Source organism: Marinomonas gallaica (assembly GCF_049821165.1).
GTDB classification, from domain to species: Bacteria; Pseudomonadota; Gammaproteobacteria; order Pseudomonadales; family Marinomonadaceae; genus Marinomonas; species Marinomonas gallaica.
The window spans coordinates 705,001-762,671 of record NZ_CP187511.1 but is presented as its reverse complement, the minus strand read 5'-3'; the positions used below and the strand labels follow the sequence as shown (position 1 = coordinate 762,671).

The window sequence follows — 57,671 nt, the reverse complement described above, 5'->3', positions numbered from 1 at the left end:
CGCTAAGACGATGTGTTGGCTATGTATTTCACTGCCATCCGACAAGGCCACACCCGTGACTTTTTGCTGGTCTAGCAATAAATCCGTTACTTTGGCTTCAAAGCGAATCTCGCCGCCCAGTTCGATGATTTCTTCACGCATTTTGGCGACAACGCCGGTTAAACGGAACGTACCAATGTGTGGTTTGTTAACGAACATAATCTCTTCCGGTGCACCGGCACGAACGAACTCACTCATCACCTTACGACCGTAAAACTTAGGATCTTTCACTTGGCTGTACAGTTTGCCATCGGAAAACAAACCCGCACCGCCTTCGCCATATTGCACGTTGGACTCAGTATCGAGCTTATGATTACGCCACAAAGCCCACGTGTCTTTGGTTCGTTGTCGCACGTTACGCCCACGTTCTAAGACAATCGGTTTAAATCCCATTTGCGCTAGCGTCAGAGCGGCAAACAAACCACAGGGACCAAAGCCTACGACAATCGGGCGTTCGGTTAAGCTGGCTGGTGCGGTCGCAACAGGGTGGTATTCGATATCCGGTGCAGCCTTCACATGCACATCGTCTTCAAAACGTGCCAAAACCGCTTCATCATTGCTGGTGTTTAGGTGAATGATGTACACAAAGGTAATCTCCGTGTTTTTCTTACGCGCGTCGTAACTGCGTTTGAAAACAAAGAAGTCCAGCAAGGTTTCGTCGACCAGCTGCAGGCGCTCAATAATCGCCTCACGCAAAGCCGTTTCAGGGTGGTCTAGCGGTAAGGAAAGTTCAGATAAACGAATCATGGAGAAGTCCCGGCCGGTGTCTCCGGCAAAAGGTAGTGCAGAAAAGATAATATAAGGTCGTTATTATACGCTGGACGAACGCACAAGTCAGTCGATCCAAGTACGCTGTGATAAAAACAATTGACCTAACCACCATGCTAAAGCCGCTCAAAAACTGTTATCTTCGGCCTAACAAGATCGATTTCACGCACCCCCTATTCACTCTGGTTATTGAGCAACGACGATGACGAAACACGTAAACTTAAATCTCTTAAGATCGTTGAAAGTTCTCCTCGAAGAATGCCACGTCAGTCAGGCCGCCGCGCGCCTTAACTTGACGCAATCCGCTGTCAGCCGCCACCTTAGCCAGCTTAGAGAACTGTTTGCAGATCCCTTGTTAATTCGTGATGGCAATCTGTTGGTGCCGACGCCGAAAGCACTGCAATTACAACAGCAGCTCGCGACTTGGTTTGTGGCATTAGACAACATGATGGCGGAGGAAGTGTTTGAGCCTAGCCTGTGGCACGGTGAGTTTGTGTTGTCCTCGAGTGATTACGTGGCGCAATATATCTTGCCCGAGTTGGTCAACGTCTTTGCGGAACAATCGCCTCACCTGACGCTCAATTACCAACTTTGGCATCCGCACTTAATCGACCAACTGAATCCGTCCGGCATTCATCTCGCGTCCAGCATGTCATTGACTCGCCCAGAGGGCGTCTCTTCGTTACTCATTGGCGAAGACCGTTGCGTTTGTTTGATGAGCCAGTACCATCCTCTGGCAAAGCAAACCACTCTGTGCGTGGACGACTTACTGGCCTATGCGCACATCAAAATTCACGCCGGTGGAGATAAAGACAGTTTTGTTGAGCAAGAGCTTAGCAAACTGGGGCTCGCGCGACGCATCACTTTAAATGTGCCGTTTTTCTCGGCCGCTGCCCAAGCGCTGTGTAAGCAACCGCTTTTACTGGTGACACCAGAACATATCGCTCGGCATTTGGCCGTCGAACATGAGCTGACCTACAAGCCGCTGCCCATCCCAACGCCGTTAGATAAATATTGGCTGGTATGGCACGAGAAGTACGATAAAGACCCATCACATATATGGGTTCGTAATCTCGTGAGGCAGGTTATGACGGATGTCAAAGCCTCGGTCGGCTATGATTTAAAATCATAGCTCTATTGAGAATTCATGATTTCATTAAATGATGTCGCCTTGCTAAGGTGCAGAACACTTTAAGGGAGAACATCATGACACTGACGATTTGGCTATCACTGTTTACCGTTTGTTTGCTCGGCGCTATGTCGCCAGGACCTAGCCTTGTTACTGTGACCAAACACAGTTTAGCCGGAGGTAAACCGAACGGCTTCGCCGCTGCGTGGGCCCACGCATTTGGCATTGGTGTGTATGCGTTGATTTCCATGCTTGGTTTGGCGGTGATCTTTCATCAATTACCGTGGCTATTTCTAGTCATCAGCTATGCAGGTGCGGCGTATCTGGCCTATCTCGGTTTTAATGCGCTGCGCTCCAAAGGTGGCATCGCGGCTAAATTGGGCGCGGGCCAAACCGTCAGCGTTTGGCAATCGGCCAAAGAAGGGTTACTGATTTCCCTGCTGAGCCCGAAAATTGCGCTGTTCTTCGCCGCCCTGTTTAGTCCTTTTGTGGCCGCCGTGAGCGCGGTCGAAGGTCAGATGCTGATGGTCGCAACACCATTTGTCGTCGACGGTTTGTGGTACACCTTTATCACATTGATGCTGTCCAACTCACACATCTTGGACAAGCTGCGTCGCCATGCAGTGACCATTGATCGCTTGTCTGGTTTGGTGTTGATCGCTCTCGCCGTAAAAATCCTGTTCTCAGCCAGTTCAATGGCGGTCTAAGCCTAGGGTTCTTTGCTGATGGTCACGAGGCAGGTACAATAGCGTTTTCTTTTTCTATCCGGTACCCGTCACCATGGCTCGATCAAAAAGCAGTAACCGTTGGCTCGATGAACACGTCAACGATCCCTATGTAAAAAAGGCTCAAATGGACGGCTATCGCTCCCGTGCCAGTTACAAACTGCTGACGCTGAACGAGAAAGATCGACTGATCAAACCGGGCAACCTGGTGCTTGATTTAGGGTCTGCACCTGGCGGTTGGTCGCAGGTTGCCTCTAAGTTGGTAGGCGATAAAGGCAAAGTCATCGCTTCTGATATTTTACCGATGGATAGCATTGCGGGCGTGGAGTTCATTCAAGGCGATTTCACCGAACAGGACGTTTTCGATCAAATCATGACCGCCGTCGACGGTACGCCCGTGGACGTGGTGATTTCAGATATGGCCCCCAATATGAGCGGCGTCTCAACTGTTGACCAAGCGTCGTCCATGTATTTGGTCGAGTTAGCTTTGGACATGGCGATGCAAACGCTGAAACCGAAAGGTTTTTTTGCCGTTAAGGTGTTCCAAGGGGAAGGCTACGAAGAGTTCGTCAAACAAATGCGCCCCAACTTCGACAGCGTTGTGGTACGTAAACCTGAGTCTTCACGTGCTCGTTCCCGTGAAGTGTACCTAGTCGGCCGCGGCTTTAAAGGCTAATTCGATGCAATTAAAAACCTCCATTCGTCTCAATAAATACATCAGTGAAAGTGGTCTGTGTTCACGTCGTGAAGCCGACCGTTTCATTGAGCAAGGCAGCGTGTTCATCAATGGCAAACGCGCTGGCATTGGCGACCAAGTTACCCCAGGTGACTTGGTAAAGGTCAATGGCCAAACCATTGAGCCAATGGAAGCGGAAGATCTGATCTTTATCGCCGTCAACAAGCCCGTCGGCATTGTTAGCACCACCGAATCCAGCGAGCCAAACAACATCGTCAGTTTTGTCAAACACGGCGCGCGTATTTTCCCGATTGGTCGCTTAGACAAAGACTCTCAAGGTCTAATCTTTATGACCAACAATGGCGACTTGGTAAATAAGATTCTGCGGGCGTCAAACAACCACGAAAAAGAATACCTAGTAACGGTCAACAAACCGATCACCGATGCCTTTATCGATGGCATGAGTAACGGTGTGCCGATCTTGGGTCAGATGACCAAGAAGTGTAAGGTGAAGAAAGAATCGACCTTCGTTTTCAACATCACCTTAGTACAAGGCTTGAACCGCCAAATTCGCCGTATGGCGGAGCATTTTGGCTACGAAGTGGTGCAACTTGAGCGTATTCGCATCATGAACGTATCACTGAAAGGTGTCGCTCTTGGCGATTGGCGCGACCTCACGCAAAAAGAAATCAATGGTATTGCAGAACTGACCAAAGATTCAGACGGCAATGCCGCGCCGAAAGCCAGCAACCCACGCAAACCCAGGCCCAAAAACCATCAAGGTAACTCAGGCTCGGGCGCTCGTGGCGGACAAGGTCGCAATGAACAACGCTCAGGCAAACCGAATACCAACGGAAAAAGTGGTTCTGGACGCCCTGCCAATGGCAAACCTGCTGCGGGCGGAAAAGGCAAGCCAGCACCGGCAGGTCGAGGTGGCGCAGGGACTTCAGGCAATAACAAAGGCCGCCCAGCCAATGGTAAAGGTGGCAAACCGGCACCCGCTGGCCGCAGCAAACCAATGCCATCCGGCGCAGGGAAAGGCAAAGGTGGTGCTCCAGCAGGCAACGGCAAGCAGCGCAATCGATCTCGATAACCCAACAGACATTCATCATAGGGAAAGCTGATGCCCCTTCGATCCGAATCTCGCCACTGGCTTTTGCTGGCGTTTATTTTTGTCATGGCATTGAGCCTAAGGGGCCCTGTGGTCGGTATTGCTCCGCTGATCGACCTAATTGAGTCCGATTTGCACCTGAGTAGTTCTGCCTCCGGTCTATTAACGACCTTCCCTATATTGGCATTTGCGTTGTGTGCACCATTCGGCGCTTTCCTAGGTCGACGCTACGGGCTAGAACTCGCCTTACTGCTCGGTGCGGTCAGTATTGCCATCGGTATTACGTTGCGCAGTATCGACGCCCTACCTAACCTTTATGTTGGCATGACGCTTATTGGCGTAGGCATTGCGATTGGTAATGTGTTGTTGCCTATTTTATTAAAACGCGATTTTCCCATCAAATCTTACAGTTGACCGCTGTTTATGTGTTGATGATGAATTTAGGCGGCGCGTTTATGACCGGCTTTGCTGTGCCTATCGCCCAATGGGCCCCGGACGTATTTGATGTCTGGCGCGGTTGGTCTGTGGCACTGTTTAGCCATTTGGTATTTATCTTGCCAGCGCTACTGCTTTGGTTTTTTATTCCTAAACGCACCACTGCCATACCACTCTCGACCCAAGCACCTAGAGTGTTGTGGCGCTCACCTTTAGCCTGGATCATCACACTGTTCTTAGCGCTCGATTCCGTATTGAATTACGTTGTAAACGCTTGGATTCCCACTATTTTGGTCACCAAAGGCTTTGATCCGACCACAGCCGGTTTGTACCACAGTTATCTGCAAACGGCGGGGATGCTCCCTGCTTTAATTTTGCCTTTCTTGAAGCACTTTTTTGGCAGCCCTAGACAGCTCACCAGTATTGCGGTCATTGCAACACTGATAAGTTTGACCGGCTATGCATTTGTACCAACCTTTGCTGCACTTTGGTCTTGCTTGTTTGGTTTTGGGTGTACTTTGGGCTTTGTGATGGGTTTGTCGCTCATCAGCTTACGTACTCATAGCGTTCAAGAGGCCGCCGCTTTATCGGGTATGGCGCAATTGGTGGGCTATTTATTCGCGGCCGCGGGACCTGTCAGCATTGGGGCGTTACATGATGGAACTCAAAGCTGGCAGCTGCCGCTCTATGTTTTGATTGTAATCGGTCTTATCTGGGGCATCATTGGCTGGTTTGCCAGCGCTAAGGAAAACTAGCCATAGCGCTTTTGGGCTTATGTCGGATTTTTTGCATTGGGGACGGTAATCGTAAAACGTGCTCCATGCTTGTGATTGGCGGCCTCTATGTGACCATTGAGCAGTCGAGTAACCCATTGGTGCACCATATAAAGCCCCAACCCAGTATGTTGTGTGCCTCGCTCGGACGTGGCAAAAGGCTCCCAAATCGTCGCTAAAATGTCGTCACGTATTCCTTTCCCGTTATCCGATACTTCAATCATAAAGTCTTCTTCTTGTTTCGCCGCAATCGTAATGGTGCCGGGCTGTCCTTTATCAAAAGCATGCTCCAGCGCATTGAGTAAAAGATTTTGGATCACTTGAGACATCACGCCTTGGGGTGACGTTACACTTAAACTCGATTCCGCTTCCAACTTAATATCAATAGACGGGTACTTTTTAAGTATGGAGGAAAGCGGAGATAAAGTATCTTTCAGCATATTCAAAACATTAAATGACTCTGGCTCTGGGTTCATTTGATTCGTCGCAATGCGCTTAAACTGCGCCACGATCTCGGTCGCTCGGGCAAGGTTTTGCATCGCCAAGCCAATCATATCGTTGCAAACCTCTACATCCTCTGCATTGGCATCATGGATTGTACGCTTCATCAAATTCTGCAGTGAAGATAAGCTCAAACGTATACCACCTAACGGAGTATTCAACTCATGCCCCACACCTGCAACCATGAGCCCCAACGAATTAAGCTTGCCTTGTTCTACCAATTCGTTTTGCAAGGCCACTAAATTCTGATTATTTTTTTCCAATTCATAATGAGCGACTTCTAACTGATTTTTCTCTGACTCGATCTGCTGAAGATGCTGGCGACGCTGTGTCTCTAAACGCCAAAGCAGCATCCCAACCGTCGTCAGGAAAACATACCCTATGACACCTGCCAAGAAGACAAAAAAGATCATCTGCAGCTTTTTATATTGCCAAACATCTTGTCTAACGATCGACAGAAAATACTGGTTCGGCTGCCCCGATAATTCATCATTAAAATAGTTTGGTAATGAAGTGAAGGGACGGCTATCAGAAAGCCTAAACTCCTTTAATGATCGACTTTTTTCGACATCTGTCCAAGCCCTTGGAAAAGCGTTAGTAAACGAAGATAATATATCGCCATAGAGATGCACCCACTCTAACTCAGGTCGTTCAGACAACAACCATTGCCCGTTTGAGTTGATCATTTCCAGCGAATTACGACTGCTTTGTATGGCGCGCAAGCGAGCGAACAAATAGTTTAAGTTATAGTTCACTACCAGAAGACCTAACTCTTTACGGTCTGCGCTATAGAGCTTATAGCTGGCACGGATAGTAATTTCATAAGGTGTTACAATCGTCCCTTGTTCGACATTCAAATCAATCGGCGTCAGCAAAACAGCGTCGTTACCATACGCCATGCCTTGAATAAAATAATAACGGTTGGATTTGTCTTGTAGGCCTGAGCTTGAGACGATTTCAGCGCTGTTATTAAGGGTATTTACACGTACAAGCTCCTGCCCTGTCGGACCAATCCAACGAAGCTGAGATATATAAGGGGACAATGCATGCGCACGGGTAAAGTATTGAGCAACTCTATCGCGCCATATCTGCTCGGATTCAAATTTATCCGGCGTGATATAGCCTTCCAGCACTCGACCGATATAGCCCACAGTCTGTTGCATATAACCCAGTTCGCGAGACATCAATACAGAGCCACGATTTACTAACTCTGTTTGTTCAGAGTACAGCTGCTGACTGTACTGTGCTTGCCATAACTGGAAAGTCCCCACGCCTAATGCAATCATGAGCACGAATGGCACGACAAAAATCGCAATCAGTTTTGGGTTCATTTGGTTTTATTCACTTGAACATTCCTTTTAGCCCATGCCAAAGCATCTTCTATGAGCATGGGGCGTCCAATAAAGTAACCTTGACCAGAATCACACCCCATCTCACGCAACATATCAAGCTGTGCTTGGGTTTCAATGCCTTCTGCGATCACTGACATGTTGAGCGTTTTGCCGAGTTCAATAATCATTTGCACAATCTTACGATCTTGTTCTGTTTTATCCATACGATCGACAAACTGACGGTCAATTTTTAGCTCGTCGGCATTAAGCATGGAAAGATAGGATAATGACGAATAGCCTGCCCCAAAATCATCGATACTGATTTTAATGCCGACGTCACGCAGTTTCTCTAAATAATCGGATGCGATTTTCAACACTTCAATTAGCTGAGTCTCAGTGACTTCAATAGTTATTTTGTGGGCATCGACACCTTGCTCGCATAAGCAACTCTGAAAGCGTTTTACAAAGTCCGTTCGAGTGACCTCAGAACCTGCAACATTGACCGATAAAGGAACATTGATATTTGCCTGTTGTAGCTGTTTAACTGCTTCACAAGCACGAATGGTGACATATTCATCCAGTTTATCAATTAAACCGGATGTTTCCGCCAACGGAATAAAACGGTCTGGCGCAATCATGCTTCCATCATCGTCCTGCCAGCGAACTAATACTTCATAGCCAATCAGAGAATGGTCTACTAACGAAATTTTTGGCTGAAGATGAATGAAAAACTTATTGTTCTGTAACGCTATGCGCATTTTTTTCATCAACTCATAACGCTCTTGCAGATCGACAAGCTCTGAGCCATCGAAAACACTAAAGACCTTCTGTTGATACTTCACCTGCTCTAAAAACGCTTTGGCTATGCCCAATATTTGACTCGGCCCTTGCTCATCAATGTCAGCCAATTTAATCAACGCACCCGTTAAATCAATAGTGTGCGTCGTGCCTTTTATTTCTAGTTGCGGATGCAAAACATGCTCAAGCTCTTCACGTGAATAATCTTGTTGATTGTCATACACCATCAAAATCAGGGTATCGCGCTCATACAACACCACATCAATCGCTTTGACAAAACACGCTTTTAAATAGGCTGCCAAATGACGCATGAGCGATCGACCAAACGTAACGCCAAATAACACTTCGCTGTAGGTTAACTCTTCTACATGAAGCATAAATAGTTTGGTATTCAAACGTTCTGCCGTCGATAAGTTTTCGATCTGCCGAATTAACCAGTTTTTATTGTGTAGCCCAGTGACGGTGTCGTAGTAGGCTAATTCAGATAATCGGTTATGCAGCGCGACGTTACTAAAGCCAGCATTGATATTTTCCCCAAAGATTTGCAGTAGATCGACTTCGTACTCCGTTAGCTCATGCTCACTCTTAACGACTACAACATAATCTTTCTGGTCCACATCTTTGCTGGAGAAATACAGTGCTGAGAACGGCGAGTCTAAAACATGGCAATGAGCGGACATACACTGCCCGACCAACCGATTGATTTCAGGTTCAGAGTCAATGCTGCCAAGGTATTGATTTGCCCAATTTTTATAAGCACCTGCCGCAGCAAATACCAAGGCACTTTCGGGTACCTGAGCGTTTTCGTGGGCAATACAGACAATGCCACCAATATCAAGGTTGAATACTCGACACAGCTCTTCAAGAATCGACTGGGTGTACGCTTTTAAGTCGAGTTTATTGCTGATGCGCTGACTGGATTCAATCAACATTTGCAGCCCTTGACGGGCTTGCTGCATGGACGTCATGTGTTCCCATGTACGAATGTTGCCCAGTACAACGGACTGCAAATGCTCGTGCGTCAGATCGCTTTTATTCCAGTAATCATCAATGTCATAATTGATCATTAGGTCACCCAACGGCATCATGCCTGGCTGACCTGTCAGCAGTACAATCCGAACCAGTTGATTTCCTAGACCATCTCGAATCGATTTTACCAAGCGTAAGCCGGCATCGTCCGTTTCCATGACCACATCCAATAGTACTAAAGCAATATCAGAATGCTGAGCAATCACAGCCGAAGCGGCTTGTGCACTGTTTGCGGTCAAAAACTCAATTTTACGATCACCATAATTCAGCGCTTTAAGTGTTAGCAGCAATGCGCCTTGGTACGTTGTATCGTCTTCAACGGAAAGTATTTTACATAACTTAACTTCTTTACGCTGTGGCATATTCCCTTTTGCACTCATACGTTACTCTCAGTTTCATTTAACTTTATTTGTTAGATAATAGTATTGGTTACCAAATAAATAGATTTATGGTTTAGAAGTATTTGTAGGAATTTGTAACAATTCAAATCACATATACTGTTTTTTTAGATAACTCTAATACTTACTATAGTCACTCTGCCTGTTTATGAAAGTAAGTGTGATATAGTGCCCGTTTATACATTCACAGTCTTGCTCAGCAAGGTGGGGTCATGACGAAGCAAAAAGGCAATCTATTCATTCTGTCAGCACCATCCGGTGCCGGTAAATCCTCTCTATACAAAGCACTGTTAGAAGCGGATTCAAACGTTCGCATTTCCGTTTCTCACACTACCCGTGCGCCTCGATCTGGCGAAGAACATGGACGTGAGTACTTCTTTGTCGACGTTGACTCATTTTTAGACATGATTGCTGACAATGCATTCTTTGAGCATGCCCAAGTGTTTGATAACTACTATGGCACATCTAAACAAGCTATTTTTGACATGCTCGACCAAGGTCTAGATGTAATTTTAGAGATCGATTGGCAAGGGGCGCGACAAGTACGCGAGTTGTACCCAGAAGCGATCGGCGTATTCATCTTGCCACCCTCTCTAAGCGCTCTTGAAGAGCGCTTAACTGGCCGAGGTACCGACTCAGAAGATGTGATTGCTCGTCGTATGTCGAAAGCTGTCAGCGAGATGTCACACTATGAAGAGTACGAATATGTCATTATCAACGATGATTTTGAGCACGCTCTGACTCAATTAAAGGCTGTTTTTGCTGCGAACCGCACAAGAACATCATTAATACAAGAGATTCACAGCGAACTCATCAATGATCTCTTGTCATAGTGATCGTCCGTTAAGTAAAATTAGCGATACTAATTAGTGATTAATTCTTACCCTATATAGAGGTCAAACATGGCTCGAGTTACAGTTGAAGATTGTCTTGAAAACGTAGATAACCGTTTTGAGTTGGTAATGGTGGCAGCAAAACGCGCCCGTCAGCTTGCAACAGGCGGGGCAGAAGCAAAACTGCCTCTTGAAGAAGACAAAATGACCGTAGTGGCACTACGCGAAATCGCAGAAGATCTAATTAATGCGAAAAACGTCGACTTTCAGAACAAGCCTACAACAGAGTTTTAATTCTTTATGATTTACATCGCTCAACGCATGATGTTCTGGTTTAGCTTTTCCTGATGTGAGGTGAGCGGTGTCTACTATTGAAGTATTAGCTCAAACGCTCAGCCAATATCTACCTAATGAACAGGTAGCCACGGTTAAGCGTGCGTATTACTACGCTGAACAGGCCCATGACGGCCAAAAACGTAAAAGTGGTGAGCATTATGTCACTCACCCACTTGCGGTCGCGTTCATTTTGGCCGACCTTCGTATGGATTGCGAAGGCTTGACGGCGGCACTTTTGCACGACGTCATTGAAGATACTGGCATATCACGCGAGTCCCTTGCCGAACAATTTGGCGAGGGTGTCGCAAGCCTTGTAGACGGTGTGAGCAAACTGACGCACCTAGAGTTCAACAGCCAACTCGAGAAACAAGCGCACAATTTCCAAAAAATGGCCATGGCAATGGCCGATGACATTCGTGTCATCATGGTAAAACTGGCCGACCGACTCCACAACATGCGCACTCTAGACGCCATGCCGGGTCATAAAAAGCGCCGTATTGCCAAAGAAACCCTCGATATTTACGCACCCATCGCCAACCGTTTAGGTATGTATAATGTCAAAGTTGACCTTGAGTCCTTAGCATTTGAAGCCTATTACCCAATGCGTTCACGCATGCTTAAGCGCGCAATCAATAAGCGCTATGGTCAACGTGATAAAGCGATGGAAAAGCTAGAAGATTTTATCCGCTCTGAACTTGCCGCTGACTACATTGATTCGTCCATCAGTGTGCGTGAAAAGCACACCTACAGTATTTACCAGAAGATGCACAATAAACGTCGCTCTCTGGAAGAAATCATGGATGTTATGGGCGTACGTATTGTCACCGACCGACCGGACAGCTGTTACCGTATTCTCGGGGTGATTCACGCTCTGTTTAAACCAATCGAGGGTCGCTTTAAAGATTACATTGCAGTACCCAAGTCCAACGGCTATCAGTCTCTGCACACCACCGTGTTAGGCAATAATGGGTTACCGTTAGAAGTCCAGATTCGTACAAAAGAAATGGACGTGGTTGCAGTACAAGGTATTGCGGCTCATTGGACCTACAAGTCTCAAGGTCAATCTGGCGTCACGGCAACCAATCATGAACGTGCAACGAAATGGGTGAAAAGCTTACTTGAGATTCAAGAGAAAGCACACAACCCGATGGAGTTCATTGATAACGTTAAGAGTGATCTTTTCCCTGACGAAGTGTATGTGTTTACGCCCAAAGGCGAAATCATTGAGCTGCCTTCTGGAGCAACACCCGTCGACTTCGCTTATGGTGTGCACACAGAAATCGGCAACACCTGTATTTCGTGTCGTATTAACCGCCGCTTAGCGCCGCTCAGTACGCAATTGGAAAGCGGTCAAACCGTGGAAGTTATCACCGCGAAAAGTGCCCAACCGAATGTCGCTTGGTTAAGTTTTGCGATCACCGGTAAAGCGCGCACCAACATTCGTCATTATTTGAAAACGAAGCAGCGTGAAAATGCGATTTCCTTTGGTTACCGCTTGCTGACTCGATCTTTGAATGCGTTTAGTACAACGATCGAAGAACTGTCCCAAGAGCAAGTTCAGCAGGTGTTGGATCATTACCAATTTGAAATCTTAGACGACCTGCTAGAGTCCATCGGTAAAGGTCGCCATGTCGGTTACGTGGTGGCACGACAATTATTCCCTGACTTTAAAGAAGAAGAACTGGTCACGCCTAAATCTTTCAAAGTGAATGGCTCCGAAGGCATGCTAATGTCCTTCGCGAAGTGTTGCTCGCCGATTCCAGGTGACCCCATTGTCGGCTACGTGCAAGTCGATAAAGGCATTATCATTCATCATCAAAGCTGCCCGAACATCCAAGACCACCTTGCCAACCCAGAGCGTTATATCCGCATGAGTTGGGGCAAGGAGATCGAAGAAGAGCTCAATGTCAGTCTCATCATTACCTATGTAAATGAGCGTGGTGCAGTCGCGCAAATCGCCAGCGCCATTACTGACACCGATTTCCAAGTATCAAACTTAGACATCATTGAGCGCGGTAAGATTTCTCGATTACGTTTGAACATCGCTATTTCAAGCCGCGTAGGCTTGGCCGATGTCATGCGTCGTATTAAAGCGATACGCTGTGTTGAAAAAGTGACCCGCGAAACGCTCGTGGGACGCTAATCAGACAGCGTTCATTGAATCATTCTTTAAGGACTTTAAATCATGGCTAAACAAGTAATTTTCTCTGAAAACGCTCCAGCAGCGATCGGTCCATACTCTCAAGCAGTTCGTGCTGGCAATACTGTTTACCTTTCTGGTCAGATCCCATTGGTTCCAGAAACAATGGAAGTGATCAGCGACGATGTCGCTGATCAAACGACTCAGGTGTTCAAAAACCTACAAGCCGTATGTGAAGCAGCGGGTGGTTCTCTAAAAGACATCGTTAAGCTAAACATCTACATGACTGACCTAGGCAACTTCGCTCTAGTAAACGAAGTCATGACTAAGTTCTTTGTCGAACCTTACCCTGCGCGTGCAGCGTTAGGTGTTCGCGCATTGCCAAAAGGCGTTGCCGTTGAAATCGAAGGTGTATTGGTTCTAGAAGACTAATCCCAAAACCTTAAAAAAGGCGCTTAGAGTGATCTAAGCGCCTTTTTTGGGTTTATAACTGGGTGTTTCTTTGTGCCAACCAGGCTTGATAGTCCGGCAACATACTTTCATAACCCGAAATATAAGAGGGGTAGTCTGGGCGCCATCCGAGCGCTTGCAGTGTCTGTCCGACGATACGCTTACCGCGGCTGGGTAAATAATCGGTAATGCTAACCGTATCTGGTAACGGTGGTGGTACCTGCAGACGTGCCGATAACCAAAGCTTCACTTCCCACATTGACGCGGGATGCCCGTCACTGGCAATGATATGAGCAGGTAATGTTTGATCTGCTAGCATGTGCTCACCTGTGATGCACAAGGCGCTCACCACATCGTCCCGATGAATACGATTGGTCCACTGGTTCAGCGACCAAGCCTCACCACGATGCACACCTTCGATTAGGCGATAGCGGCCGGGGCCATAAATACCGGAGCAACGCACGGCTGTGGCCGAGAAATTCTCTACCAGTATGGCTTCGGCTTGTAGGATTTTCTCAGCCGTTGGTGATACCGCGACGGCAGGACTGATGTCATCAATCCATTCACCTCGACTTTCGCCATAGACACTGGTGCTGGAGACAAAAATCACTTTGGGGGGTGTCGTTCGGCCTTTAAACCCGTCAACAACGGCCTGAGCTGTGTCGACATAAGCAGCTTGATAAGCCTCTGCTGTGCGTCCTGAAGGTGTCATAATTAAATACACCAAGTCCGCCTCGGGCCAGTCCTTTGCCGACAGTGTCGTAATGTCTTGGGTGATGCCTTTGACTCCTTCCGGAAATGCAGTTCCAGAACGGCGAATGCCGGTTACCTCTGCCCCCTTCGCGACGAAATGACGTGCCACCCCTTGTCCTAGGTCACCGCATCCTGCTATCAAAACCTTTGCCATAACACCCTCAATCATTGCAATAAAAGCGTATATACTCAGAAGCAGTACACTTTATCAAATTATGTATTATCATAGTTAATACCAATTATAAGGGTAATGACTATGACGCTAACAGAACTCAAATACATCGTTATGCTAGCAGAAGAGAAACACTTTGGCCGAGCTGCAGAGCGCTGTCACGTGTCTCAGCCAACGCTCAGTGTAGCGGTTAAAAAGCTGGAAGACGAACTCGGTGCGGCCATTTTTGAGCGCAGCAAAAGCTCCGTGTATATTACCCCGCTGGGCGAACAAATCATCGGCCAAGCCAAACGCGTACTTGAGCAGGCTAGCATGATTAAAGAACTGGCGTCATCTGGCAAAAACCAGCTCAATGGGCCTCTTAAAGTCGGTGCGATTTATACGATCGCCCCCTACCTCTTTCCTTCCATGATTCCTGAACTAAAACGCATTGCCGAAGGCATGCCATTGTCGATCGAGGAAGACCTTACCGAGAACTTGCGCCCCAAACTGCGTAACGGTGCGCTGGATGCGATCATTGTCGCTCTCCCTTTTCGTGAGCCCGACGTCGTCACTCGTCCCATCTACGAAGAAGAGTTTGTGGTGCTCATGCCAAAAGATCATCCATGGACTTCTCTAGACCATATCAGCACCGATCAGTTGACGACGGACAATCTGTTACTGCTCGGTAAAGGTCACTGCTTCAGCGATCAAGTGATGGAAGCCTGTCCCTTGGTGGGCGAAGATGAATTAAACGATGGACATACCATTGTGAATGGCAGCTCACTGGAAACCATTCGTTATATGGTGTCTTCTGGTTTGGGGGTCACCGTGCTGCCTAAGTCGGCGGTCAGACATCTGGATGAAAATATGTTGGCCGTGCGTCCCTTTAAAAGCCCTGCGCCAAAACGTACCGTTGCTCTGGCATGGCGTGCCAGCTTTCCTCGCCCTAAGGCGATCGAATCCCTCAGTCAGTCCATTAAAGAGGCCTGTCAGAAATTGGATCTGGGATAACCATGGTCGACACATTGGAAATGCAAGACATCAAGGAGATCAAAGGTGTCGGACAAGCGATGGCAGACAAACTCGCCAAGCTAAACATCCACACCGTCCAAGATGCACTGTTTCATTTGCCCATTCGCTATCAAGATCGAACCAGTGTGGTGCCTATTGGGCAGCTAAGGTTTGGTGATGAAGCCGTGATTGAAGGCGAAGTCAGTGGCTGTGAAATAAAGATGGGTAAACGGCGCAGTTTAATCTGCCGATTGCGCGATCACTCAGGCTCCCTATGTCTGCGTTTTTTCCATTTTTCTGCGGCACAAAAAAAACAGTTGGAACAATCGGGGCGTGTTCGTTGCTTTGGCGAAATCCGGCGTGGCAGTACTGGGTTTGAGATCTATCATCCAGAGTACAGCATTCTAAACGACGATGAGCCACACGAAGGCACCGACCAACTGACCCCAATCTACCCATTAACGGAAGGGGTTACTCAAACCAAGATACGCCAAATTTGTGAGCAAGCGTTAGAACGTCTAACACCACACAATCTGCGCGAATGGTTACCGGATACCATGCGTCAGCAATTTAGTCTGCCGCCCCTATCGGACGCGATACATTTTTTGCACCATCCTACCAAGGGCACTGATTTAGAACAGCTTAAGCGTGGCGCTCACCCAGCGCAGTATCGTTTGTCATTCGAAGAGCTGATGGCACACCAACTGTCTTTAATCGGCAAACGCCAATTGGCCAAACACGATGTCGCAGTCAAAGTACCGGATATGGGCGCGCTGGGGCAGCAACTGATTGAAGCTTTGCCGTTTTCGCCGACTGGCGCGCAACAACGAGTGACCCAAGAAATCTTACAGGACCTCGGTACGGGCCATCCTATGCTGCGTTTAGTGCAAGGGGATGTGGGCTCAGGAAAAACACTGGTCGCTGCGCTTGCCGCCGCTGCCGTAGTCCAACAAGGCTATCAAGTGGCCGTCATGGCACCGACCGAAATTCTGGCCGAGCAACACTATATTAACTTCAAGCAATGGTTTGAGCCGCTTGGCATCGAGGTCGCTTGGATGATCGGCAAACTTAAAGGCAAACAGCGCGAAGCCGAGTTGGAGCGGATTGCCTCTGGCAGCGCAGGGGTTGTCGTGGGCACACATGCCCTATTCCAAGAAACCGTCGTGTTCAAAGGTCTGGCTCTGGCCATCATCGATGAACAACACCGTTTTGGTGTACATCAGCGCATGGCCCTACGTGAGAAAGGCCTACAAGCAGGCTTCCAGCCCCATCAGCTGATCATGACCGCCACACCGATTCCTCGTACGTTAGCCATGTCTGCGTACGCTGACTTAGACTGCTCGGTGATTGACGAGTTGCCACCTGGACGCACACCCGTAAATACCATCGTGGTCTCCGATCAACGCCGGGATGAAGTCATTCAGCGTGTGCAACATGCCTGTGCCGAAGGGAAACAAGCCTACTGGGTGTGTACGCTGATTGAAGAATCTGAAGCGTTACAATGCCAAGCCGCAGAAGACGCCGCTATTTTATTGCAAGAGCATTTATCGGGGTTAACCATCGGGTTGGTTCATGGCCGACTCAAAGCACAAGAAAAAGCCGACATCATGGCGCGCTTTAAAGCTGGTGAGATTCAGCTTTTAGTCGCGACGACCGTGATCGAAGTCGGTGTCGACGTACCCAATGCAAGCTTGATGGTCATCGAAAACCCTGAACGCTTGGGGTTAGCTCAGCTACACCAATTGCGCGGGCGCGTCGGTCGAGGGCAAACCGCGAGCCATTGTGTGCTCTTGTATCACGCTCCTTTAGGTCAGCAGGGCAAAGCGCGCCTCTCAACCATGCGTGAAACTACCGATGGTTTTAAAATTGCTGAGAAAGACTTAGAGTTACGCGGACCGGGTGAGTTGCTTGGCTCACGTCAAACAGGGTTACTAGAGTTCAAAGTGGCCGACCTGCAACGCGATAAGTCTTTGCTGGACGATGTTCAGAAAGCCGCTGCGATTCTTTATCACCATTATCCGGAACATGTCTCACCTTTACTGTCTCGATGGTTGCCACAGCACCAGCAATATCTCAACGTCTGATCATAATTCGTAAAGTTAGTGTTGGTTTTTTAACCTAGTTGTCACATGATGACTGAAAGATACTCAACTGCGCTATCATAAGGACATAAGAGGAATCGCCTGTGACGACTAACAATGAATTATCCAGAGACATCGCCTTCTCTGGCCACTACAGTTACAAGATCCAAGACGACCGCGTCATCCTTTGCATCTCACAGATTACCAACCATCGTCCGCTTGACAACATTAGCGGTACGCTAGCGATTGAGCTTAAAGGTTATCATCAGGACGGCCACTATCTGGTGCTGGCCAGTACTACGATAGGTCAACTGACAGGCCAGCATTTGCTAGCCGATTGTCACTATGACCTAGTCTTCCAAATGCCACCAGCAGGGTCATGGCAACTCGCTCTAGAAGTCCATGAATGGGAGGGTGAGCAGTACGTTTTAATGGACCAGCAGTTCTTCGAACAGCCTTATTACATCCCCGAAGCAGTACCTTGCTCTGCTGAGGAAGGCCCCTCAGCCGCCACCGCTGCGCTAAAAGAAGAAATTCCGTTAACTGACGCACCCGTTGATCAGATAAACACCAAGGGCGAAAGCAAACCAGCTATCCCCAAAGCGTCGAAAAACCCAAAAACGTCCACTGAGAAAAAGACCCCTGAGAAAAAAGCCAAAGCCAGCATAAATAAAAGCTCTCAAGAAGAACTACTGCGCGTTAAAGGGATTCCGAAAAAGGTAGTGAACGAGATGATTGAACAACGCCCTTTCTCATCATGGGAAGCCGTGCTACTAATCAAAGGCATGGGGCCAAAACTACTAAAAAAGCTACGCGATGGTTTAAAGCTAAACTAAGCGGATAGCCATAAACAAAAAAACCACGCTAAAGCGTGGTTTTGAATACGAAGCAACGCAGTTTGGATGCTAGGAAATTTGCACCACGGTTGTGTTTTTAACCTCTTCCATGGCCACGTAAGTGCGCGACTCCCTTACATGCGGTAATGTCAGCAAGGTCTCACCTAGTAAGTGGCGATACGAATCCATATTCGATACTCGCGCCTTCAATAGATACTCAAAGTCACCGGCGATCAAGTGGCACTCGAGAACTTCTGGAATCTCAGACACCGCCTCCTTAAATTCATTGAAGCCTTCGGGAGACGTTGTTTTCAAACGAATCTCCACAAACACTAGCAAGCCAGCGTCCACTTTACGCGGATCCACTAACGCGCAATAACCAGTAATGTAGCCATTACGTTCCAGCCGACGTACTCGTTCTAAGCAAGGTGTCGCACTCAAACCAACACGACTAGCAAGCTCAACATTCGATAAGCGTCCATTAATTTGCAGCTCGCGCAGGATCTTCTTATCCAACCTGTCCAAAGGCTTTGCAGACGTTTCCATCAATATGAGTCTCTCCGAAGGTAACTGTCATTTAATTTAGCGCGATTCTACCACGGGGCAAATAGCTTAGGAAAAATTAACCCATTAACTCCCTTCAAAAACTAACCAACATTCCTTACATCATCACACTCTAACACCGCACCAAATGAAAACCAAAAGAATCAAGTAGCACCACACAAGTACAGAAAGCGTCATTTTGTGCATTTATCCAACAGAAACTAAGCGTTTTCTGCATCAATAATGTGCAAATATTATTTATTATGCACAAAACCTTCTCATTATAGCCAAAAACTATTAATAGAAAACAACTGATTCTCCTATATTAATCACAGACATCAAAAAAAGGAAAAAAGTAGCATGAACCTAGTGATTTAGCCTTGACGAGAGGGGGTCAACAGTAATTCTATAAGGTAGTTCCGTGCTATTTCAGAAGATTGCACTAGACTAGAGAAACAACAAAAACAATTAATAATGTTGGCAAGAAATTTGCTTTGAAGCTTTAGTGAAAGAATATTCAAAGATGAATCCATTTTTGCACACATAACAACTAGTAATGCCTGGAGGCAAAATCATGAAATCGAACGTTGGGAAAATTCTATCTACCGCTGCGATTGCTGCGACAATCAGCACTGGTGCCGCGGCAGCAACATTGGACGATGTGAAAGCAAAAGGTTTTATCCAATGTGGGGTAAGTACAGGTGTACCTGGGTTTTCAAATGCAGACAGTACCGGCAAATGGTCGGGTATTGACGTTGATGCTTGTCGCGCCGTTTCCGCCGCAATTTTTGGTGATGCAGACAAAGTAAAATACACACCTCTTTCAGCCAAAGAACGTTTTACTGCGCTTCAATCTGGCGAAATCGATATCTTGTCACGTAACACAACGTGGACTTACACCCGTGATGCGTCTCTTGGTTTAGACTTCACAACGACAAACTTTTATGACGGCCAAGGTTTCATGGTACGTAAAGACTTGGGTGTAGAGAAGGCAATGGAGCTTGACGGTGCAACGGTTTGTACTGAGCAAGGTACAACAACCGAGCTAAACATGGCGGATTTCTTCCGTAAACACAACATGGATTATGTGCCAGTTGTTGTACAGAAAGCGGATGAAGCATTATCTGCTTACGCCTCTGGTCGTTGTGACGTATACACAACCGACAAATCTGGTCTTGCCGCGCATCGCTCGAAACTATCGGATCCAAGCGCGCATATGATCCTTCCTGAGACTATTTCCAAAGAGCCACTTGGCCCTGTTGTTCGTCACGGTGATAACCAATGGAAAGATATCGTCACTTGGACGCTATTCGTACAAATCAACGCTGAAGAGATGGGCATTAGCTCTAAAAACGTTGCCAAAATCAAAGCAGAATCTACTGATCCGGGCATTCGCCGTCTAGTCGGTGCCGAAGGTAAAATGGGCGAAGCACTTGGCCTAAGTTCTGACTGGGCTTACAACATCATCGCTGAAGTGGGTAACTACGGCGAAGTCTTTGAACGTAATGTTGGTCCTGACACTCGCGTTGGTCTACCACGTGGTGTTAACAATCTATGGACTGAAGGCGGTGTACTGTACGCGCCACCAGTACGTTAATACGTACATTCTTCCCTGACCTACCCTAGGGACAAATTCCAGCGGCAACACGCCGCTGGGAACCTCCCATCTGAACATCTATCTGACGAGCATTGATTGCCTGAACCAAGATGAGCGAAAAAACTACAACGAACACGAGCTTTTTTAACGATGCGGGTAATCGCGCCCTGTTGTTTCAAGTGGTTCTTCTTACTGCCGTGGTCGCTATTGGTTATTATCTTTTTCATAACCTACAAGCAAACTTACAAAACCAAGGCATATCGACAGGCTTCGCGTTCTTAAATGAACCTGCGGGCTTTCCGATCCTAATTCACCTAATTGAATATACAGAAGCCGGCACCTACGGACGTGCATTCTTAGTTGCCCTCATTAATACAATGCTGATTTCATTCATCGGGATTGTATTAGCCACCATTATCGGTGTGATCATGGGCTTAGCGCGATTGTCGCAAAACTGGCTCGTCGCACGACTGGCCACGGTTTACATCGAAACGCTGCGAAACATCCCATTACTGTTGCAAATGTTCTTTTGGTATTTCGCCGTATTAGCGGCATTACCCCACCCACGTGACAGCATTATTTTCGGCGATTTTTTCCTTAACAAGCGAGGGATTTACTCGCCTAATCCTATTTTTCAAGATGGCTTCGGCGTCGTTATTTTTGGTTTCTTAGCCTGTGTCGTCGCGTCGATTGCCTTAATAATTTGGGCGAAAAAGCGTCAAACACGTACTGGGTTATGGTTTCCTGCTTATTGGACGTCCTGCGGCATTATTGTATTCGGTACGATCGCCTGTTACTTCTTAGCAGGCGCGCCTGTTACCTTTGATTTGCCCGAAGCAAGTCGCTTTAACGTAAAGGGCGGTATGGTATTGGTACCAGAATTCGTTGCGGTATTAGTCGCTTTATCGACCTATACAGGTGCGTTTATCGCCGAGATCGTTCGTGCAGGTATTCTGTCTGTCAGCTGGGGACAAACCGAGGCAGCGCGTTCATTAGGAATGCGAGACAGTATTACTCAACGTCTCATCGTCTTACCACAAGCGTTGCGCGTTATCATTCCGCCTTTAACTAGCCAATATCTAAACTTAGCAAAAAACTCATCCCTGGGGGCCGCAATCGCTTACCCAGAGCTAGTCGCCGTGGTAATGGGAACGACGCTTAACCAAACTGGCCAAGCAATCGAGACCATTGGATTGTGTATGTTGGTTTACGGCTCTCTAAGTTTGTCCATTTCATTCTTTATGAATTGGTACAACAAGAAAATGTCTTTGGTAGAGCGCTAGGAGAAACATATGGCAATTGAATTTAAACCCTCCCCAAGCCTGCCACCACCGAGTAATGCGGTCGGTGCGGTTGCTTGGGTTCGCAAAAACTTTTTCTCTTCTCCGCTGAATATTTTTCTTACCGTATTTAGCTTTTACATCCTGTATCTGTTGGTTCCTCCTACCATTGAATGGGCATTTTTAGATGCGACATGGAGCGGCGAAAACAAAGATGCTTGTACCGCAGGTGGTGCATGTTGGGCGTTTATCGTCGCCTATTTCGATCAGTTTATGTACGGGCTATATCCACAAACAGAGTACTGGCGCATTAACCTAGCGGCTATTTTACTCGCTTTGTTAATTGGCATGTATGCCATCAAGGCCATCAATAAACTGATATTGTCGATTGCAGTCTTGGTCGTCTACCCAGTTGTGGCCTACTTCCTATTCGCCGGCGGTATTTTAGGCTTAGAAGTCGTTGAAACGTCTCTTTGGGGCGGTTTATTTCTAACGACTCTGTTAGGGGTTGTCGGAATTGTGGCCTCTTTGCCTTTAGGTGTTGTGCTCGCCTTAGGGCGTCGTTCCAACATGCCCATCGTTAAATCCGTTTGTGTGGTATTCATTGAAACCGTTCGTGCGGTACCACTGATCACGATTTTGTTCATGGCATCAGTGATGATTCCGCTGTTTCTACCGGATGGCTTGAACTTCAATAAGCTATTGCGCGTGTTGATTGGTATCACCCTATTCTCTGCAGCTTATATGGCCGAGGTTATCCGTGGTGGCCTGCAGGCTATTCCAAAAGGTCAATACGAAGCAGCTGACGCGATGGGGTTAACCTATTGGCAATCCATGCTGCTCGTGATCCTACCGCAAGCATTGAAGCTGGTGATTCCGGGAATTGTAAACACGTTCATTGGTTTATTTAAAGACACCACACTGGTCTACATCGTGGGTATGTTTGATCTACTGGGTCGTATTCAATCCGCCACTCACGATGGTGATTGGCTAGGTACCACCACAGAAGGCTATGCCTTCGCTGGCTTTATTTATTGGGCTATCTGCTTCGGTATGTCCCGCTACTCGATGGCGGTTGAGCGTAAGTTAGATACCGGACACAAGCGGAATTAATAAGAAAATTTGAGGCCTTACAATATGACTGATAGAAATATGGCACTCGCCCAACTTGAGCCGGGCGAAGACGCAATCATTGAGTTCAAAGACGTAAACAAGTGGTACGGTGAATTCCACGTTCTGAAAAACATCGATTTCAGTATCAAAAAAGGCGAACGGATCGTGGTCTGTGGACCCTCAGGTTCAGGTAAATCCACCATGACCCGTTGTATCAACCGTCTTGAAGAGCACCAGAAAGGTCAAATTTTGGTGGACGGTATTGAAATGAACGACAACCTGAAAAACATCGAAGCGATCCGCAAAGATGTAGGCATGGTGTTTCAGCACTTTAACTTGTTTCCACACCTGACCATTCTAGAGAACTTAACGCTAGCGCCAATCTGGGTACGTAAAACGCCTAAGAAAGAAGCGGAAGAAATGGCAATGCACTACTTGGAACGCGTAAAAATCGCCAACCAAGCACTGAAATATCCAGGTCAGCTTTCTGGAGGTCAGCAGCAACGTGTCGCCATCGCTCGTGGTTTATGTATGAAGCCGCGTATCATGCTATTTGATGAACCCACTTCGGCGCTCGACCCGGAAATGATCAAAGAAGTACTCGATGTCATGATTCAGCTTGCTGACGAAGGCATGACCATGGTGTGTGTTACACACGAAATGGGGTTTGCTAAAACGGTCGCCGATCGCGTGGTGTTCATGGATGCGGGGGAAATTGTAGAAGCCAATACGCCGCACGAATTCTTCGACAATCCGCAACATGACCGCACACAATTGTTCTTGAGTCAGATTTTGAACCACTGATCTGACTGTTTGAATAAATCATCTCTAAAAAAGCCCCTACTGGGGCTTTTTTAGTTTGTATAATAATGTCCTAATACAGACTATTGTTTAATTTGGGGGTGTAGAGTGTCTGAACAATCAGTAGAAGCCAACACAAGCACTCGTGTACGTATCATTCATCTAGCCGATAATAGCGGTAAACTACAGGTCATCTTTGCGTATGACAGTATGCTGGATATGGCGGCCTTGTCACGCCTAACCAAGCGTCGTTTTGACCCTGTCGCCAATTACAATATTGAAGGTGATCCCCTAGTCAAACCAAATACCTGCTCGACCATTATTGACTCATCCTTGCTCAACAGTGACGCCATCGAGCTACGCTCCAATGCAACCCAAAGTTATAAAAGCTATACCCAAGAAGAGTTCACATCTCGTTTCAAAGGGCCGCTGACGCGCTATGAACGCATAGCAATTCCAGTCAGTAAGATCGAATGCCCGGTGGATGATCTCAATCAGGATGCGGCTCAAATGCAAGCAGCACTGGGTAAATTTCAATCCATGCGTCTACAGCAGCGCTTAGAAGAAACCCTTGAAGTACCGCCACTGCCTGCCTCATCACACAGTATTATCCAGCTGTGTTCCGATGAGAATGCTGGCACGGATGACTTGTGTGATGTGATCAGCCTCGATCCATCGTTGTCCGCTCAAGTCATTAGTTGGGCATCCTCGCCTTACTATGGCGTGCAAGGTGAAATTGACTCCGTCGAAGATGCCATCATTCGTGTGCTAGGCTTTGATATGGTAATGAACTTAGCGCTTGGTTTGTCCATGGGGAATGCCTTCCAACTACCGAAAAATGGCCCTCGCCATTATAACGACTTCTGGTTTAGCGCCGTGTCACACGCGGTTTTGATGGAAGAGCTGGTTCGTAAAATGGCCTCCGGCGACCGCCCTCGACTCGGCCATGCCTACTTAGCAGGTTTACTGCATAATTTTGGCTACCTAGCGATTGCTGTGGTACTGCCACCGCACTTCGGTATTTTATCGCGCTACATTGAGGCAAATGCGCATTTACCATCCGAAATCATCGAAATGCAGACCCTCCACTTTACCAAAGAACAGCTAGGCGCTTGGCTGCTAAAACACTGGGGCTTACCAGAGAGTATTTATACGGCTGTACGGTATAGCAAAACGATCAGCTATGAGGGCCAGCACAATAAATTAGCCCATTTATTGTACCTGTGCCATCAACTGTTTAATGATGATAAGCTCGATCCAGGCATACTAAACGTGCTTAATTTAACCCTCGATGAGGCGAAACTCTGTCATAAAAAAGTTATGAGTTCCTCTAGTGAGTTAACAAAGATGGTTGGGTTAATAAGCGGTAATAAATGACACTGTTAAATCACAAACTTACCAAGCAATTTGATTATCGTTGGCATTCCATTGCTCAAGTGCGCCGCAGCAGTATCCCAAAAGGTATTCAGCCCTGGCTAACGACGCGCTTTTCGATCACGGCTAAATTACGTCAAGCAGGTCATCTGAGGGTGGAGGTGCTAGAAGATACATGGCAGTCACCTTCTCCACGCGAGCGCTTACGTTTAGGACTGAAGTCGCGTGAAATGGCGAGAGTTCGCAGTGTCATTTTATTTGTCGATAACGAACCAGTGGTCTATGCTCGCTCTATTATTCCGGCACGCTCTTTGAAAGGTGCTTGGCGATATTTGCCGTATTTAGACAACCGTCCGTTAGGTGGATACGTGTATAAATCTAAAGCTTTGCGCCGCAGTCAAACTGAAGTGGTTAAATTGCCCGCAGGGCTGATTCAAAACTGCGCAGAGCCCTTGTGGGCACGCCGTTCAGTCTTTATGGAATATGGTCCAGGAATATTAGTCAACGAAGCGTTCTACCCTGCTATTGCCCGTTTTACTCAAGCGGCAGGCCAACTTTAAACAAAGCGATTACAAAAAATGAGTAAACTGAAAGATTACGCCGATCTAACCCGTTTTAACCGCCCCATTGGCTCCCTATTGCTGATGTGGCCGACATTATGGGCGCTATGGTTAGCCGCTGACGGCTGGCCAAAATGGCATCTAATATTTATTTTTGTGTTGGGCGTGTTCAGTATGCGCTCTGCCGGCTGTGTGATTAACGACTTTGCCGACCGTAAAGTGGACGGCTTTGTCGAACGCACCAAGAATCGTCCATTGCCATCGGGTCGGGTATCGGAAGTAGAAGCCTTAGCGCTGTTTGCTGGTTTATCGATTTTAAGCTTTATTTTAGTGCTATTTACCGATTGGCAGACCATTTTGTTGTCTTTTGTCGGTTTGTTCTTAGCTGCTTTGTATCCGTTTATGAAACGCTACACGCATTTGCCACAGCTATTTTTGGGCTTAGCCTTCTCCTGGGCCATCCCGATGGCTTACAGCGCCCAAGGCGGTAGCTTATTAGACCCACAGCTGTGGATGTTGTTTGTGGCAAACTGCTTCTGGACCATTGCTTACGATACTTACTACGCTATGACAGACCGCCCAGATGACATTAAAGTGGGTATTAAGTCGACGGCGATTTTGTTTGGTCGCTACGACTTACTGGTGATTTTGATTTTACAGGGATTGACCCTATCCTTGATGATGTGGATCGGTGTGATTGCTCAATTAGGCCTGTTGTACTTTGTCAGCTTACTCGGTGCTGTGTATCTGTTTTACCAGCAATACCTACAAGCGAAAGATCGAGATCGGCAAGCGTGTTTTCGCTCTTTCCTAGATAATAACCGCGTCGGTTACTGTATCTTTGCAGGAATCTTACTCGGGTATTACATTTGAATGTGGCACTGATGTGACAATTTAACACAGTTGTCACATTTAGAGGCTTTAATATCTACCGTTCCTGAGATGAGGATAAATCCTGTGACCGGTAAAAAAGTTTTAATTATTGATGATGAAGCCCCAATCCGCGAGATGATCGCTGTCGCGCTGGAAATGGCTGGCTATGAATACATGGAAGCTGAAAATAGCCAACAGGCTCATGAGATGATCGTCGATCATCGACCTGACTTGGTACTTGTGGATTGGATGATGCCTGGTGGTAGTGGCGTCGAGTTGACTCGCCGTCTAAAGAAAGACCCAACGACCGCCGAAATCCCTGTGATTATGTTGACGGCGAAAAGCGAAGAAGACAATAAAATCCAAGGGTTAGAAGTAGGGGCGGACGATTACATCACCAAACCATTTTCGCCGCGTGAATTGGTGGCTCGCCTGAAAGCGGTGCTTCGCCGTGCGACACCACAAGGTGTTGATGATCCAATCGAAGTAGAAGGTTTGCTGCTTGACCCGATTAGCCAACGTGTTTCAATTGGCACTTCGCCGATCGAAATGGGGCCAACGGAGTATCGTTTGTTGAAGTTTTTAATGACTCACCAAGAACGTGCTTACTCTCGTGCTCAGCTATTGGATCAAGTTTGGGGTGGTAATGTCTATGTTGAAGAGCGTACCGTAGACGTACATATCCGCCGCTTGCGCAAAGCGATCGGCGAGTCACATGACTTTTTAATTCAAACGGTTCGCGGTACGGGATACCGTTTCTCTGCGAAACGAACGGCTTAATATATATGAAGCGAACTTGGCAACGGGCTTTCCTTACATGGATGAGTGGACTCATGGCGGTAATCGCCATAGGTTTCGTATTGGGCCATATTCTCGCACTCGCCTTACTTTATGTACTGGGCACTCTCTACTGGCAACTGTACCAACTGTACCAATTTCACTGTTGGTTACGTCGCTCAGGTAAAGCGGCCCCCCCAGAAGCCTCTGGTATTTGGGGTGAAATCTTTGATGCGGTGTATCGTCTACAAAAGAAACAACGCAAATCTAAACGCCGAATGCGTCAGGCACTTAACCGGATTGAAAACTCTACCGCCGCCCTTAAAGAAGGCGTCATCATGGCGGACAGTAACGGCAATTTGGAATGGTGGAACAATTCGGCGGGCTTGTTGCTTGGTTTACAGCGCCCTACGGACCGCGGTCAGCCAATCACCAACATTTTACGAAACCCAGAATTCTTTCGTTATTTCTCTCAAAAGCGCTTTGGTGAGCCTTTAGTCATCAAATCTCCGTCAAAAGACGGTATCTATCTAGAAGTACAAACTACTTTGTACGATCAAAATGATCACCTGATTTTTGTTCGTGATGTCACCCGTTTACATCTACTAGAGCAAATGCGTAAAGACTTCGTTGCCAATGCCTCACACGAGCTAAAAACGCCGCTTACGGTGATTAAAGGCTATCTCGAAACACTGTCTATGTTTAAAGATAACCTTCCGCCATCGATGCAACGAGGCATTGTGAACATGTCGGATCAGTCATTGCGTATGGAGCATTTGATTGAAGATCTGCTGCTACTATCACGTTTAGAGACCAATGATAAGCGTGAAGCGCATCAGTGGCTCAAAATTGATGACATTTGTGAAACGGTCAAAAAGACCGCCTTACCAATGATGTCTGATGAGCATGAGATTAGCTTTGATCTGCCCGAAGACAGCTATATTTATGGCGCCAGCAGCGAGCTCTACAGCGCGTTCTCAAACCTAGTAGTAAACGCCATCAAGTACTCACCTGAAGGCGGCGTTATTCGCGTTAAATGGGTTCAGAATGAGTTCAGTGGCGTATTCTCAGTTGAAGATCAAGGTTTAGGTATCGATCCCCGCCATATTCCGCGATTGACCGAACGTTTCTTCCGCGTCGATAAAGGACGAGGTTCAAACACTGGCGGAACCGGCCTAGGTCTAGCCATCGTTAAGCACGTACTGATTCACCATAATGCGAAGCTACAAATTCGAAGCCAACCAGGCTTTGGTAGTACGTTCTCGTGTCACTTCCCAACCGACCGTGTTCGTCAGGAGGCGCTCCTTGCAACGGTGGCGACAGAAGCCGACGGTATTGATGCACCCGTTCAGCCGCAGGCACATTCGCAGGCACAAGAAGAAGATGCGACAACGGAAACCTCTTCGACCTCCTAGAGAACCTCGTTTCGTTACCAAAAAAATGCCCGCTATACGATTGTATGCGGGCATTCTTATAATCGTGTCGTCACGTTACAATGAATCAAACAACGCTTTTATAAACGCTTCTTTTTCAGCATCTTGGTCAATCAATAGCAGAGTCACTGTTAAAAAAGCAGAGTCCGGTTTCTTCTCGGTCGTCGCGACAGATTGCACGTAGTAATTTAAACGGTTCACCTTCTGCTCAAACGTCAAATCTAACACCGCTTGATCAAGCACCGTCGGAATCACATCGTCACTTTTTATCAACATCGTGGCTTCGTCTTTAGCGAAATGCACCACCATGCAACGAAACTCTTTGCCCGCAAAACGAACTTTGGTTGGTATCTTGACGTCTTTGACCGACACTGTTGGGTTCGTGATTTTAGGCGAAGCCGCTTTCGGCGCAACCGTCGTCGCCATCAACACATCCAGCGAACCCGAAGCAATGCCGCCGCTTGAAGCGGTTGGTTTTTTAGGTGCATCACCCAACTTCTTCTCGATGCCATTACGTTTGGCAGCCGTCACTACTTTCTGTACTAACTGTTCCGCTGAAAAGGGTTTACCTAAATAATCGGTCACACCTGACTGCACCGCTTCAACCACATGAGACTTATCACCACGACTGGTAATCATGACAAAAGGCAGTGTTTCTTTCTTGTATTGCGGTTGCTCTCGGCACCATTGCAGTAGTTCCACACCTGTCATTTCAGGCATTTCCCAGTCGCATAGCACCATATCAAACGTAGATTTCTGTAGCATTTGCTGTGCTTTGCGACCATTTACCGCTTCCTCGACCGTCACAGCAGGAAAACTTTTACGCAACGTACGTTTAATCAAATCTCGCGTAAACGACGCATCATCAACAACCAGTATTTTCAAAATGTAATCCTATCGAGTCTGTGACAAAAGATCGGCGTAATTCACAAAGCGCTCACTAAATACCTTGATCCACAAGAGTGTGGCTGCCACTACCGCAATCGGCATAACAAACAGGTTTAAGAAAGGAATGGTGACACCAAACATCACGATAAAGCCAAACGTCCAACATAGCAGCGGCTTTTCTCGCAGAGAGGCTCGCATTTCAGGGAAGCTGACTTTATTGTTATCAAACGCATAATCCATGTATTGCAAGGACAGCATCCAAGCGGAGAACAACACAATCAACACCGACGTGACAATATTCACCACTGGAATAAACGACAGCAACAGCAATGCAATAAAGCGCGGTAAAAAATACCCCAGTTTCTGCATTTCACGCTTTAAGCTGCGCCCAGTAATCACCATAAGCCCAGTAAAACTCATGTCTTCATCGAACTCTTTGCCCGTTTGCTGTTCTTCTACTTTTTCCGCTAAAAATGCCATAAAGGGGGCAGCAAGGATATTAACCCCCACAGAGAAGCTGTAAAACATCATCAAACCGATGGCAATGTTCAGCAGCAAATAAAACAACCAGTTTAAGAACGACATCCAATCAGGTATGTAGCCCATCATTTCATCTACCGCAACAGACATATAGCTCAGTGCCACGGTGTAAAGCAGTACCATTAACGCAATATTGGCCACAATTGGTGCCAATAAAAACAAACGTAATCGGCTTGATAAAAGAAGCGGGAATGCTTGTATGTAAGCGCCTACGGCGGCAAATGGATGAGTGATCACGAACTAAACCCCTGTTTAAAAATCAACACTTGTAGCACTAATAATTGGTGTCTATTTAAGCATATTTTTCAGCAAAAAAGTGTCTTGCCTGCGCCAGAGAAGCCTCGAATTGCTTGAGATATGTAACTATTGTTCGCTATTGCCCCTATTCCCTGTAAGCAAATTTGCTACACTCGTGGTTTACTCATGCGTTCACTAAGCTCAAGACAAGGTACGAATATGAAACGTCTTTTCATGTGGTCTTTCTCATTATACGTCGCTTTGATGACAACAATGGCGCTTGCTGCCAATGAAGCGATGCAAGGCAATACGATTCTCACCGTCACGAATCACCACAGTGATACAGAAACCTCTTTAACATTCGATTTAGCCGCACTCAAACAGCTCCCCTCTTACGACATCTCTACCCATAACCCTTGGGAAGAAGGTGTGCATCACTACAAAGGTTTTAACCCGAGAGACCTACTTGAGCAGCAAGGCATTAAAGGAAGCGTCCTTCGTCTAACCGCCTTTAATCAGTACATCACTGAAATACCACTGGAAGACTTTACTCAATTAGGCGCCATCATTGCCTATGAAATGGATGGGCAACCCATTGCTGTGCGTAGTAAAGGCCCATTAATGGTTATTTATAACTTTGATGACAACCCAGACTTAAAAAACGAAGCCTTCTATGGTCGCTCTATTTGGCAATTATATAAACTTAAAGTGATGCGAGCGGACTACTGATTATGGACGTAGATGCAGAGTGCAAAAAACCTCGGTTTAAACGTTGGTTAGCGAATCTGCTGATTGTGTTTATGATGATCACATCGTTACTGACCTTTACTCTGATACCTCTCTCCGATAGCAGTTCAACGCTCAACTCACAACAAGTGTTTGAAAGCTCGCGCTGGCATTCGCTGCAACTGCAATTGCAAACCTACCGTCTGATGGACTATTTATCAGATCTCTCTGAAGCCGACCTCCCCGTCAATGGTAATGCTTACTTTCAATACGACTTAGTGCTCAGTCGAGTCGATCTCTTACGTAAAGGTGATTTAGGCAGTAATATTCGCAACTTTGCCAATGGTCGAGCAGTACGACTGCTGAATATTATTGCGGGTGAACTGGAACTCATCAGTCTTAATATTCAGCGTCTTGAACAAGGCCAATTGGATCAAACAGAGATCATTGTGGATCGGTTACGCTCTCTGGATTCGCAAATCACTGATTTTGTGGTCATCGTAAATCAAGGCGCAAACGACTTTATCACTGAAAAGCGTCACGATTTAGACGTTCAGCTGGCGTATATTCAGATGGTTTCATTGGTACTATTCGTTATCTCTTCGACTCTGTTATACGTTACCTACAAAGTCTCAAAAGAGCTGCGTCAAACGCTGAGACGCAATACTCGGCTAGAAGAACGAATTGATGCTGTGCAGGCCGGTAAAGTCGACATTATTAGCCGTATTGTGAACGATATAAAGCCCATCTTTACCAATCTAATAAGTCACTCAAACACATTAAAAAGCACAGCATCGGATGCTAAAGTTCAAGAACACTTAGAGCACCTCAGCACTCAAAGTAACCAGTTACTCACTCAGCTAGACTGCTATTATGACCTCACATTAATCGAGGCCAATCGCATGTCTTCAGTAACTAATGAGGGGAACCTAAGAGCGCACATCAATTATGCTGTCAGTGCATTAGAACGCGTCTTTTTAACCCATCAAGTACGAGCCATTGCACACGTTGATCCGCGACTGCCCGAGCTTGTCGAGACTGACTTTAGACGTTTACATGAAATTTTAATCACTTTAATTTCTCACTTAGCGCCCTATTGCCATCATTCAGAGCTGCTAATTCAAGTCCGTCCATCAACACTCCCCATCTTTAATTTACCTGAAAAACACGGCAATAAAGCCACCAAGATGGTTCAAATCAGCTTGCGCGATTCCGGTGAAGGCTTACCTAACAAGGTTCAGGTTGGTTTACGTAAAAACCCCTATAATCCAGCCAATACGATCATTGGGCAAATTCATCAAATGGGTATGGGCTTTACCTTCTGTCATTATTTGATTGGCGCATTAGGTGGAGAGTTACATTTTTCCAGTTCTCAAGGAGCCGGTACTGAAATCTGGATCGACCTGCCCATGGGATTAGACGACGCCAAGACTCAGGCAGCAGACAAAAGCGCTAGTAAGCGTGCTAAAGTGGCTATTTGGCAGTCGGACAGCTTGCTAGATCAAGCGTTTCTATCGTTACTGCAACAACTTAATCATCAGGTCGACCTGTTCACTGAAGGAGACCTTACGCGCCTGCTGCAGCAGAAAAATCTCCAGACATTACCCTTTGAGTGCATTGTGATCAGCGATAAAAGTGCTCTTGATGAGGAACAAGTAGAGCTCATTGAGCGATTGCAAGCATTCGGCAGCCAAATCATTGTAGCAGCATCCGTTATAGAGGATTTGCCTCGCATTAAGGCGGATAAAACCTATCATTACCCTGTTACTGCGGCCCAACTTGAGGCCCTGTTACTTTCTTAGGATGAGGAGTTCCTTACTATGTCGGTAGACCATGCACAGCTAAAATCATTAATGGATATTATTGGTCGCGATACTCTGAGTCGCGTGAAGCAAAGCTATTTCAATGACAGCCAGGCCAAGCTCGTCAGCCTAAAAACGGCTATTGAAACACAGGATATACACCAGGTAGAACAGCTCAGTCATTCCTTAAAGTCTTCCAGCTCTAACCTAGCTCTGTCCACTTTAGCTGGTGTGTTTGCACACATGGAATCGGATGCCTCTCAAGGTCAAGCAGAAAACTTGAGCAACCTATACCAAAGCGCAGTAGATGAGTATGGGCAAGCTATTGCAGAGCTCGATACACTTATTTGAGCCAATACAGACACAAAAAAGGGGCGAAGTCATTAACTTAGCCCCTTTTTACATGTCATACGGTATTACGCTTTTTTATCTTCCGTTGCCAGTGCTTCCAACTCTTCAGTCGGTACGTGACGTACGTTCACACCATTGATTAGGTACACTAGGTGCTGACAAAGATGACGAGAATGGTCACCAATACGCTCCAAAGAACGCAGAATCCAAATCACGTTGAATACTGGGCCAATCGAGCGTGGGTCTTCCATCATATAAGTGATCAAAGAGCGGATTGCTGTTTTGTACTCAAGATCAACCTTACGATCCGCTTTGGCAACACTCACCGCTAGATCGATGTCTAAACGAGCGTATGCATCTAAGCTTTCACGAACCATGCTTGTCACCATTTGACCAATGCGGCTGATTTCCACATAACCACGTGGCGATTCGCCTTCATTGATCAATTTCAAAGCGTGATTGGCAATTTTCTTCGCTTCATCACCCATGCGCTCTAGCTCAGAAACCGCTTTACCAATTGACAGAATCATACGCAAGTCCGTTGCTGCGGGCTGGCGTTTCGCGAGAATGCGGGTACATTCTTCGTCAATCAATGCGTCCAATTGGTTAACGGTTTTGTCTTTGGCTTTCACTTCTTCTGCTAAGTCACCTTGACCTTCAAGCAACGATTGAATCGCATCCGATACTTGTTTCTCAACCACACCGCCCATGGTTAGAAAGTGCTGACGCAGTGTTTCTAGTTCAGCGTTAAACTGTTGAGAGATATGGTCCGTAGTAAGTTCTCGCATAATGGCAGTTCCTTATCCTAACCGTAACGACCCGTAATATAGTCTTCGGTTTGTTGTTTTGATGGGTTCGTAAATAGGCTATTGGTATCACCAAATTCCACCATATCTCCCATGTACATAAACGCAGTATAGTCCGATACTCGCGCGGCTTGCTGCATGTTGTGCGTTACGATGGCAATCGTGAACTCATTTTTAAGTTCATGAATCAGCTCTTCGATCTTCAGCGTTGAAATTGGGTCAAGCGCCGATGCTGGCTCATCCAGTAGCAATACTTCTGGTTTCACAGCAACCGTACGCGCGATCACCAAGCGTTGTTGCTGACCGCCCGACATGCCTAGCGCACTTTCGTGTAGACGGTCTTTTACTTCGTCCCATAGGGCCGCTGAGCGCAAGGCCCATTCAACCGTTTCATCGATCACACGCTTTTTGTTAATGCCCTGAATGCGTAGGCCATAGGCCACGTTTTCATAGATGCTTTTCGGGAATGGGTTTGGCTTTTGAAACACCATGCCGACACGACGGCGTAACTCTGCTACATCAGTGCCTTTGGCATAGATATTGTGGTCATGCAGGTTAATTTCACCTGTAATACGACAACCATCAACTAAGTCGTTCATACGGTTAAAGCAGCGTAGTAAGGTCGATTTACCACAACCAGAAGGTCCGATAAACGCCGTGACTTTTTTCTCAGGAATGACCATATCAATCCCTTTCAACGCTTCTTTTTCGCCGTAGTAAAGGTGTAAGTCTTTAACGGAAAGACAAACGTTTTCGTCTTCAATGCGCAGCGCCTGATGGCTACGTTGCATTGCTGAAATATCAATTGAGTGTGTGCTTGTTTCGCTCATAATCGTCTCTCTCCGCTGTCTTACATTTCCAGCGATTTGTATTTTTCACGTAGGTGGTTACGGATAGTAACGGCTGCTAAGTTAAGTGTTGCAATCACGATTACCAATAATAGTGCAGTCGCGTAGACCAATGGGCGCGCTGCCTCTACGTTCGGGCTCTGGAAGCCCACGTCATAAATATGGAAGCCCAAGTGCATGAACTTCTGATCCAAGTGTAGGTACGGGTAATTTCCGTCTAATGGTAATGACGGCGCCAATTTCACTACGCCCACTAACATCAACGGTGCAACCTCACCCGCAGCACGCGCTACCGCAAGAATCACACCCGTCATAATCGCTGGGCTGGCCATTGGTAATACTACACGCCATAAGGTTTCCGCTTTCGTTGCGCCCAAGGCTAATGAGCCTTCACGTACGTTACGTGGAATACGTGACAGACCTTCTTCCGTTGCCACAATCACCACAGGTACAGTCAGCAACGCAAGCGTAATCGATGCCCACATTAGACCACCGGTACCAAAAGTTGGCGATGGTAGTGCTTCTGGAAAGAACGCTTGGTCGATGCCAGAACCTAAGAAGTAAATGAAGAAACCTAAACCAAAGACACCGTATACGATCGACGGTACGCCGGCTAAGTTGTTGACCGCAATTCGGATCGTACGCGTTACAAAACCTTGTGATGCGTACTCACGTAGGTAAACTGCCGCCACCACACCAAACGGTGTCACCAGTACTGTCATCAACAACACCATCATCACAGTGCCGAAGATCGCAGGGAAGACACCGCCTTCAGTATTGGCTTCACGTGGCTCTGCGCTTAGGAATTCCCACACTTTCGAACCGTAAAAACTCATCTTCTGCGCGATACCCATCGCATTTGGACGGTAAGCACGAACGATTTTAGCTACTTGCAGTTCGTGAACGCTGCCGTCCATCACTTGAACCACAAACGTATCCCGGTTGATTTCTGCGTACAGATCAATCAGGCGTTGCTGTAACGCTTGATACTTAGCATTTTGTTCTGCTCGCTGAGCATCAATGTCTGCTTGTTTCTCAGGCGTTAGATCATTATTTAGCTCAAGGCGACGCTGCTCTAGACGTAAACGTTCTAGTGCATGGTTGATCGTACCGATCTCATCTTTTTCCACCGTATGGATGTCATCATAGATCGTCGTAGCACGTTCGATACTGCGTTCAAATGCTGTCCAAGTCGCTAAAGCAGACTCCGTCGGCGTTAGATCAGTCGTCGAGGCAACCACTTGGCCGTCTTCTTTGACTGCTTGTAGGTAACCGTATAAGTTGCCCCATTCATGACGCTCGGCAGCGAACAACATTTCAGGCCGAGTTTCATTAGTGAAGTATTCATCAATAATCCAACGGAAATCTGAACCATATACGTCGCGGTTACCGGTTTTCATCAATGTGCGTTTCATCAAATCGTGATGATCCGCCACATCAATGCCGGCCTCACGCAGCTGAGCCGCTGGTACTTCAGTCGACTCAACACGCTCAGCGACCAATGTGTATGGCTGGGATCCTGGTAAACTGTAAGTTCCCTGGCTGATGTCCGCTGGCCAGAAATGCCCAAGACCACGCACTGCAATCAGGGCTAATAAACCCAGTACCATGATCACAGAGATCGCAACGGCACCGGCGTTTAACCATACCCATGGATCACCAGACTTGACCCACTGGGATACGGTTTGTTTCTTTTGCTTCAATTCTGTACTCATTACAACGACCCGTATTTCTTACGTAGGTGCTGACGCACGGTTTCTGCGATGGTGTTCACAACAAAGGTAAAGACGAACAACACAAACGCCGCTAAGAACAAGATACGGTAGTGAGAACTGCCCACTTCGGACTCAGGCACTTCCACCGCAAGGTTGGCCGCTAACGTACGCATACCTTCGAAGATGTTGAAGTCCATGATTGGCGTGTTACCTGTCGCCATCAGTACGATCATAGTTTCACCGACCGCACGACCCATACCGATCATGATTGCCGAGAAAATACCAGGGCTTGCCGTAGGCAGTACCACACGTGTCATGGTTTGCCAGTAGGTCGCACCCAATGCCAGAGAGCCTTGAGTTAACGCTTTTGGCACAGAGAAAATCGCATCTTCGGTGATCGAGAAGATCGTTGGAATCACAGCGAAGCCCATGGCAAAGCCGACGACCATTGAGTTACGTTGGTCGAATGTAATACCGTGCTCGAAGATAATACCTGGTTCACCCAACCAGCCACGGATGTTACCGTCAAAGAAGCTCAGCTCGATCACTGGACTCATCGCTACACAGCCCCATCCGAGCAACACAATCACTGGAATCAGAAGCAATGGTTGCCAACCCTCAGGTACCATCCAACGAATACCAGCTGGCATACGAGACCAGATGAATGAGAACAGTAAAACGCCCACTGGCAATACAATTAAAATACTAAACGCAGCGGCTAAGTTCTCTTCAAGGAATGGCGCGAAGAAGAGACCGGCTAAGAAACCTAGAATAACCGTCGGTAAGGCTTCCATCAGCTCGATCACTGGCTTGATTTTACGACGCAATGGCGCGGCCATGAAATACGCCGTGTAAATCGCGCCACAAATAGCCAGAGGCACCGCCATCAGCATGGCGTAGAACGCCGCTTTGATGGTACCAAATGCCAACGGCATCAAGCTGTATTTTGGTTCGAAGTCATTGTTTGCTGCCGAAGACTGCCATGTGTACGTTGGCTCTTGGTAACCTTCGTACCACACTTTTCCCCAGATAGAGGACCAAGAGACTTCAGGGTGCTCGTTATCTACGGCAAAGAAGTGCAAGCCTTTGCTGTCTTCTAGCAACAAGCCATTGGCACGTGGTGCAAAGCTGATCATCCTTGCGGTGTCATCACTCACTCGCTCATCGACGACCTGACGGCTAGACGTCGCATTAAAAATCGACACAATACCGCGGTCATCTAACGTCGCAAAACCTTTACGACGATGCTCCATCGCCATGTCGACTAGGCCAGTAGGATGTTGCACATCACGGATGTAGGTTAAGTGTTCAACATTGTTCTCATCACGTACATTGAACCATTGGCTCACGCGACCTGAACTGTCGGCCACCATAACTGACGACTGACCTAGCAAGTAACGCATAGAAACCAGCTGCGCATCGCCTTTAATTAGATCGATTTGGTCTTTTGTCGAAACATCACTTAAATCGCGAATGTCGAATTCGGACATCTCACCATTTACATCGGCAACATATAGGTAACGTTGATCGCCAGAAATCAATAGTGCACGAGTGCCCTCTACAAAGGGAATCTCAGCACGAGTTTCCGTTAACTCCACTTCTTCCGTGATGAAGTTCACATCTTTATTTAAACGCACCACTTGGGCCTGTTGATCACCGATCACCGCCAATGTTAGACGCTCATCATTGTCGCGGACGCTTAACTGACGTGGTGCGAAATCCGCCACTTGAATACCTTCTGCTCCGTAAGGGTATTCAATGCTTGGCGTGATCAGTCGTACACCATCTGGGTAGGTGGTTTTGTAATTTTGCTTGGCGACCAGTACGCGACCATCTGCGTAAGCAAACGCCATCATACGACTGGTATCGGATTCCAGAGCAAATGCCGTTGGTTGTCCTAATGGATTGCCTACATTTTTAATCACACTGCCGTCGGCAATATTGAAGTAAATCATGTCGCCGTTTTCAGCCACACGAAAACCGATTTCGGTTTGCTCTTCTGAGGTTAAATATAAGCTTTTACCCGATTCTTCAGCCGGTAGACTATAGCTGCCTTTCTGCTCAATGCTGGCACCAGAAAATAGAGGTGCGACTTCATACATCAAATAGAAACATATCAGTAGGACAGCTAGGATCACACTGCTACCGCCGATGGCAATACCGACGCTCGCACTACGATCTTTTAACGCACGAACCTTACGATGACGCTTTAACGCTGGCGTATCGAAATCCAGTTCGGGTACTTTTTGATCCGCTTTTGTACTCATCCGAATTCACTTTTTATGACATTTTTGTGACAGGTTTGGACATAGGAAAAGCAGGAGGGATCGAATCCCTCCTGCTTTATTGCATCCTGCAAACCTTCCCTGTTATCCAGCTATTACTGAATACCTAGGTCTTTCATGTATTTCGCAGAGACTTTAGCTGGTAATGGCACGTAACCGTCTTTCACTACCACTTCTTGACCCATTTTCGAAAGAACCATCTTCACGAACTCACGCTCAAGCGGAGCAAGTGGCTTGTTTGGTGCTTTGTTTACGTAAACGTATAGGAAGCGAGACAGTGGGTATTTACCCGTCGCAGCGTTCTCTGGAGTCGCTTCGATTAGCTCACCGCCTTCTTTCTTAGCCAGTGGCAATGCACGAACTGAAGAAGTTTTGTAACCGATACCAGAGTAGCCGATACCGTTAAGAGACGTAGAAACTGACTGTACAACAGAAGCAGAACCAGGCTGTTCATTTACAGAGTTTTTGTAGTCGCCTTTGAATAGAGCGTTTGATTTGAAGTAACCGTAAGTACCCGATACTGAGTTACGACCGAACAGTTGAATGTCACGATCCGCCCAAGCACCCGTTAGACCTGTTGCACCCCAGTTAGTAATGTCTTCGCTGTGACCACCTTTACGAGTAGAAGAGAAGATCGCATCCACTTCTGGAAGAGAAAGACCTTTGATTGGGTTATCTTTGTGTACAAATACTGCTAGTGCATCAATTGCAACTGGCACTGCAGTTGGCTTGTAGCCGTATTTTTTCTCGAATGCTGCGATCTCTTTGTCTTTCATTTGACGAGACATAGGACCGAAGTTAGAAGTGCCTTCTGTTAGCGCTGGTGGCGCAGTAGAAGAACCAGCTGCTTGGATTTGGATGTTTACGTTCGGGTAAAGACGTTTGAAGTCTTCTGCCCAAAGTGTCATCAAGTTCGCTAGCGTGTCAGAACCCACACTGGAAATGTTACCTGATACACCGCTTGCTTTCGTGTACGAAGGTAAGTTCGCATCAACATCTGCCATTACGTTAGCAGAAACACCTGCTAGAGTAGATACTGCTAGAGTCGCAACTAATTTTTTCATCACTTCAACCTCAATGGTTATCGTCAGTTTGGTATGATTCGAAATCTTGATTCTGAGTCCGAATGACTTCGTTCTCGTTCGATAGTGAAAACTATAAAGAGGCTTTGTGACATTAATGTTAAAGGCTGAAATAATCTGAATCTTTTTTCATTAGCCTTATCAAGCAGCATGAATGACAGACCAGCACACACCCTCTAATTCCTTTAAATATCGCGTAAGAGATATGTAAACGCGCTTGCTGACCTTAAATGGGCCTGTTAACTTCCTGGCCGCAGGATATTTATATATAGACAGGGATTACGCTATGAAGAAGATCATCATTACATTATTGGTTGGCTGGTTGTTCAACGCGACAGCTTACGCTTGTAACTATTGTGGTAGCTATGGCCAGCAAGTCGCTTACAAACATAGCATTGTTTTTGAAGATATTACGGCAATGAGCGACGAACCGACTTCCATCACTCTGATGCCTCAATCCGTTAGCGTCTCGGTCGATCCAGACATGAAAATGACCACACTAACTGGTTACCTATACGTTGATGAATCTACACCTACTTTGATGAAGCTAATGTCAGAAGGGTTGAATATCCCACACGTCAAAGTTGTCTCTCGCATCGCACCCGAAAACGGTGACAGCTGGATCAGCAACACTCTCGAGTTTACTAATGTCCATCTGCAATACCTGAGTCTTGACTATTCGGATGGCTCACGTCCTTACATCAGTTTTTCCATTCAAGCACCGGAAGGCATTACTAAATCTTCCGTTAATAAAACCGATGCGAATGGTCAACCAACAAATGAATTTATTGAGTACCAAAGGTAATTAAAGGTAAAAATCTAAGCCAATAGAGCGCCGTCAGGTGCCAGCTTAAGCTTGATGGGCCATTGACGGCCCGCTCAAGCAGGATCTCCATGGCTGCCATAAAATATTACCCTCTTCCCGCAAGCAGTATCTCACAACAAAACCTCGCCAAAACATTCCCAATAGCATGGATATCCAATAGACTGACCGCTCGGATTTTTCCGCCTTTCTTATTACAAAAGCAAAAAAATAGTCTGTGGGTTTAAAAATGCTTAACAAAATCATTTGTGGTGCTGAGAGCATTTCCGTCATTGTCGGAAAATGTGTCGCTTGGCTTACCCTTGTAATGATGCTGCTAACGTGTCTGATCGTAGTGTTACGCTATGGCTTAGGCATTGGCTCCATCGCCTTACAAGAATCTGTACTGTATATGCATGCCATGGTGTTTATGCTCGGTGCGGCCTATACCTTTAAAGATGACGAACACGTTCGCGTCGACGTTTTCTACCGAGGGTTTTCACCCCGTAAAAAAGCGTGGGTGAATATCGTGGGTGGTCTGCTGTTCCTACTGCCATTCTGTGGGTATACCGCTTATATGAGTATCGATTACGTCGCGGCTTCATGGCGTGTCTTAGAAACCTCTCAAGAGCCCGGTGGCTTGCCATTTATCTATCTGCTAAAAACGCTGATTCCTGCGATGATGCTGATGCTGATCATTCAAGGGGTTGCTGACATTCTTAAAAATGTCGGCGTCCTGCTCAATAAACACCAAGCGGAGGCACACTAAGGTGGCTGAATTTTTACCTTTATGGCTCTTTGCGGTCGTCTGTGTCTTTTTACTGTTTGGCTACCCCGTTGCCTTCTCTTTAGGCGGCACAGCCTTACTGTTCGCAGCGGGTGGCGCCATGTTTGGCACCTTCGATGCGGTCTTCTTAGAAGCGTTACCTAATCGATTGTTTGGTATTGTACGAAACGAAACACTCATCGCCGTTCCCTTATTCGTCTTCATGGGCGTTCTACTTGAGAAATCCAAGCTCGCAGAGCGTTTATTGGATTCCATGGCAATGTTGTTCGGCACCATGCGTGGTGGATTAGGGATTTCAGTTATCTTGGTGGGGATGTTGATGGCCGCCAGCACCGGTATCGTCGGCGCGACTGTGGTTACCATGGGGATGATCTCATTACCCACCATGTTACGTCGTGGTTATGATCCAGCACTGGCCACCGGAACGATTTGTGCAACAGGCACACTGGGACAGATCATTCCACCTTCTATCGCTTTGGTTCTGTTGGGTGACGTTATGTCCAACGCATTCCAAAAAGCACAATTGGACATGGGCGTCTTCTCACCTAAAACTGTCTCTGTTGGCGATCTATTTGTTGGGGCTTTAATCCCTGGTTTGCTCTTGGTGTCTTTATACATCGTTTATGTGGCAATGGTCGCTTGGCTTCAGCCTGAAAAAGCCCCTGCGGTCCCCAAAGAGGAGCTGCGTCGTGGTATCGACGATTCATCATTGTTTGTCGATGTCGTTAAAGGTTTAGTACCGCCACTACTGCTTATTCTGGCAGTATTGGGGTCGATTCTAGGTGGACTTGCGACCCCTACTGAAGCCGCTGGTGTGGGTGCCTTTGGCGCCGCAATTTTAGCTTGGCTGTCTGGTAAATTGTCTTTGCAAACACTTAAAGCGTGTGTACTGACAACAACCAAAGTGACCGGTATGGTCTTTATGATCTTGATCGGTGCCTCATTGTTTTCACTGGTTTTCCGAGGCTTTGGCGGTGAAGAGCTGATCCATGAGTTCTTTAACCAACTGCCTGGTGGTGTCATCAGTGCGGTACTGATCGTGATGCTGGTGATGTTCTTCCTTGGTTTTATCTTGGACTTCATCGAGATCACCTTCGTCGTTGTACCAATTGTGGCACCAGTTCTGTTGGCAATGGGTCTAGATCCTGTATGGTTGGGAATTATGATGGCTATCAACTTACAAACGTCGTTCCTAACGCCACCGTTTGGTTTTGCTCTGTTCTACCTGCGCGGTGTTGCACCGCCAGAAGTGAAAACGCAGTCCATATATAAAGGTGTGATTCCGTTTATTTTAATTCAATTGTTTGTACTGTTACTGTTAGCGGTATGGCCGGACTTAGCAACCTGGTTGCCAGAAAAAGTCTACGGTTAACATAAGAGACGAAGGAGACACTATGAAAGCGATGCAAGTGAACGATTACGGCCCAGCAAGCGATTTAACGCTGGTGGATGCTGATAAACCAAGCATTAATGCAGACCAAATTTTGGTCCAAGTGGGCGCGTCGGGCGTTAATCCTGTCGACACTTACATCCGCTCAGGCACAAACAACTATACGGCCTCATTCCCACATACTCCGGGCAATGACGGCGCCGGTACCATCGTAGAAGTGGGCAGTAATGTGTCCAACTTTAGCCTTGGCCAGCGCGTATACTTCTCTCGCAACCTAACCGGTTCGGCAGCGGAATATGCCGTTTGTGTGCCAACCCATACGTTTCCTTTAGCCGATGCACTGAGCTTCGCCGAAGGCGCTTGTTTAGGAGTGCCTTACACGACAGCCCATCGCGCTTTATTTGGTCGTGCTCATGCTCAAGCCGGTGAAAAAGTATTGGTACATGGCGCGACTGGGGCCGTCGGTCTTGCCACGGTTCAACTGGCGCTTGCCGCTGGAATGAACGTCGTAGCGTCTGCTGGAACAGTAGAAGGCGCCAACCTTCTGCGCGCTCAAGGCGTGCAAACAGTGATCATGCATAATCAAACCGACTATTTAGCAGCGTACCAATCATTGCAAACAGGTTTCGATGTCATCATTGAAATGCTGGCCAACCATAACCTCGATCAAGATCTAAAAGCGTTAGCCTTTGGTGGTCGAGTAGCCGTGATTGGCAACCGTGGTACGGTCGACATCAATCCTCGTGATTTGATGGCGCGTGATGCTGCTGTGATGGGTGTCGCGTTAGCCAATGTTAAACCTGCGGAACTGTGCCGCATTGCCCAAGCGATGCTACCGCAGTTTGAAAAAGGTGTTTTAAAACCGGTTGTACGCAAAGAATATGCGTTGAGTGAATTGTCACAAGCGCATGAAGACGTATTGAAAAGCGGTGCGCAAGGAAATTTAGTCATCGTCCTATAAATATCGCAGTCCGAGAGGGTGTTTTGGCACCCTCTTCTACTTCCCTCTACTCAATCTTGGCTATGACAGCTATACTTCTAACCTTTCGATTGAACAAAAAGTAGGCAGAATTATTGAACCATTCAGACTCTGACGTATTCAGTTTACCTAGCGTGGCCGATACTCACGAACACGATTATCACCAGCTCGTTGTGGTGTTAGACGGTAATACTGATTTTGACATCGACAGCAAAGGTGGCCGACAAATGCGTTCGGGCAGCGGTTGCATCGTGCCGTCGTCAGAAGGCCATCAGTTTGTTGGTTTGGGCGACAATCGCATTTTAGTAGTGAATCTACCGGTGCCACCACAGAAAGCCATAACCGACGAAGAATACGAGGTGGTATCCCGTTTATTCGATCAAGCCGCCTATTTCGAGCTTAATCCACGCTTACAAGTGCTCGCATCGGCGTTGTCAGGTGAGCTACAGCAGTACCCGGAAGACATGCTGTTAGCGCGTGCCTGTGGTAATACTTTACTTAGCGCGATTCGCCATCAGTTAGGAAGCCAAGACGTCAAAACTCGCGGACAACAGCTGGATATTGAAAAGCTTGATCAATTTATTGAGCTCAACCTGTCCCGCCGCGTGCAAATAAACCAACTTGCCAACTTCTGTTTTTTAAGTGTTAGCCAGTTTCATGAGCGCTTTAAAGAGCGCACCGGCATGACGCCCCATCAATATTTGATTCGTAAGCGTTTAGAGCGTGCACAGCTGCTATTAAGAGAAGGACATACACCCGTTCACGTGGCCGAAATGTGTGGTTTTTCAAGTCAAAGTGCCATGACCAGCACTTTCTCTCAGACACTTGGTATTACACCGCTGAAGTATCAAAAACAGTTCCGCGGCGTTTGATTAACCCACATCGCCAATCGTTCTATTACACAGATAAAAAGCATTTCACCTCATTTACGCTCTTTTTTGGCGCATTTACGCATTTTTAAAAACACTTATTTTTTCTATCGGATTTTCTTATAAAAAATCCCGAGTATTACGAAAGACGCTGTAACCCCCCTGTCACTATATTTCACACATACAATAAGGTCGCTTTTGTTGCATTGAACTTACTTGAGTTTTCACAAGTCTTTGCAACACTTAAAGATCGTATCCTCAAAAAACACAAACGGTTTAAAACGGAAGCATGGCTTTCCGGTCGTCGCGGGAGAATCCGACTATGTTTAATGCGCTAGAAGTGTTACAGCCAACTATTCTTGAGCAATCGCTCAGCCAGCTTTGGGACCGCATTTCACCACTGTACAGTGTCGATGAAGAGCAATGGCTTACAGAGCTATTGAAACTTGCCGAACCCAGCGACGTTCAGCTTAAAGCAAGTACGGATGCGGCCACTCACTTGATCGATCAAGTACGTGCTGACGGCGAGTCCATGTCGATGATCGACTCACTGCTATTGGAATACAGCCTAGACACCAAAGAGGGTATCTTGCTGATGTGTCTAGCAGAAGCCCTGATGCGCGTACCGGATAAAGAAACCGCTGATGCCTTCATCAAAGACCGTTTGAGCGTCGCCGACTGGGCCTCTCACGCCAACAACTCTGATTCATTCTTCGTCAACGCCTCCACATGGGGTTTATTGTTGACGGGTAAAGTCGTGACCATGGACGAAACCAAAGATGGCAAACCGGCTAACTTAGTCAATCGTATGGTTAACCGTATGTCAGAGCCTGTTATTCGTAAGGCAATGAACCAAGCCATGAAGATCATGGGACATCAATTCGTTTTAGGCCGTTCAATCAATGAAGCGTTGTCTCGTGGTAAAAGTTACCGTGACAAAGGCTACACTTATTCGTTCGATATGCTGGGTGAAGCAGCGTTGACAGCGCAAGACGCTGATAAATACCTCACGTCTTACATGCAAGCTATCGAGTCTGTTGGTCAAGACACTTACAGCAAAGGTCATCGCCCAACAATTTCAATCAAACTGTCAGCACTGCACCCACGCTACGAAGTAGGCTGCGAAGAACGCGTGATGACAGAGCTGTTTGAAAGCGTTAAAACGTTAATCAACAAAGCTCGCTCGTTAAACGTTGGCATCACCATTGACGCCGAAGAAGCAGACCGTCTAGAGCTATCATTGCACTTGTTTGAAAAGCTGTTTCGTGACGACTGCACCAAAGGCTGGGGCTTGTTTGGCCTAGTGGTACAAGCCTACTCGAAGCGCTGCCTGCCGGTATTGAACTGGCTAGCGGCACTTGCTAAAGATGTAGGCGATCGTATCCCGCTACGTCTGGTAAAAGGCGCTTACTGGGACTCTGAAATTAAATTGTGTCAACAGCGTGGCCTAAGCGGTTACCCTGTGTACACACGCAAAGAAGCAACCGATGTATCCTACTTAGCCTGTGCTCACTTCCTATTAAGCACACACACTCGCGAGTGGATCTTCCCACAATTTGCCAGCCATAACGCCCACACGATCGCGACAATTGCGACCATTGCAGAGAATCTAGGCGCGACCACAAGTGAATACGAATTCCAACGTCTACACGGTATGGGCGATGCGCTGTACAACCGCTTGATCAAAGACAAAGATGTCTGTGTACGTATTTATGCACCTGTTGGTAGCCACAAAGATCTACTTCCTTACCTAGTACGCCGCTTGCTAGAAAACGGCGCTAACAGCTCTTTCGTACACCGTTTAGTGGATGCTCGTTGCCCTGTATCAGAACTCGTCGATCATCCAGTGACGGTACTGAAAAGCCGTAAAACGCTGCGCAATCCATTTATCAGCCTACCAAAAGACATGTTTAAAGACCGTAAGAACTCTTACGGCCCGAACATTGAAATCGAATCAGAGTGGAAGCCTTTTAAAGCCTCTGTCGACGTATTTATGGGGCAAGACACCCAATGGACAGCCATGCCAATCGTTGGCGGTGAAAACGTGTCTACGGGTGATGTGCATGCGGTTAACTGCCCATACGACCACACGCTAGCTACAGGGCAAGTTCATTGGGCTAACGGCGAGATTGTTAACCAAGCCATTGAAAAAGCGGACGCGGCCTACCCTGCTTGGTCACAAACACCGGCGACAGAGCGTGCAGCCTGCCTAGAGCGCATGGCTGAGTTGATGGAAGAAAACTACGCTGAATTGGTAGCAATCTGTCACCGCGAAGCAGGTAAAACCATCCAAGACTGTATTGACGAAGTCCGCGAAGCGGTCGACTTCTGTCACTACTACGCACAGCAAGCACGTCAGAATTTTGCCGCGCCGAAGACGTTCACAGACTTCCTAGGCAACACGCAACACGCACAGCAAACTGGTCGCGGTGTATTCGCCTGTATCAGCCCGTGGAATTTCCCATTGGCGATCTTTACTGGCCAAGTCGTCGCAGCACTGGTTGCAGGTAACTCAGTGGTTTGTAAAGCCGCTGAGCAAACGTCTCTGATCGCTTTTCGCGCGGTACAAATGCTGCACGAAGCAGGCATTCCAAAAGAAGTGTTGCACTTCCTACCAGGTAACGGTGCAACGGTTGGTGCGCCAATGACTGAACATAAAGCCATTGCTGGTTTGGCCTTTACTGGTTCAACGGGGACCGCACAGTTAATCAACCGTACCTTGGCAAACCGCGGTGTCGCACCTGTACCCGTGATTGCTGAAACCGGTGGCCAAAATGCTATGTTGATCGACTCAACCTCATTGCCAGAACAAGTTGTACGCGACGCCGTTCGTTCTGCGTTCGCGTCTGCGGGTCAACGTTGTTCCGCGTTGCGTGTCATGTTTGTTCAAGCGGACATTGCCGATCGAGTGATCCCAATGATCGCAGGTGCGATGAAAGAGCAAAGCGTTGGCTTGCCTTACTTGCACTCAACGGACGTTGGCCCTGTGATCGATGAGAAAGCACAAAAAATGCTACTGGATCACATTGAAGTCATGAAAAAAGAAGGTCGCTTGATTGCTCAGTCTGCACTACCAGAGTGGGCTGACAAAGGAACCTACGTGGCACCAACGGCCTTTGAAATAAACAGTATTGATCAACTCAAAGATGAAAAATTCGGCCCGATTCTGCACGTGGTTCGCTACAAAGCGAAAGACCTCGACAAGATCATCGATACCATTAATAACTCAGGGTTTGGTTTGACCATGGGTGTTCACAGCCGTAACGAAACCACATGTGCCCACATCGCTCAGCGCGCTCGTGTCGGCAACTTGTACATTAACCGTGACCAAGTCGGTGCCGTTGTGGGCGTGCAACCGTTCGGTGGCCAAGGTTTGTCTGGTACTGGCCCGAAAGCTGGTGGCCCTCACTACCTTCCACGCTTTGCCAAAGAGCAATTGGTTTAATTCGGCTAACAGGAGACAACACCTATGACTATTGTAAAACCTATTCAAATCGAAGTCGCCAACCAAGCCTTTGAAGCTTGGGACCACTTGGGCGTCTCTGGTCGTGCAGAATGCCTAGAACAGGCGATTTTTAGCTTAAGTCATGCGCAAGCGAGTATGGCCCGCTGGCAAATCGAAAATGCCAAACACGAAATTGGCGAAGATTTGCTAATGCCAGGGCCAACAGGAGAAAGCAATACGCTTTCTACTCACGGTCGTGGTGCCTTTTTGGTAGCCGTTCAATCCAGCTTATCTGGCGACAATCTGTCAGTTGGCTTGATTGGGCAAGTGTTTGCGGCGTTGATTGCGGGTAACCCGATCATTACCGTAGGCCCTGAAGGCCAAGCGATCATGGATCAAATGTCTAAATACGTGCCAGAAGGCATCATTCAAAATGTGGCGGAGTCAGCACAAGACTCCATCCTTGATGCAACGGATCTAGCAGGTGTTGCGATCATCTGTGACGCAGATAGAGCTAAACATCTGAATAAACAACTGGCTCAAAAATCAGGCTTGTTGTGTCAGTTAGTGGAAGAGACAAACGTGCAAGCGCTGACAACCATTGCTGCGCCGCACTACATTTTGCGCTTCGTTACGGAACAAACCGTAAGCAACAACACCACCGCTATTGGCGGCAACGCTACTCTGCTTGAGCTAGGCAGCAAAGCAGAGTAACGCGGTATTGAGCGCACGACAGGGAGTCTCCACCCCCTGTCTTTTTTATTTTGGGGCTCTTTTTCCTCCCGCAAACGAGTCCAGCCCGTTGATTGATGACTAATCAGCGGGCTTTTTTTTGCACGTCAAAAGCCTCCCTGTTTAATCATAGTACGCTAGGCAAACGCGGTTCCTACCTGTCATTTTGGCTTCGTACAAGGCCTGATCCACTCGTTTAAAGGAGTCTTCTAATTGTTGCTCAGAAGCCAACTGAATCGCCCCAATTGAAACCGTCATATTCACTTGCTCGCCTTTTAAAATGAGAGGCTGCGAAGGAATATGTTGGCACACTTTCTCTGCGGCACTTCGAGCTTCGGCTAAGTTAGTTCTCGGTAGCAGCACGTAAAACTCTTCCCCGCCAATACGATAAATACTGGCATTACTCGGACTTGCTAGGTAAATGCAACGCACCAAAAACTTAAGCGCTTCATCACCACAGCTGTGGCCAAACTGATCGTTGATCGATTTAAAATGATCTACGTCGATGGTCAACAAACTGATGGAAGAATATGATGCCTGGGCTTCGCCTAAGGCCGAGCTGACAGCATCATCAAACTCACGGCGGTTTCCGACACCCGTTAACGGATCTGTGCGACTGACTTTATCAAGCTCACGCATTAAGCGGTTCTTTTCGGTAACATCCAACATGACTCCAACTTGGCCGCCTTTGTTACCATTAGATGTATAAAAAATAGCTTTGTGAAATTCTATTTCGAACCGCTCACCTTGAGCATTTTTTACATCTGTTTCATATTCCTGCTTGCCGCCTTTGGCCAACAAGTCTTGATCAGCCTGATAGTAGATATCAGCTAATTCTTTAGGTGCCACATCGTACACAGAATGATCAATTATTTTCTCTTTTGATAAGCCAATGAATTCACTAAAAGCAAGATTACAGCCACGATAGATGTGCCATTCATCTTTATAGAAGATCGGCACCGGAATTGCGTCTATCACGGTTTGCAGCGTATTTTGTTGATAAGAGGGTTGTGGATTATGCCAAAGACTGCGTGACTGCTCGGCGACTACCCAAGTTGCGATCCGCTCTAAATCCTCGAGCCCAGCGCTGTCATTGGCACCTTGTTCAACCCACGTTAAAGCACAACTAAGATCCCACTTATCCAATACCATAAGAATTTTTCGCGCACCAATAAGAGGGATATCGCGGCCCTGAACATCTGACTCATGCAGCAATGCCATGCCTGAAACGGGCACTTCTTGAAGGCACTCTATTTCTTGCCACTGAAATTTGAACACGCTCTGATCTAGTAACGTTGCAAGCACGACCTTATATGACGTAAGGCAACCGGAGTGATAAATGGTGGAGGAACTCATGGTATCCTGACCTTTGTATGTTTTCATACAAGGTTAAGGCGAGCATACTATTGGGTCAATGATCTCAGTGCGGTCTTTCGATAAGCTTTGTATATGATTGTTAATCTTTTCCGTTAGATCAAAAAAAGCCCTACTTTAAGCAGGGCTTTTAAGAACCATTTAATCTAAGAACGTTTACTCCGCATCACGCGCATTAATGTAAGCGCGTTCTGACACGTCATGCCACTGCGACACTTTGCCTAGGAAGGTTTTAAAAGAGTCGTATACTTTCTTACTCATTTCGTCATTTGCCGCCACGCCTTCCAGTGTTTCATGCGACGCTTGTTTCAAGGCTTTTAAAACGTCTTCTGGGAACGGACGAAGATCAACATTATGTTCATTCACTAACGTCTGCAATGCATCGTTGTTCAACGCAGTAAACTCGTCCAACATGTCTTGCGTTGCTTGACGAGATGCGGAACGCACAATCGCCTGTAGGTCTTTAGGTAGCTCTTCGTAAGCCGTTTTGTTGACCAATAGTTCCATCTCAGAACCTGGCTCATGCCAACCTGGGTAATAGTAGTATTTCGCCGCTTTATACAGACCAAACGCAAGGTCATTGTATGGGCCAACCCACTCTGTCGCATCAATCGTACCCGTTTGCAGCGCTGTAAAGATTTCGCCACCAGGTAAGTTAATCGGTGAGCCACCTAGCTTCTCAAGCACTTCACCACCTAAACCAGGAATGCGCATTTTCAGACCGTTAAAATCTTCTAATGAGTTGATTTCTTTATTGAACCAACCACCCATCTGTACCCCAGTATTACCCGCAGTCAATGGCTTTATGTTGAATGGTTCGTAAACTTCTTCCCATAGCTTCATACCGCCGCCATGGTAGATCCAAGAGTTGATCTCTTGTGCGGTCATGCCAAACGGTACCGCTGTGAAAAATTGCGCCGCAGGAGCTTTGCCTTTCCAATAATAAGCTGCACCATGGCCCATTTGAGCGGTGCCGCGAGATACCGCATCAAACACTTCTAACGGTGGCACTAGCTCTCCCGCCGCATAGACTTTAACTTTCAGACGGCCACCAGACATTTCCGTAATGTTGTTCGCTAGGTTTTCTGCACCGGTTCCAAGACCAGGAAAGTTCTTTGGCCATGTCGTGACCATTTTCCATTCGATGGTTTCTTGTTTGGCAGGCGCTGCCGCTTGTGTTTCCGTACTGCTTGACTGCTCAGAACCGCCACATGCAACTAATGTTGCCGCGGTGATCCCTGCAAGCGTCCACTTGCTAAATGCTTTCGCGTTGATCATTGATGTATCCCTCAGAAAACTCGTTACTTTATTCTTTTTGTCAGTTTACGACTGGATTGCGGCCGTATAATAAACTCAGCTAATCGCAAGCAAAAAACTTATTTCTTCCGCATTGGTCACGAATGATACTATGCTCTGCATCTAAATAGCTCAACACTTGTCATCATAATTGATCAAAAAAAAGCCCCTTAATCCAACGACTAAGGGGCTTAGCAACCATTCAGTTATTAAAACAAGCTACTCACCTGCACGAGCATTGATGATGGCACGCTCAGAGATGTCGCTCCATTTCATGACTTTCTTTTTAAAGTCCTTCATAGAGCTGTATACTTTTTGACTTAGTGGATCTTGGGCAGCCACTTTTTCCATCACGGTATCCGTTGATGCACGGAACTCCGCCAATACGTCGTCAGGGAAACGTTTTAAAATAACACCATGGTCGTTGATCAGTGTTTCTAGAGCACTGTTATTCATCGCCATGAATTCATCAAGGATGTCTGCATTGGTTTGACGTGCTGCCGCACGGACAATCAACTGCAGGTCTTCTGGTAATGCCTCAAAAGCATCTTTGTTAACCACCGTTTCCAACGCAGAACCTGGCTCTTGCCAGCCTGGGTAGTAGTAGTATTTCGCCGCTTTATAGAGTCCAAAGGCTAGATCATTGTATGGGCCGACGAATTCAGTCGCATCGATGGTGCCAGTTTGCAGTGCGGTAAACATTTCACTGCCCGGCATGTTAACAACCGTGACACCCGCATCGGCTAAGACTTCGCCTCCTAACCCCGGCATACGCATTTTCAGACCATCAAGATCCGCTACCGAGTTAATTTCTTTATTGAACCATCCTCCCATTTGCGTGCCAGAGTTACCCGCCGCCATAGGGATCACATTAAACGGTGCATACACTTCTTCCCACAATGCTTGGCCACCACCATGAGACAACCAAGCATTCATTTCCTGTGCCGTTAGGCCAAAGGGCACTGTGGTAAAGAATTGCGCGGCTGGCACCTTGCCTTTCCAATAGTAAGAGGCCCCATGACTGATTTGCGCGGTGCCACGAGAGACCGCATCAAAGGCTTCCAACGCTGGCACTAACTCACCGGCCGCATACACTTTGACATGAATACGGCCACCAGACATGGCGGTAATGCTTTCAGCTAGGTGCTCTGCACCCGTGCCCAATGCTGGGAAGTTTTTCGGCCAAGTGGTCACCATTTTCCACTCAATGGTTTCTGGTTTCGCCGGAGCGGCCGCTTGTGTTTGCGTATTCTCTGATGGCTCAGAACCGCCACAGGCAACCAAGCTGGCTGCTGTGATGCCAGCAAGCATCCACTTGCTGAAAGCTTTTACGTTGATCATGGATATATCCCTTAGGAAGCGAGTTACTTTATTTTTGTCAGTTAAAACCGAAGTGCGCAGAATTATCTCACGCTCTTAGGCAATGATCCTATGTCCAGCACATGGGTATCCAAGGATACTATGTTTTGAGTAGAAATTGCTCAACAACCCTATTAGCAATTGGTATAAAAAAGCCTCTTAATTCAAAGTATTAAGGGGCTAAATGTGATCAAGTTCTAATCCACATTAGTCAGCGGATCGAGCGTTCAGAATAGCGCGCTCAGAAATATCACTCCATTTCATGACATTCTGCTTGAAGCGCTTCATGGAGTCATAGACTTTTTGGCTCAATGGATCGTTAGCAGCCACTTTTTCCATTACCCTCTCCGTCGATGCACGGAACTCCACTAAAACATCATCAGGGTAGCGTTTTAGAATCACCCCATGCTCGTTAATCAAGGTGTCTAGCGCGCTGTGATTCATCGCGGTGTATTCATCTAGTATTTCTGCATTGGTTTGACGTGCTGCCGCGCGAACAATCAACTGCAAATCTTCCGGCAAGGCTTCGAATGCCTCTTTGTTAATGAACGTCTCAATCGCTGATCCGGGCTCTTGCCAGCCTGGGTAGTAGTAATATTTCGCCGCTTTATAGATACCAAATGCCAAATCATTGTATGGCCCGACGAACTCTGTCGCATCAATCGTGCCCGTTTGCAATGCCGTAAACATTTCACTGCCTGGCATATTCACAACTGTTACCCCTGCATCCGCTAGGACTTCGCCACCCAAACCCGGCATACGCATTTTCAGTCCGCTAAGATCGGCAACAGAATTAATCTCCTTATTGAACCAGCCGCCCATTTGCGTACCTGTGTTGCCTGCTGCCATAGGGATAATATTAAACGGTGCATACACCTCTTCCCAAAGCGCTTGACCACCCCCCTGAGACAACCATGCATTCATTTCTTGTGCCGTTAGACCAAATGGTACCGTCGTAAAAAACTGTGCTGCAGGCACTTTGCCTTTCCAATAGTAAGAGGCCGCATGACCTATTTGTGCTGTGCCACGGGACACCGCATCAAACGCTTCCAGTGCAGGAACTAATTCGCCCGCGGCGTAGACTTTGACCTTAATACGGCCACCAGACATAGCGGTAATGCTTTGTGCTAGATGCTCAGCACCGGTGCCCAATGCAGGAAAGTTTTTCGGCCAAGTGGTGACCATTTTCCACTCAATTGGCTTAGCCTTCGCAATTGGCGCGGCTTGACTTGTATCCGATGCAACGGGGTCATTACTACCACCGCAGGCGGCTAACGTAAGAGACAACAAACCAGCCAGCGCTAATTTGCCGAAATTCACAATTGTATTCATTATCTTCCTCAGAAAAACCAGTTACTGACTGCCTGCACTTGTATGGCATATAGCAGTATCGCTCGACGTGCCATAACGCTAAAAAGCTCGGCACGATAGGAATGGGATAAACGGCAGTATTTTTGTTTTTGTCGTCGCTTGGAGTGCACTCTAGTCAGTGCGCGCGAAATGGTATGATGGATAGTTGATCAACTCAATGAAAATCTAAACAGCCAATAGAATTTCATTGAGCTTAGTTCAAGAGATCACGCAAAAAGTGCGTAAGTACGCTGACACATTAGAAAGGGCTGGTGTAAAACCAAGCCTTACGCTCCCCTGATTGTGCCGACTGCTCTACTAGTTTCATAGCGTACACCAACTCACAGGCTTGCTGCTTAGAAACTGGCGCATCGCCTTTACCTTGAATCGCATCCGCTAAACGCTGATAAAACTCAATATAACGACCTGCAGATAATACTTCCTCCGTCTCAGTAATACTGCTTTGGTCAGGTGCATTATATCTCATCGCTTTTTGGACTCCTTTGGCAAAGTCATCTTGACCGGGTAACTCACCCGCTCGCAAAGCATCTTCTTGAGCGTCTAAACCAAAGCAATGCCAAGTGCCAGCATCAAAGCGGGCATTAAAGCGACGCATGTCCCCTGCTTCAAATAAGCTTGCACCAAGTCGAACTCGAGACTTGCCATAACCCAACTCGATTTCGAACACATCCGGTGCAGCGCCTTCTTCACGGAGTGTGTCTATGCTTGCGCTTAACCAGTCAGGCGTTCCCAGCAACGCCAGCACCTGATCTATCACATGAGGCCCAAGATCCCAGAAGATACCAGTGCCAACACCAGGCTGCTCACGCCAACGGTCTTGAACTTCCGGTCGAAAACGGTCAAAGCGGCTTTCTAGCTGCTTCAATTGCCCTAACTCAGCGGTTTCAACTAACTCTTTTAAACGTAAGAAATCGCCATCAAAACGACGGTTTTGATACACAGTAAAGACTAACCCTTTATCGTACGCTAAGCGGCACAACTCTTCGATTTGCTCCACCTCCGTAACAGAAGGTTTCTCAAGCAATACATGCTTACCCGATTCTAACGCCAACTTAGCTTGTGGAAAATGCAGCTCATTAGGCGTCGTAATCACTACCAGATCAACGTCACTACTTTTAATCAATGCATCGGCATCGCCAACCACCGTGACATCAGGCCAATATTGATGCACCTCTTGAGGCTTTGAAGAACAAATATAGGAAAGCGTCATCGCGGATTGATGCGATACAAACGGTGCGTGAAAAACTCGTCCAGATAAGCCAAACCCAATGATGCCAACACGAATTGCCATACTTTTCTCTCGCTGTAATTGATAAAGATTATTTATAACTTTCTTCCCAAGTACTTCTCAACTTGACGCTTTTCCCACTCTGGGCCAAACCACTTGATCAAACTGAACGCCCTCAGACCATGAAATGTTAGTCCTGCACCCCAACCTAATAACGGCCAAAAAGCCCAAATATACTCAGGACGAGTTACAAGGTTTATCGTAAACAGCAGGGTCATTACCACTAAATACTGTCCCAGATGAATATAAAAACCTTTTACTCGTTTGACTCGAGCGAATGCTAAACGCTCTTCAATATCGACTTTTTGAGTTTGACTGTCACCTGTTGCCATATCGGATTCCTCTTGTAAGTTTGACACTGTTGTTTCAAAAACAGCAGCCAAAGCTTTTAGAGATTCCAAACCAGCTTTTTGCCCACTTTCAATCCGCTGAATAGTACGAATACTAAGGCCACTCAACTGGGAAAGCTGATCCTGTGACCAACCTCGTTGTAATCTAAGCTTTTTGATAATCATCTTAAAATCCTTGTCACTGCTTGAGTCATGAAACTAACAGCTGCAAGCAATAAAACTTACGACACTTACCTGACATATTGGTGACAGTCCTTATTTTTCAATAAGTTAGAGATAAAATTTTGTATTTTAGTTAATGAAAAAAACTTCTTATAAACACATTCACCATTACAGTAGCATTATCTTATTGAATCTTCTGCACATCGGAATGACTTTACTGAAGGATTTGAAAAGCGGGCGCTGACGTGTTCAGCATGACGCAATGATATTGCGACACTATTAGATGACGTTACCTTAATGTCAAAAGTCACAGCGAAGAAAGCTCGTACAGTGCGCGATTATGGTCTGACTCTAAACACTTTCTCTGATCGATACCATAAGACGCACTCTTTAGGGATGCGCAATCTAGCTACGTTGAGGTGTTGATGCGTTGAGATGAGAAAAACCGAAGACACAAAAAAGCCCTGACAGCGTGGCTATCAGGGCTTCCTTTGTATGATGCTTGACGATATCTATGCCCTTGCGGGACTCTCACAGGGGGGCTCCCTCACTACCATCGGCGATGATGAGCGCCTGCGGCGTGTTGAGAGCCACTTCTGAGTTCGGGATGGGATCAGGTGGTGCTATGCCTGTGTTTTTCTGAACGCCTTCTCTGACTGATGCCATAAGGCGCATGCTTTTGATGTCACGCGCTGACGCGTCGAAGCATGAAACAGGCGCAAGCGGGGCATAAAAGGGATGCGCAATCTAGCTGCGTTGAGGTGCGGAAAACCGCAGACATAAAAAAGCCCTGACAGCATCGCTATCAGGGCTTCCTTTGTATGATGCTTGACGACGACCTACTCTCACATGGGATCTCCCACACTACCATCGGCGATGGCGCCTTTCACTTCTGAGTTCGGGATGGGATCAGGTGGTTCAACGCCTCTATGATCGTCAAGCAAACGGGTTTGCGATCGTTTTGGGGGCTTATGCTTGCCTTAGCCAAAACACGCAAGTTCGTGAACTTGAGTCTTTAACAATAAAACTTTTGAAATAGTGATAACCAAGTATCAAACCAGTACCTCCAAGGATGGAGGCAATACTGAAAATTGTCTGGAACAATTTCAGTAGTGTCGTAATCTGTAGTACAGCGAGTATGTTTTCTTCACACTCGACCTCCATGGAAGGAGGAAGTACTGTTCGTTGTCTGGAACAACGACAGTAAAAACCATTTTGGTGTTATATGGTCAAGCCTCACGAGCAATTAGTATTGGTTAGCTCAATGCCTCACAGCACTTACACACCCAACCTATCAACGTCCTAGTCTCGAACGGCTCTTTAGGGCACTTTAAGTGCCAGTGAGATCTTATCTTGAAGGAGGCTTCCCGCTTAGATGCTTTCAGCGGTTATCCCGTCCGAACATAGCTACCCGGCAATGCCACTGGCGTGACAACCGGAACACCAGAGGTTCGTTCACTCCGGTCCTCTCGTACTAGGAGCAACTCTTCTCAAATCTCAAACGTCCACGGCAGATAGGGACCGAACTG

The 57,671-nt window shown here is 47.0% G+C and carries 50 protein-coding genes and 2 rRNA genes (2 of these 52 only partly in view); 32 read left to right on the top strand and 20 right to left on the bottom strand.

Annotation, left to right across the window (positions count from 1 at the left end):
- Positions 1 to 786, bottom strand: partial view of an NAD(P)/FAD-dependent oxidoreductase gene (locus ACPUEK_RS03535; RefSeq protein WP_425642342.1) — the 5' end (the start) only. 834 nt of this gene lie to the left of the window's left edge; 786 of the gene's 1,620 nt are visible here — the first part of the coding sequence; it begins with the start codon at positions 784 to 786; its stop codon lies off the left edge, out of view.
- Positions 787 to 1,009: 223 nt separating this feature from the next.
- Between ACPUEK_RS03535 and ACPUEK_RS03530 the strand changes: the two genes are divergently transcribed.
- The 6 genes from ACPUEK_RS03530 (at position 1,010) to ACPUEK_RS03505 (ending at position 5,638) form a co-directional block, all read left to right on the top strand.
- Complete coding sequence (locus ACPUEK_RS03530; RefSeq protein ID WP_425642340.1) at positions 1,010 to 1,939, top strand: LysR family transcriptional regulator; 930 nt, start codon at positions 1,010 to 1,012, stop codon at positions 1,937 to 1,939.
- Between the two features lie 74 nt (positions 1,940 to 2,013).
- Entirely contained in the window at positions 2,014 to 2,643 is a 630-nt protein-coding gene (locus tag ACPUEK_RS03525; RefSeq protein ID WP_067034070.1) for a LysE family translocator, read from the top strand.
- A gap of 73 nt (positions 2,644 to 2,716) precedes the next feature.
- Positions 2,717 to 3,337, top strand: a complete 621-nt coding sequence (gene rlmE, locus ACPUEK_RS03520; RefSeq protein ID WP_425642339.1) for a 23S rRNA (uridine(2552)-2'-O)-methyltransferase RlmE — start codon at positions 2,717 to 2,719, stop codon at positions 3,335 to 3,337.
- 4 nt (positions 3,338 to 3,341) lie between these two features.
- A complete protein-coding gene (rluF, locus tag ACPUEK_RS03515) occupies positions 3,342 to 4,430 on the top strand; it encodes a 23S rRNA pseudouridine(2604) synthase RluF (protein ID WP_425642338.1) in 1,089 nt (362 codons plus the stop codon).
- Positions 4,431 to 4,460: 30 nt separating this feature from the next.
- A complete protein-coding gene (locus ACPUEK_RS03510; RefSeq protein ID WP_425642337.1) occupies positions 4,461 to 4,862 on the top strand; it encodes a hypothetical protein in 402 nt (133 codons plus the stop codon).
- A 41-nt stretch (positions 4,863 to 4,903) separates the two neighbouring features.
- Positions 4,904 to 5,638 carry an MFS transporter gene (locus ACPUEK_RS03505; protein ID WP_425642336.1) on the top strand — a complete coding sequence of 245 codons (735 nt, stop codon included), beginning with the start codon at positions 4,904 to 4,906 and terminating at the stop codon, positions 5,636 to 5,638.
- Positions 5,639 to 5,655: 17 nt separating this feature from the next.
- On the opposite strand, the gene ACPUEK_RS03500 is transcribed toward ACPUEK_RS03505, so the two are convergent.
- On the bottom strand, positions 5,656 to 7,488 hold the full coding sequence (locus tag ACPUEK_RS03500) for a sensor histidine kinase (protein ID WP_425642335.1): 1,833 nt from the start codon (positions 7,486 to 7,488) through the stop codon (positions 5,656 to 5,658).
- Complete coding sequence (locus ACPUEK_RS03495; protein WP_425642334.1) at positions 7,485 to 9,695, bottom strand: putative bifunctional diguanylate cyclase/phosphodiesterase; 2,211 nt, start codon at positions 9,693 to 9,695, stop codon at positions 7,485 to 7,487. Before ACPUEK_RS03495 ends, ACPUEK_RS03500 begins: the two co-directional genes overlap by 4 nt.
- 230 nt (positions 9,696 to 9,925) lie before the next feature.
- Between ACPUEK_RS03495 and gmk the strand changes: the two genes are divergently transcribed.
- The 4 genes from gmk (at position 9,926) to ACPUEK_RS03475 (ending at position 13,454) form a co-directional block, all read left to right on the top strand.
- Positions 9,926 to 10,546 (top strand): guanylate kinase, encoded by a 621-nt coding sequence (gmk, locus tag ACPUEK_RS03490; RefSeq protein ID WP_067221185.1) that lies wholly within the window; start codon positions 9,926 to 9,928, stop codon positions 10,544 to 10,546.
- Positions 10,547 to 10,615: 69 nt separating this feature from the next.
- The gene (rpoZ, locus tag ACPUEK_RS03485) at positions 10,616 to 10,840 is read left to right on the top strand and encodes a DNA-directed RNA polymerase subunit omega (protein WP_067034090.1); all 225 of its coding nucleotides are present in this window, start codon (positions 10,616 to 10,618) and stop codon (positions 10,838 to 10,840) included.
- Between the two features lie 67 nt (positions 10,841 to 10,907).
- Positions 10,908 to 13,025 (top strand): RelA/SpoT family protein, encoded by a 2,118-nt coding sequence (locus ACPUEK_RS03480; protein WP_067221188.1) that lies wholly within the window; start codon positions 10,908 to 10,910, stop codon positions 13,023 to 13,025.
- A gap of 42 nt (positions 13,026 to 13,067) precedes the next feature.
- Entirely contained in the window at positions 13,068 to 13,454 is a 387-nt protein-coding gene (locus tag ACPUEK_RS03475) for a RidA family protein (RefSeq protein ID WP_067221192.1), read from the top strand.
- 52 nt (positions 13,455 to 13,506) lie between these two features.
- Here the strand turns inward: ACPUEK_RS03475 and ACPUEK_RS03470 are convergent, their stop codons facing one another.
- Positions 13,507 to 14,379 (bottom strand): NAD-dependent epimerase/dehydratase family protein, encoded by an 873-nt coding sequence (locus ACPUEK_RS03470; protein WP_425642332.1) that lies wholly within the window; start codon positions 14,377 to 14,379, stop codon positions 13,507 to 13,509.
- Positions 14,380 to 14,481: 102 nt separating this feature from the next.
- Here ACPUEK_RS03470 and ACPUEK_RS03465 point away from each other — a divergent pair, with 102 nt between their 5' ends.
- The 3 genes from ACPUEK_RS03465 (at position 14,482) to ACPUEK_RS03455 (ending at position 18,307) form a co-directional block, all read left to right on the top strand.
- The gene (locus tag ACPUEK_RS03465) at positions 14,482 to 15,390 is read left to right on the top strand and encodes a hydrogen peroxide-inducible genes activator (RefSeq protein ID WP_067221198.1); all 909 of its coding nucleotides are present in this window, start codon (positions 14,482 to 14,484) and stop codon (positions 15,388 to 15,390) included.
- Positions 15,391 to 15,392: 2 nt separating this feature from the next.
- A complete protein-coding gene (gene recG / locus ACPUEK_RS03460; protein ID WP_425642331.1) occupies positions 15,393 to 17,474 on the top strand; it encodes an ATP-dependent DNA helicase RecG in 2,082 nt (693 codons plus the stop codon).
- Between the two features lie 101 nt (positions 17,475 to 17,575).
- The gene (locus ACPUEK_RS03455; protein ID WP_425642329.1) at positions 17,576 to 18,307 is read left to right on the top strand and encodes a helix-hairpin-helix domain-containing protein; all 732 of its coding nucleotides are present in this window, start codon (positions 17,576 to 17,578) and stop codon (positions 18,305 to 18,307) included.
- A 69-nt stretch (positions 18,308 to 18,376) separates the two neighbouring features.
- On the opposite strand, the gene lrp is transcribed toward ACPUEK_RS03455, so the two are convergent.
- On the bottom strand, positions 18,377 to 18,853 hold the full coding sequence (gene lrp / locus ACPUEK_RS03450) for a leucine-responsive transcriptional regulator Lrp (protein ID WP_067034108.1): 477 nt from the start codon (positions 18,851 to 18,853) through the stop codon (positions 18,377 to 18,379).
- A 571-nt stretch (positions 18,854 to 19,424) separates the two neighbouring features.
- On the opposite strand from lrp, the gene ACPUEK_RS03445 reads away from it, so the two are divergent.
- The 9 genes from ACPUEK_RS03445 (at position 19,425) to phoR (ending at position 28,640) form a co-directional block, all read left to right on the top strand.
- A complete protein-coding gene (locus tag ACPUEK_RS03445) occupies positions 19,425 to 20,447 on the top strand; it encodes an amino acid ABC transporter substrate-binding protein (RefSeq protein WP_067221203.1) in 1,023 nt (340 codons plus the stop codon).
- A gap of 110 nt (positions 20,448 to 20,557) precedes the next feature.
- The gene (locus tag ACPUEK_RS03440; RefSeq protein ID WP_067221206.1) at positions 20,558 to 21,730 is read left to right on the top strand and encodes an amino acid ABC transporter permease; all 1,173 of its coding nucleotides are present in this window, start codon (positions 20,558 to 20,560) and stop codon (positions 21,728 to 21,730) included.
- 9 nt (positions 21,731 to 21,739) lie between these two features.
- A complete protein-coding gene (locus ACPUEK_RS03435; RefSeq protein ID WP_067221209.1) occupies positions 21,740 to 22,840 on the top strand; it encodes an amino acid ABC transporter permease in 1,101 nt (366 codons plus the stop codon).
- Positions 22,841 to 22,864: 24 nt separating this feature from the next.
- A complete protein-coding gene (locus ACPUEK_RS03430) occupies positions 22,865 to 23,644 on the top strand; it encodes an amino acid ABC transporter ATP-binding protein (RefSeq protein ID WP_067221211.1) in 780 nt (259 codons plus the stop codon).
- Positions 23,645 to 23,749: 105 nt separating this feature from the next.
- Complete coding sequence (locus ACPUEK_RS03425; RefSeq protein ID WP_425642328.1) at positions 23,750 to 25,018, top strand: HDOD domain-containing protein; 1,269 nt, start codon at positions 23,750 to 23,752, stop codon at positions 25,016 to 25,018.
- Positions 25,015 to 25,575 (top strand): chorismate--pyruvate lyase family protein, encoded by a 561-nt coding sequence (locus ACPUEK_RS03420; RefSeq protein WP_067221218.1) that lies wholly within the window; start codon positions 25,015 to 25,017, stop codon positions 25,573 to 25,575. Before ACPUEK_RS03425 ends, ACPUEK_RS03420 begins: the two co-directional genes overlap by 4 nt.
- Positions 25,576 to 25,593: 18 nt before the next feature.
- Positions 25,594 to 26,448, top strand: a complete 855-nt coding sequence (ubiA, locus tag ACPUEK_RS03415) for a 4-hydroxybenzoate octaprenyltransferase (RefSeq protein WP_425642327.1) — start codon at positions 25,594 to 25,596, stop codon at positions 26,446 to 26,448.
- Between the two features lie 84 nt (positions 26,449 to 26,532).
- Complete coding sequence (phoB, locus tag ACPUEK_RS03410; protein WP_067101380.1) at positions 26,533 to 27,228, top strand: phosphate regulon transcriptional regulator PhoB; 696 nt, start codon at positions 26,533 to 26,535, stop codon at positions 27,226 to 27,228.
- A 53-nt stretch (positions 27,229 to 27,281) separates the two neighbouring features.
- Positions 27,282 to 28,640, top strand: a complete 1,359-nt coding sequence (gene phoR, locus ACPUEK_RS03405) for a phosphate regulon sensor histidine kinase PhoR (RefSeq protein WP_425642326.1) — start codon at positions 27,282 to 27,284, stop codon at positions 28,638 to 28,640.
- Between the two features lie 75 nt (positions 28,641 to 28,715).
- Here the strand turns inward: phoR and ACPUEK_RS03400 are convergent, their stop codons facing one another.
- Together ACPUEK_RS03400 and cysZ are read right to left on the bottom strand one after the other, a co-directional pair.
- The gene (locus tag ACPUEK_RS03400) at positions 28,716 to 29,543 is read right to left on the bottom strand and encodes a response regulator (RefSeq protein ID WP_231872615.1); all 828 of its coding nucleotides are present in this window, start codon (positions 29,541 to 29,543) and stop codon (positions 28,716 to 28,718) included.
- Between the two features lie 9 nt (positions 29,544 to 29,552).
- Positions 29,553 to 30,323 (bottom strand): sulfate transporter CysZ, encoded by a 771-nt coding sequence (gene cysZ / locus ACPUEK_RS03395; protein WP_067221228.1) that lies wholly within the window; start codon positions 30,321 to 30,323, stop codon positions 29,553 to 29,555.
- Between the two features lie 219 nt (positions 30,324 to 30,542).
- On the opposite strand from cysZ, the gene ACPUEK_RS03390 reads away from it, so the two are divergent.
- From ACPUEK_RS03390 to ACPUEK_RS03380, 3 genes are read left to right on the top strand one after another with little or no spacing between them, the layout of a single operon-like run.
- Complete coding sequence (locus ACPUEK_RS03390; RefSeq protein ID WP_082866231.1) at positions 30,543 to 31,052, top strand: molybdopterin-dependent oxidoreductase; 510 nt, start codon at positions 30,543 to 30,545, stop codon at positions 31,050 to 31,052.
- 2 nt (positions 31,053 to 31,054) lie between these two features.
- A complete protein-coding gene (locus ACPUEK_RS03385) occupies positions 31,055 to 32,851 on the top strand; it encodes a sensor histidine kinase (protein WP_425642325.1) in 1,797 nt (598 codons plus the stop codon).
- A gap of 18 nt (positions 32,852 to 32,869) precedes the next feature.
- Positions 32,870 to 33,202, top strand: coding sequence for an Hpt domain-containing protein (locus tag ACPUEK_RS03380; protein ID WP_067221234.1), 333 nt, complete (start codon positions 32,870 to 32,872; stop codon positions 33,200 to 33,202).
- 65 nt (positions 33,203 to 33,267) lie between these two features.
- On the opposite strand, the gene phoU is transcribed toward ACPUEK_RS03380, so the two are convergent.
- The 5 genes from phoU to ACPUEK_RS03355 all read right to left on the bottom strand — a co-directional run bounded on the left by phoU (position 33,268) and on the right by ACPUEK_RS03355 (position 39,920).
- Entirely contained in the window at positions 33,268 to 33,990 is a 723-nt protein-coding gene (gene phoU, locus ACPUEK_RS03375; RefSeq protein WP_067034150.1) for a phosphate signaling complex protein PhoU, read from the bottom strand.
- Positions 33,991 to 34,007: 17 nt separating this feature from the next.
- Complete coding sequence (gene pstB, locus ACPUEK_RS03370; RefSeq protein WP_067034153.1) at positions 34,008 to 34,838, bottom strand: phosphate ABC transporter ATP-binding protein PstB; 831 nt, start codon at positions 34,836 to 34,838, stop codon at positions 34,008 to 34,010.
- Positions 34,839 to 34,858: 20 nt separating this feature from the next.
- Entirely contained in the window at positions 34,859 to 36,571 is a 1,713-nt protein-coding gene (gene pstA / locus ACPUEK_RS03365) for a phosphate ABC transporter permease PstA (RefSeq protein WP_425642324.1), read from the bottom strand.
- On the bottom strand, positions 36,571 to 38,838 hold the full coding sequence (locus ACPUEK_RS03360; RefSeq protein ID WP_067221237.1) for an ABC transporter permease subunit: 2,268 nt from the start codon (positions 38,836 to 38,838) through the stop codon (positions 36,571 to 36,573). Before ACPUEK_RS03360 ends, pstA begins: the two co-directional genes overlap by 1 nt.
- Positions 38,839 to 38,951: 113 nt before the next feature.
- The gene (locus ACPUEK_RS03355) at positions 38,952 to 39,920 is read right to left on the bottom strand and encodes a PstS family phosphate ABC transporter substrate-binding protein (protein WP_067034159.1); all 969 of its coding nucleotides are present in this window, start codon (positions 39,918 to 39,920) and stop codon (positions 38,952 to 38,954) included.
- Between the two features lie 304 nt (positions 39,921 to 40,224).
- On the opposite strand from ACPUEK_RS03355, the gene ACPUEK_RS03350 reads away from it, so the two are divergent.
- The 7 genes from ACPUEK_RS03350 to ACPUEK_RS03320 all read left to right on the top strand — a co-directional run bounded on the left by ACPUEK_RS03350 (position 40,225) and on the right by ACPUEK_RS03320 (position 48,924).
- Complete coding sequence (locus ACPUEK_RS03350; RefSeq protein ID WP_425642323.1) at positions 40,225 to 40,743, top strand: hypothetical protein; 519 nt, start codon at positions 40,225 to 40,227, stop codon at positions 40,741 to 40,743.
- Positions 40,744 to 40,990: 247 nt separating this feature from the next.
- Entirely contained in the window at positions 40,991 to 41,509 is a 519-nt protein-coding gene (locus ACPUEK_RS03345; RefSeq protein WP_425642322.1) for a TRAP transporter small permease subunit, read from the top strand.
- A gap of 1 nt (position 41,510) precedes the next feature.
- Positions 41,511 to 42,899, top strand: a complete 1,389-nt coding sequence (locus ACPUEK_RS03340) for a TRAP transporter large permease (protein ID WP_082856560.1) — start codon at positions 41,511 to 41,513, stop codon at positions 42,897 to 42,899.
- 22 nt (positions 42,900 to 42,921) lie between these two features.
- On the top strand, positions 42,922 to 43,878 hold the full coding sequence (locus tag ACPUEK_RS03335) for an NADPH:quinone reductase (protein ID WP_067034169.1): 957 nt from the start codon (positions 42,922 to 42,924) through the stop codon (positions 43,876 to 43,878).
- A gap of 113 nt (positions 43,879 to 43,991) precedes the next feature.
- Positions 43,992 to 44,768 (top strand): AraC family transcriptional regulator, encoded by a 777-nt coding sequence (locus ACPUEK_RS03330; RefSeq protein WP_067221245.1) that lies wholly within the window; start codon positions 43,992 to 43,994, stop codon positions 44,766 to 44,768.
- Between the two features lie 319 nt (positions 44,769 to 45,087).
- Positions 45,088 to 48,210, top strand: coding sequence for a bifunctional proline dehydrogenase/L-glutamate gamma-semialdehyde dehydrogenase PutA (putA, locus tag ACPUEK_RS03325; protein WP_425642321.1), 3,123 nt, complete (start codon positions 45,088 to 45,090; stop codon positions 48,208 to 48,210).
- Between the two features lie 24 nt (positions 48,211 to 48,234).
- Positions 48,235 to 48,924, top strand: a complete 690-nt coding sequence (locus ACPUEK_RS03320; RefSeq protein WP_067221250.1) for a 1-pyrroline-5-carboxylate dehydrogenase — start codon at positions 48,235 to 48,237, stop codon at positions 48,922 to 48,924.
- Between the two features lie 141 nt (positions 48,925 to 49,065).
- On the opposite strand, the gene ACPUEK_RS03315 is transcribed toward ACPUEK_RS03320, so the two are convergent.
- From ACPUEK_RS03315 to ACPUEK_RS03280, 8 genes are all read right to left on the bottom strand, one after another.
- On the bottom strand, positions 49,066 to 50,298 hold the full coding sequence (locus tag ACPUEK_RS03315) for a diguanylate cyclase (RefSeq protein ID WP_425642320.1): 1,233 nt from the start codon (positions 50,296 to 50,298) through the stop codon (positions 49,066 to 49,068).
- A 174-nt stretch (positions 50,299 to 50,472) separates the two neighbouring features.
- Positions 50,473 to 51,594 carry a TRAP transporter substrate-binding protein gene (locus tag ACPUEK_RS03310; RefSeq protein ID WP_067221255.1) on the bottom strand — a complete coding sequence of 374 codons (1,122 nt, stop codon included), beginning with the start codon at positions 51,592 to 51,594 and terminating at the stop codon, positions 50,473 to 50,475.
- Between the two features lie 237 nt (positions 51,595 to 51,831).
- Positions 51,832 to 52,953: a TRAP transporter substrate-binding protein gene (locus tag ACPUEK_RS03305; RefSeq protein WP_425642319.1), complete on the bottom strand. Its 1,122-nt coding sequence runs from the start codon at positions 52,951 to 52,953 to the stop codon at positions 51,832 to 51,834.
- A 225-nt stretch (positions 52,954 to 53,178) separates the two neighbouring features.
- Positions 53,179 to 54,303: a TRAP transporter substrate-binding protein gene (locus ACPUEK_RS03300; RefSeq protein ID WP_425642318.1), complete on the bottom strand. Its 1,125-nt coding sequence runs from the start codon at positions 54,301 to 54,303 to the stop codon at positions 53,179 to 53,181.
- 277 nt (positions 54,304 to 54,580) lie between these two features.
- Entirely contained in the window at positions 54,581 to 55,633 is a 1,053-nt protein-coding gene (locus ACPUEK_RS03295; RefSeq protein ID WP_425642317.1) for a Gfo/Idh/MocA family oxidoreductase, read from the bottom strand.
- Between the two features lie 32 nt (positions 55,634 to 55,665).
- Positions 55,666 to 56,145, bottom strand: coding sequence for a 2TM domain-containing protein (locus ACPUEK_RS03290; protein ID WP_067221267.1), 480 nt, complete (start codon positions 56,143 to 56,145; stop codon positions 55,666 to 55,668).
- Between the two features lie 823 nt (positions 56,146 to 56,968).
- Positions 56,969 to 57,083 (bottom strand): 5S ribosomal RNA (gene rrf / locus ACPUEK_RS03285).
- A gap of 284 nt (positions 57,084 to 57,367) precedes the next feature.
- A 23S ribosomal RNA gene (locus ACPUEK_RS03280) occupies positions 57,368 to 57,671 on the bottom strand (it continues 2,583 nt past the right edge of the window).

Bases quoted from the DNA above. Each gene is read 5' to 3' on its own strand.
- ACPUEK_RS03530 (WP_425642340.1), top strand. From the start codon at position 1,010: ATGACGAAACACGTAAACTTAAATCTCTTAAGATCGTTGAAAGTTCTC.
- ACPUEK_RS03525 (WP_067034070.1), top strand. From the start codon at position 2,014: ATGACACTGACGATTTGGCTATCACTGTTTACCGTTTGTTTGCTCGGC.
- rlmE (WP_425642339.1), top strand. From the start codon at position 2,717: ATGGCTCGATCAAAAAGCAGTAACCGTTGGCTCGATGAACACGTCAAC.
- rluF (WP_425642338.1), top strand. From the start codon at position 3,342: ATGCAATTAAAAACCTCCATTCGTCTCAATAAATACATCAGTGAAAGT.
- ACPUEK_RS03510 (WP_425642337.1), top strand. From the start codon at position 4,461: ATGCCCCTTCGATCCGAATCTCGCCACTGGCTTTTGCTGGCGTTTATT.
- ACPUEK_RS03505 (WP_425642336.1), top strand. From the start codon at position 4,904: ATGACCGGCTTTGCTGTGCCTATCGCCCAATGGGCCCCGGACGTATTT.
- ACPUEK_RS03500 (WP_425642335.1), bottom strand. From the start codon at position 7,488: ATGAACCCAAAACTGATTGCGATTTTTGTCGTGCCATTCGTGCTCATG.
- ACPUEK_RS03495 (WP_425642334.1), bottom strand. From the start codon at position 9,695: ATGAGTGCAAAAGGGAATATGCCACAGCGTAAAGAAGTTAAGTTATGT.
- gmk (WP_067221185.1), top strand. From the start codon at position 9,926: ATGACGAAGCAAAAAGGCAATCTATTCATTCTGTCAGCACCATCCGGT.
- rpoZ (WP_067034090.1), top strand. From the start codon at position 10,616: ATGGCTCGAGTTACAGTTGAAGATTGTCTTGAAAACGTAGATAACCGT.
- ACPUEK_RS03475 (WP_067221192.1), top strand. From the start codon at position 13,068: ATGGCTAAACAAGTAATTTTCTCTGAAAACGCTCCAGCAGCGATCGGT.
- ACPUEK_RS03470 (WP_425642332.1), bottom strand. From the start codon at position 14,379: ATGGCAAAGGTTTTGATAGCAGGATGCGGTGACCTAGGACAAGGGGTG.
- ACPUEK_RS03465 (WP_067221198.1), top strand. From the start codon at position 14,482: ATGACGCTAACAGAACTCAAATACATCGTTATGCTAGCAGAAGAGAAA.
- recG (WP_425642331.1), top strand. From the start codon at position 15,393: ATGGTCGACACATTGGAAATGCAAGACATCAAGGAGATCAAAGGTGTC.
- lrp (WP_067034108.1), bottom strand. From the start codon at position 18,853: ATGGAAACGTCTGCAAAGCCTTTGGACAGGTTGGATAAGAAGATCCTG.
- ACPUEK_RS03445 (WP_067221203.1), top strand. From the start codon at position 19,425: ATGAAATCGAACGTTGGGAAAATTCTATCTACCGCTGCGATTGCTGCG.
- ACPUEK_RS03440 (WP_067221206.1), top strand. From the start codon at position 20,558: ATGAGCGAAAAAACTACAACGAACACGAGCTTTTTTAACGATGCGGGT.
- ACPUEK_RS03435 (WP_067221209.1), top strand. From the start codon at position 21,740: ATGGCAATTGAATTTAAACCCTCCCCAAGCCTGCCACCACCGAGTAAT.
- ACPUEK_RS03430 (WP_067221211.1), top strand. From the start codon at position 22,865: ATGACTGATAGAAATATGGCACTCGCCCAACTTGAGCCGGGCGAAGAC.
- ACPUEK_RS03420 (WP_067221218.1), top strand. From the start codon at position 25,015: ATGACACTGTTAAATCACAAACTTACCAAGCAATTTGATTATCGTTGG.
- ubiA (WP_425642327.1), top strand. From the start codon at position 25,594: ATGAGTAAACTGAAAGATTACGCCGATCTAACCCGTTTTAACCGCCCC.
- phoR (WP_425642326.1), top strand. From the start codon at position 27,282: ATGGCGGTAATCGCCATAGGTTTCGTATTGGGCCATATTCTCGCACTC.
- ACPUEK_RS03390 (WP_082866231.1), top strand. From the start codon at position 30,543: ATGAAACGTCTTTTCATGTGGTCTTTCTCATTATACGTCGCTTTGATG.
- ACPUEK_RS03385 (WP_425642325.1), top strand. From the start codon at position 31,055: ATGGACGTAGATGCAGAGTGCAAAAAACCTCGGTTTAAACGTTGGTTA.
- ACPUEK_RS03380 (WP_067221234.1), top strand. From the start codon at position 32,870: ATGTCGGTAGACCATGCACAGCTAAAATCATTAATGGATATTATTGGT.
- phoU (WP_067034150.1), bottom strand. From the start codon at position 33,990: ATGCGAGAACTTACTACGGACCATATCTCTCAACAGTTTAACGCTGAA.
- pstB (WP_067034153.1), bottom strand. From the start codon at position 34,838: ATGAGCGAAACAAGCACACACTCAATTGATATTTCAGCAATGCAACGT.
- pstA (WP_425642324.1), bottom strand. From the start codon at position 36,571: ATGAGTACAGAATTGAAGCAAAAGAAACAAACCGTATCCCAGTGGGTC.
- ACPUEK_RS03360 (WP_067221237.1), bottom strand. From the start codon at position 38,838: ATGAGTACAAAAGCGGATCAAAAAGTACCCGAACTGGATTTCGATACG.
- ACPUEK_RS03355 (WP_067034159.1), bottom strand. From the start codon at position 39,920: ATGAAAAAATTAGTTGCGACTCTAGCAGTATCTACTCTAGCAGGTGTT.
- ACPUEK_RS03350 (WP_425642323.1), top strand. From the start codon at position 40,225: ATGAAGAAGATCATCATTACATTATTGGTTGGCTGGTTGTTCAACGCG.
- ACPUEK_RS03345 (WP_425642322.1), top strand. From the start codon at position 40,991: ATGCTTAACAAAATCATTTGTGGTGCTGAGAGCATTTCCGTCATTGTC.
- ACPUEK_RS03335 (WP_067034169.1), top strand. From the start codon at position 42,922: ATGAAAGCGATGCAAGTGAACGATTACGGCCCAGCAAGCGATTTAACG.
- putA (WP_425642321.1), top strand. From the start codon at position 45,088: ATGTTTAATGCGCTAGAAGTGTTACAGCCAACTATTCTTGAGCAATCG.
- ACPUEK_RS03320 (WP_067221250.1), top strand. From the start codon at position 48,235: ATGACTATTGTAAAACCTATTCAAATCGAAGTCGCCAACCAAGCCTTT.
- ACPUEK_RS03315 (WP_425642320.1), bottom strand. From the start codon at position 50,298: ATGAGTTCCTCCACCATTTATCACTCCGGTTGCCTTACGTCATATAAG.
- ACPUEK_RS03310 (WP_067221255.1), bottom strand. From the start codon at position 51,594: ATGATCAACGCGAAAGCATTTAGCAAGTGGACGCTTGCAGGGATCACC.
- ACPUEK_RS03305 (WP_425642319.1), bottom strand. From the start codon at position 52,953: ATGATCAACGTAAAAGCTTTCAGCAAGTGGATGCTTGCTGGCATCACA.
- ACPUEK_RS03300 (WP_425642318.1), bottom strand. From the start codon at position 54,303: ATGAATACAATTGTGAATTTCGGCAAATTAGCGCTGGCTGGTTTGTTG.
- ACPUEK_RS03295 (WP_425642317.1), bottom strand. From the start codon at position 55,633: ATGGCAATTCGTGTTGGCATCATTGGGTTTGGCTTATCTGGACGAGTT.
- ACPUEK_RS03290 (WP_067221267.1), bottom strand. From the start codon at position 56,145: ATGATTATCAAAAAGCTTAGATTACAACGAGGTTGGTCACAGGATCAG.